Genomic DNA, 55,853 nt, shown 5'->3' on the forward strand with positions numbered 1-55,853 from the left:
GGGGCGCCCCTGCAAACCGGTGTGTTTTTCCGCCGCCCAACCGTGGGGCGGGGGGTCGTGGGGTGGGGGCCCAAAAACCCGACCGCTCGCCGAGCCGATTTCGGACCTGGTCCGATGACATCGCTTCCTGGCCGAACGAGGCCACCACACAGGACCCGCGTGCACTGCTCCCGTCTTCCGACGCCACTGGTTGGACCGACGGTGCCGCTACATCCCGGTGCCTCGAAGCACGCGGGGAGCGATCACAGTGCCGGGCGCGCGGGATGCGGGAGTGAGAGACAGTGAGATCGCTCAGAACCGTGGCGTACGAGCTGCCCGTGCAGCTTGTGGTGTCCCACGACCTGTCGGTGCCGATGTGTGCGGCACTGCGGTACGAGGCGGATGACCCCTATGCCGTCCGTGCCGTGTTCGCCTCCCCTCTGAGCCAGAGTCAAACGGTCGAGTGGTTCTTCAGCCGCGACATGCTGACTCAGGCTCTGAGCGAGCACACCGGGCACGGTGACGTGCGCATGCGGCCGGCGGTCGACTCGGGACGGGACGTGGTGTTCGTCGAACTCCGTTCGCCCTCGGGATCGGCCCTGCTCGAGTTCCCCGCGCAGAGCGTGGAATCCTTCCTGCGCGAGACGCGGTCCGTGGTGCCGCCGGGGGCCGAATCCAGCCGGCTCGACCTGGACGCCGAACTGGCACAGTTGCTGGCGGAAAACTGAACACCTCCCCTGGATCGTGACGCCCCAGCGGGTCTCAGCGAGCCCGATGCCGACGACGGCACCGGGCTCGCCGTGCGTTCTGCTGCCCGGCGACCTCACCTGCCGCGGCTCACGCCTCCTCGCCGCACTCGCGGCATTCCTCTTCGGGGCACTCGAGAGTGGTGAGGGTCTGGTCGACCTGCTGGGCGGTCAGCGGCGGCTCCGGCAGCTCGTGGGCACACTGAGCGCGGAAGGCGTCGAGCAGCAGGTGAAGGTGCCGGCGCCAGGCGTTGGGGGCGACGGCACGTGTGGCCTGGATGATCCCGGCCTGGGACCAGATCACGAAAGCAAGGTCTTCCGGTGTGACATCGTCACGGAGGACACCCTGTTCCTGGGCGTTACGGAAGATCTGAGCGCCCCGTTCTTTCGCACGCTCAAACATCCCCCTGCCGAGCGCATGGAGGGGCAGACGGGCCGAGACCAGGTCGTTGAAGGCGCAGTCAGAGGCCTGTAGTTCACAGAGCTTTTCCAGGTAGTGGCAGAACCCTTCCCAGGCGTCGTCCATGGCCGCGGCCTCTTCAGCCGCGGCCAGCAGCTCCGTGAACTTCGCGGTGAAAAGCTCTTCGACCAGGTCGAGCCTGCGGGGAAAGTGCCGGTAGAGCGTCCCGATCGCGACGCCTGCCTCGCGGGCAACGCCCTCCAGGGAAGCATCCAGCCCCTGCTCGGCAAAGGCCCTGCGGGCGGCGGCCACGATCGCATCCCTGTTGCGCTGCGCGTCGCGGCGCAGCGGCTTGGCCGGCGCCTGGGGCGCGGGCAGGACGTGCTCGTGTCTCATCCATGCAATCTAACATGAGGGGCCCCTCGAATTCAGGATGTGACCCCTCTCACGGCACGGACGGAGTGCGATCGGTCCAGGAGTCGATCTCGGGCCGCACAGCGCCTCATCCGGGACCGGAAGACACCGACAGCCGGGAAATGAGCCGGCGCGCCCAGGACGCAATCCAGGCACACCCAGGGCACGCCGGAGACGTGGCGGACACACACGTACGAGGGCCCCACCAGCCACTTCCTCACAGCCCCTCCCCCGGAGCGGACTCCACGGCCCCAAACCGCGCCTGCGGCTCACGGCGCACGCCCGGGGAGCCGGTCAGCCCTCGGCGGCCAGGCCCGGCCAGCCGCCGGCCGCCTTCGCCGCCACACGCACCGCCGTAACCCGAGCCGACTCTGTGAAGCGCGCCACTGAAGATAAGGACCAAATATGACATTCTCCGCCATATGGATCATATTCTCCTTGGCTGGCGACACAGACGCGCAGCAGTCATACCGCGGGTCTGGACGGCAGTATCGCGACGGATCAGTGCGACCCGTGCGAGCAAGGATGATCACCTCATGCATCATGGCGTGAAAAGCCTGATCGCGGCAGTGCTCACGTGGCAGCTCATCGCCCTGTGGCTACCGGGGCAGCAACAGTTCCTGGGCGTCGCCGCTGCACTGGTCATGGTCAATGCGTCCACGGTGTACAGCTCAGTGGTCCATGCCGTGCGCCGGGTGGCGATCCAGGTGTCAGGAGTGTCCCTGGCTGTCGTGGCTGCCTGGCTGCTGGGGGCCACCTCGGGAGCCATCGTGGCTGTCCTGACGGTGGTACTCCTCACCGGCGGCCGCCGTAACGGCGAGGACCGGCTCCAAGTCGCATCGACTGCGGTGATCACGCTGACGGCTGCCGCCGCGGCTCCGATGGGACATGTGGTCTTCCCGGCGGTCTCCACCCTCGCCGGCGCCGCGGTGGGAGTTGCGGTGAACGCCTTGGTCCTCCCACCCACATACCTCAGCCAGTCTGATGCCGCCGTGCGCAGTCTGGCGCGCTGCACGGGCACGCTCCTGCGGGACATGGGCCGCTCCTTGGGGGAAGGGCGGTCGCCGAGCCACGCGCACATCTGGCTGGAGAGGGCACGAGACCTGGAGCAGCAAACCGCGGACGCTCGTGAGGAGGTGCAGAAGGGAGCTGAGAGCCTGCGCTGGAACGCCCGGACAACCGCGCGCCGACAGCACATGTCCCCGGTCCACGAATACATCTTGGAAGTTCTCCACACGGCGTCGTTCCAGGTGCGCGGCATCGCCAGGACCCTGGCCGACAACGTCGACCACGACGCGGACCATGGCGTGAAGCGGGGCTTCGCCGTTCGATACGGGGAGGCACTTGAGTTGGCAGGACAGGTGTTCCTCACGTACGCCGCTGTCGGGATGGCGGCCTGTTCGGCGCCAACCGATGCCCGAGAGCAGTTGCGCACAGCGATCCAGCGCATGCTGGCCTGGCACGCAACGCTGACCGATCTCATCGAGCGGGGGGCATGGGGCAAGCTGGACGCCTGGCATGTCTATGGATCGCTGATCACCGATGTCGAGCGTCTTCTCACCGACCTGGACAACAGCATCAAGCCGCCTCAAGACACACACGCGGCCGCAACCGCCGACGTTCGTGGTGCGGACTCGACGATCCGCTCGACCATCTTGCGTGGCGTGCGTCCCGCACCCCACTCGGCCCAGTGTGAGTGCAAAGTCGGGTGATGTCGGAGCGGTGCCGGTCAGCCGAGTCCGAGGAGGGTCAGTGGCCGCCTCACCGCAGACCGCGGTGGTGAAGGCCGGAGGCAGGCAGCGTACAGACTCCACCCGCGTGTTGGCGGCAGTGCGCGACTTGAACAGGCTGGAACTGGCCGGGGAGACACTGCGGACCACGCTGGAGGCGCTGGCCTGCGCGGCCCCGGACTGGCTGACCCAGGCGGTGTCCGTTCGGGAATGGGCCGAACGCAACGGCCCGCGGACTCACTCCTGGCATCCGCCGGCCTCCGCGAGCAAGCGCGAGGAGATGGCCCTGGTCTACGGACGGGACGGGTTCGCGCTGCTGGAGGCGGTGCATGCCCCTGACGCCCCGGCTTGACTGCGCGAACTCCCGGCGGTGCAGGTCCTGCGCGCGATGTGGGTGCAGAACTACCACCGCACCGTGTCCGAAGCCGGAGCGGAGGTGAAGCGGCGGGAGAGCAAGGACCTCCCGCCCGGCAGACTGCGGCTGGCCTCTCCGTACGACACCGACGCCCGCTACGGCCTCAAACAGGGCTCCTGGTGGACCGGCTACAAGATCCACATCAGCGAGTCCTGCGATGATCCCGATGACCAGGACCCGGCTGCCGACGGCCAGGCGCTGATCCCCGGAGCCGATGGACCGTCGCCGCGCTTGATCACCGGCATCGCGACCACCGACGCCACAGTGACCGACGCGGAAATGACCGAACCGGTCCATCACATGCTCGCCGCCCGCGATCTCCTGCCCGCCGAGCACTTCCTCGACTCCGGTTACGCCTCCGCCGAGTTGATCGTGGGCGTCAAGAAGAACTTCGGGGTCACCCTGGTCACCCCGGTCCTGATGAACAGCTCACCCCAGGCACGTGCTGGCGCCGGTTTCGACCGCACCGCGTTCACCATCGACTGGGACAAGCGGCAGGCCACCTGCCCACGCGGGGACGCCAGCACCTGGTGGAGCCCCGCCACCCTGCGCGGCACCAAGGCCATCGTCATCAAGTTCGACAAGGAGACATGCCGTCCCTGCCCGGTGCGCGACCAGTGCACCCGCTCGAAGACCGGCGGCCGGACTCTCTCCCTCCAGCCCCGCGAGGTTCAAGAAGTCCTCGACCATGCCCGCCTCCAGCAGGGCGACGAGCAGTGGCGAGCCAAGTACGGAACCCGCGCGGGCATCGAGGGAACCATCCACCAGGCCGTCGCGGTCACCGGGATGAGACGTGCCCGCTACCTCGGTCTCCAGAAGACCCACCTGGAGCACGTATTCTCCGCCGTTGCTCTCAACCTCATTCGCCTCGATGCCTGGTGGAACGGCCACCCGCTCGACCGCACCCGCGTCAGTCACCTTGCCCGCCTCAAGCTCTCCCTCGCCGCGTGACCGAATAGGCCAGCAGGATCGGTGACAGGGCTCTTACCGCCACCCCATCCAGGCGCGGGCGGAGCCGAGAGTAGGGTGCCCGGCGAACGGCAGCTCGCCTGCCGGGGTGAAGATCCGCAGCAGGTAGTCCGCCTCGGGGGTGGTGGAGGGCAGCACGAACGTGGTCTCGGAAAGGTTCGTCCAGCGCGCCAGGCGCTGCATCTCCTCATCGCTCAGGCCGGTCCCATCCAGGAGCACCTCGACCGGATTGCCGCTGTAGGGGATCGTGGAGAACACGTCGACCTGTGCGAACCAGCGAGTGCCCGGCGTGGTCATCGAGGGCCTCCCGGTAGCGGCTTCAGCGGATTCTGCGCGTCTCGCACACGGCGGAAGCAGGTGGGTTCATCCAACGGGCACGCGCGCGGTCAGGACAGGGCCACTGACCACAAAGTGGACTGATCACCACGGGCAGTTGGCAACCGCGGGCGCTTGTGCCCGCGGTAGCCAAGGGTTCGGGGCCGACGCCCGATCCCCGCTTATCGGATTCCGGTGGGGGCGACCAGGCGTCCGCCGACGAAGGTGTGGGTGGGGTGGAGGTCGCGCAGGGCATCGCCGGGGCAATGGGCGGGCTCTTGGTCCCAGATCGTGAAGTCAGCCCAGCGGCCCGCGGTCAAGGTGCCGCGCAGATGGGACTCGCCCGTGAGGTGGGCCGCCCGGGTGGTGTGCAGGGTGAGGGCCTCGTTGTAGCTGATCGCGTGCTCGGGTCCCTTGACGCCGATGACCGTCTGCCTCGTGGTCATGCCCCACACCGAGCGCATCGCGCCGAACTGGCCGACCGGGAAGTCGGAACCCGCGCTGACCTGGGCGCCCAGGTCGATCCAGCCGCGGGCCGGAAAGAGGCGGGCGACGCGTTCCGGGCCCCAGAAGCCCTCCTCGACCTCGGCGGTGTCGTGCAGCAGGGGCTGCTGGATGGTGACGGGGATGCCGAAAGCGACGGCGCGGGCGCGCTGCTCGGGGCCGGCGAGGCCACCGTGCTCCATGACCAGGCTGCCGGCGGGCAGGCCGGGGTTGCGCTGCAGGACGCGTTCGTAGACGTCGAGGAGGGTGCGGACCGCGCGGTCGCCGTAGGCGTGCGTGCCGACCCGCCAGCCGCGCCGGACCACCGCCTCGACCGCCTCGACCAGCGCGTCCGGCTCCCAGATCAGCATCCCGGAGAAGGAGTGGTCACAGGCGTACGGCTCCTCGGTGGCGCCGGCCTCCAGGCCGCCGTCGAGGCCGAACTTCACGCCCCACACGGACAGGTATGGGTCGGAGTTGTCGCGCCACTCCTCCATGGTGTCGAGGAGGTCCTCCACCTGGGCCGCGCTGGTCATGCCGAGCGCCGAGATCAGTGCGCGCACCCTGATGTGCAGCGCGCCCGCCTCGCGGGCGGCTTGGAGCACCCGGTAGTCCTCGGGGGTGACCGCGCAGTCCCGCACGGTACCGATGCCGGTGGCGGCATAGTCGCGGGTGGCGATGCGGAGTCCTTCGATGCGCTCGGCCCGGTCAGGGGCTGGGACCAGGCGCTCCACCAGGTGCAGGGCGTTGTCGATCAGCCGGCCGTCCAGCTTGCCGTCGGCGTCACGGCCGATGGTGCCCCCGGGCGGTACGGGGGTGTCCTCGGTGATGCCCGCGAGGCGCAGCGCGTAGCTGTTGACGACGTCGTTGTGGCCGCCGCGCTTGACCAGAACCGGGTGCCGCTCGGTGGCCGTGTCGAGTTCGGGCGCGGTGGGCATGCGGCGCTCGGCCAGGTTGAGTTCCTGCCAGTTGGTGGTGGTGCGGATCCACTCGCCCTCGGGGGTGGCCCCGGCCCGCTGCCGGATCAGGTCGAGGAACTCGGGGATGGTGCGGGCCTGGTGGACGGGGACGTCCTGGGCGCCGAGCGCGGCGAAGATCAGGTGGGTGTGGGTGTCGTCGAAGGCGGGCAGCACGGTCGCGCCGGGCAGGTCGCGGACCTCGGTCTTCTCCGTGACCAGGTAGTCGAGGCCGTGCGGGTCGGCGGACACGGCCGCGATCCGGTCGCCGCGCACCGCCAGGGCCCGCTGCGGGACCTGGCCGGGCACCAGGGTGTGCACCGCGCCGGCGCGGATCAGCAGGTCGGCTCCGTGATCAGACATCGTCTTCTCCCTCAGCTCGCAGCGTTTCGAAGGTGTCGCTGACGAGACTGTTGTAGAAGCCGTTCGGCAATTCGCCGCCATATCTGGATCGACGGCGCAGGAAACACGCCATGCGTGCACCCTGATATGCGGATCATGCGCCAACTTCGATCGGGACGGACGCAGGAGCGCAGCCGCTCCGCTCGCATCGCCCCGTGGTCCCTGAGGCGGGGCGGTCCGGCCGGGGGCTGCGCGGACGCACCGCCGTACGTCGCGTCCGCGTCAACTGCTCACGCCAGGATCAGAAACAGCTTCTTTGCGGGTCGAGGCAGACATCGTGGGCACGGGCGTCGGGTTTGGCATATCCATCGCGGCCCAGCCCAAAGTCATCCGATCGCGAGCTGTCCGCCGCGTGCCTCGAGAACCGCGCCGGTGATGTAGCTGGCGCGGGACGAAACAAGGAACAGAACCGCTTCCGCGATTTCTTCAGGGTCTGCGACCCGCCCCAGTACGGTGGTTCGCCCGATCGCCTGGAGGGTTTCACCTCCCATCTCCTCCGTCCCGGGGGTATGGACAGGGCCCGGAGCCACGGCGTTCACGCGGACGCCCTGGGCGCCGAACTCGTCAGCCCATACTCGTGTGAGAAGTTCGAGTGCAGCTTTGGAGGCCCCGTAAGCACCCGATTCCCGCACCGGCGTAGTAGCCGCCGCTGTACTCACATTCACGATGACGCCACGCCCCCGCGCAGCCATTCCCGGAGCGAGGGCACCGACCAGGAGCATCGGCGCGCGTGAGTTGACGGCCATCTGAGCGTCGAACATCTCGGCGGTGGTGTCCGGCGTACTGGCGAACCGGTAGATACCGGCGTTGTTGATCAGAACGTCCACCTCGCCTGCTTCAGCGGCAAGACGCAGGACATCTTCAGAGCTATTCAGATCCGCAGCAACGAATCGAGCCTTCCCGCCTGCGGCAGCGATCTCTTTGACGGTCTCCGCACCCCGCTGCTCGTCCCGCCCGTGGACGATGACCGAGGCTCCCGACGCTGCCAGGCGCAGGGCCACGGCCCGGCCGATGCCGGCGGTAGCGCCGGTGACAAGAGCGGTGGATCCGTCCAGTTCTGCAGGCATGAAAAGCTCCTCCAAGCCGGGAGGAACGACATGCTGTCGGTTGTTCCTCGTGTAACTGATGATCCTGATGGTTCACGCCATGGCGACGACGGACCCACGCCGGACCGATCGTTGATCATGGTCCGGCCCGAGGCCGTGACCCACGCGGTCTTGGGAGGCCGGCGAGCTCGCCTTCGCTGATCACGTCCGCGGGCGACTGGAACGCGCCGTACTGCCGCCGGGGGGTGGAGGCGCCCCCGCTGTCCGGCGTGCCAATGCCCCGGCCCTGACTGTGACGCAGACTTCCGGGTACCCGACCGGCGAGCGTGACGGCCCCGCTCGGGCGCCTCGCACGGCTGCTCGACGTCCCGCCGGAACTCGCCCATAGCAGTCCGGCATACGGCTGTCGGGCGACGGCCATGGGGCCGGGCGGCGTGTGTGCGCACCAGGCACTCGGTGCGGCTGCGAGCCTCGCTTCACGTCCGCAGACGTCGGCGGTGCATCGGGCACGTGTCCCGTGACCATGGGGCTTCAGCTTGCCAGTGGTAAGTGGAGGAGGAATGCGCTGTGTGCTGCGGCCAGGGGGTGTCGGTGGTGGGGGTGCCGGTGCGGATGAAGCCGAGCCAGGCGGGGCACACACGGCGGCCGAGGGATTCGATGTCCTGCGGGCGGGCGCCGGCGAGCATGGGGGCGTCGGCCCAGTCGACGTCGGTGCCGAAGAGGAAGCGCAGTTCGATGCAGTGGGCGGCGCCGAAGACGGAGTCGGGGGCGGCGGCGTCGAACCGGTAGGCCCATACGCGGGCGCCCTCACTGAGCTGTACGGCCGGCTTACGGGAGGGACGGGCGAAGGCGAACTCCCTCGCGGCGTGTTCCACGCCGTCAGCGGCGAGCGCGGAGCCCGGGACGGGGACCTCGCGCACCCGGCGCGGCACCGGGTTCATGGCGTGGAAGGCGACCATCTCCCGTTCGGTGATGCCGATGGTGACGTCCAGGCCGGGTGCCCGGCGGGTGACAACTTCGGTCCAGGCTGCGCGGTCCGGGAGCGGGCCTACGCCCGCGACCGGCACGAACGGTGGACGGAGTTGAGCCCGAGCCTGACGGCGGCCTCTCGGGCGACGGCGCTCTGGGCGCCCAGGATGTCCGACACCGGGGCGTCGCGCGGATTCGTGTCGAGCCGGGAGAGGAAACGCTCGGCGGCGCGTTTGGCGTGGTCGGCCTCGCCGAGGCTCAGCCCTGCCGGGGTGCTGTTCACGATGGCACCGTGGAACAGGCCTTCGGTCCCGGGCATGCCCAGCAGGCACTGCGCGCCTTGGGCGCTCGCGGGACTGCCGGCCAGGGTGACATGGCCGGTGTGCCCCGCCGAACGAGGCGATGTCGTCCCGCACCCACCGCAGCGCCGCCAGCTGCTCGGAGACGCCGAGGTTGCCTTCGGGGATCCCCGGGGAGTGCAGACAGCCGAAGCGCCGAGCCGGTAGTCGATCGAGACGACGATCATGTGACATGGGCGAGCCCGCGCTCAGCGACCTGGGGCGACCGGGTGGGTCCGACCACGACAGTCATTCAGTCAATGCGTCGCGGTGACAGGAAGCCAGGACTTCCTGTGGGCAGACATCCGGCCTGCCGGCCGGCAGCTGCGGGCCCTCGGCGCGGAGGATGGCCGCCCTCTGAGCGTGGCCCGAGCCAGTGGTACCCGATGCACCGGGACCACTGGCTTCTCGGCCCTACCATGTCCATGGTTGTAGCGTGGCGGTGCGGTCAGAGCCGACCTGCCACGAAGTCGGCCACCTGGGTGCCGAGTTGCTGGCCCGCGTGGTTGTCGAGGGAGGTGTGCTGACCGGACCAGATCCGGCTGAGCCACGCTTCGGTGGCGGCGTCCTGGAAGCCGGCGAAGGTTCGAGTGACGCCCTTCGAGGTCACCGCGAAATGATGCCGCGCCCCGTAGAGTCCGGCGAGCGTCGTTGCCGCAGCCTGGCTGAGAGCGCCGTGAGCGCCGGGATAGGACGGATCCGGTGCGGTCGGCAGCAGAGGGGTCCAGCTGGGATCGCCGACGATGCTCGGGTTGTAGTGCGTACCGCCGAGCCGGATGGCGGTCACGGGCCGCCAGAGGTGGTAGACATACTTGGCGTCGTACATCGCGATCGCGGTGTCGGCGAGGGACAGGTCGAGCCGTGCGAAGACCTTCACCGCCTTTTCCAGGTTCGCGTTCTGGGAGGTGACGAGGTTCTGCGCGATCTGGTTCCAGACGTTCCATACGGGTGCCGCCGCCCAGAACTTCGCGGCTGCCGTCTGATCGGGAGTGCGGGTGGTGCTGGTCTTGCTCCCCAGGCTCTTGACCTCGTTCAAGGCGGTGGCGTACGCGGCGCCGCTCACAGCGAGCGGCGGTGCCGGGCGGAACTGGCGTCCGCTCGTCAGCACGAACGGCTTGAGCGAGCCCCAGTTGGTGAACACCGGTGTCGGGAAGTTGGGCGGGGTGGGCCGGTAGTCACCGGCCTTGTCGCCGGGGCGGAACCGCGGTGGCTTGGCTGAGGACCCGTCGTTGGACCGCAGGCTGATCAGTCGGCGGGCGACCTCGGCTCCCACACCAATGCCCGCCTGCTTGCCCGGGCCACTCGGAATCGCGGACAGCTGGCTGCTCAGCCGCCTGGTCCACGCCTGCGCGCTTGGCCGGGTACAGGGCGACCAGCACATCGTGGGCTGCCTGGTCCGCTGCGGCATCCGCACGAGCGCCTCCTGGCGCCGACACCGAGAACACGTAGGCGGGGCCGGCCCGGGTGATCGATACCACGGCGTCGTACTCGGCGGCCTGGAGGAGCGCGAAGCTGCGCGTGGGCTGGACGGTGGACGGCTGCGCCTTCGGATCGCTGAGGATGGTGATGAGCTCACGGTTCCACTCCACGACCGACATCCCCGACCTCGTCGCGGCCGTGCGCAGGGCTGGCGAGTGAGCGGTGGTGGACCCGAAGGCCGGGCCGGCGAGTCCGGCTGCCAGCGCGGCTCCGGCGAGTATGGCGAGTGTCTTCTGCTTTCCACCCATGTTCTGTAGCTCCTTGTCGCTGGTGGCGGGCTGTGACAACTGGCGGTCATGCGCGTGGCTCGTCTGTGTCGGCCACGCGAGCGTGATGGTGTCGGGGCGGTGCGGGCCGGCAGCCAGGACGAGATGGCGGCGGTCGTGGAGGACGAGTTGCTCGGCGGGTTCTGCGGCAGCTGCGACGGGGCCGGGGTCCTCCAGGGCCCTGCGATCCATGAGGACCTTCCGGCGTAGCAGCCAGGCGCGTTCGGCTCCGGGGGCCAGCACTTGGTGCATCTCGCGGCGCAGATCTGGCGCATGCGTATATGCCTCGTGCGGGGGCGGGGCGTCGATGCCCTTGCCGCTGTTCGGGGTGACGTCCACGCTCACACCTCCGCCGGTACGCAGGGGCCGGCGCCGCAGCGTTGACACAGCACCGTGTCGTGGTGGGGGCCGCCGCGATCGAGTGCCGATGGGCGGGCCGCGGACCGCATGGGCACCTGGGCCGGCCCCGGGCAGCCGTCGATGGGACACGGCTTGTGGGTCGCGAAGGACCACTCGGCGGGGGTGTCGGGTGGCCCTTCGCCGCGGCCGCCCCCTGTGGTCCGTCGCTGTGCTGCAGTGCCGGCCCCGGCGGGGGGTCGCAGCTCGTGCGGAGCGTCCGGCCCGGTCATGGCGAGCACCTCAGGCAGGCGCGGACTTCGCGGCCGCTGCGTGTCTGGCGAATCTCGGTCGACTGGGCAAGGAACTGGACGATGCCGGTGCCACGGCCGTGTTCGTCGGAGGCGATGCCAGGGCGATGACGCTCCACGGCCGCGCCGGAGTCGGTGACCACGATGTGCAGAGTTTCGTGGTCGAGGGCGAGCAGCAGGGTCATGCGCTCATGGCCGTACTGGGCAGCGTTGGCGGCGAGTTCGTCGACGATGAGAATGGCGGAGTCCCGCTCACCCGCGGGCACACTCCAGGTCTCCAGCAAATCGGCTGCGAAGTGACGAGCGGCGGAGACGTGCGCCTCCTGCGCCGGCAGGGTGAGCAGTGCATGGCGGCGACAGGGCCGGCCGAGCAGTGCAGTCGGGCTGGGGGAATCGGTCACGAACATGGTCTTCTGGCTCTTCTGTCGATGTGCGGAGACCGGAACGGGGTGACCGCAAGCAATTCGGGGGTGGTCGGTAGGCCGGATCCTGATCCTGCGTGGGCGCGCTCAATCAGTTCCACGGACGACACATGCCGGATGGTTCGAGCTTTTTGCCTTTTTCGTTCCGATTCCTGCGAGTCATGTCAATGTCGGCGCCTGTCTGGGCTCAGCTGCCTCTGTCCAGAGCACGCTGTTGCGCGGCCGGACTGGGCACCGGCAGCTCGGTCCCCTCGCCCGTGGTCTTCCGGACGACCCCGTGGAAGCGTCGCGCCGTAGACAGGGACGGACGTCCGTGCGTGCATTTCGGCTGGATCGCGGTCCTCCGCGTGCAGACGTGATGGATCCTCTTCTCCGGGTTGTACGGACTTCGGGAAAAGAAGAGTCGTGCGCGCCCCGTCGGCCCGCTCATGCATGAAGTCAGCTGCGGACTGGGCCGGTTCGACGGAGCGGGGGCGAGAGTGACCAGGGCCCGGAAACCGTCGGCGCGTCGCGAGAGGGGCCAGGGTGTCGGTTTTCGCCTCCTCCGGCGGAAGCGAAGATGTATGCCGCCGCCCCCCCTTTTCGCACGGCCGTGCCCGACCGTGTACGCGGCCGGCACCCAGGGGGCCCGGCGCGGGATGGCCGACCGGCCCCTGCGGAGGTCGCGTGACGGAAGCAGGCCAGTGCCCCACGACACCTCTTCCATGACCATCAGCTGGACGTCCTGTGCGCGGCCCTCCAGCTCGGTTCACCGGTCTTGAGGCGGCCCGGTGCTTGTCGAATGATCGGGGTCCCTCGCCGCGGAGCGCCCGGCCTTTCGAAGGCGACGTCGTCTTGGCCTCTTGTGCCACCAATCCTCACGCCCTGCTGCTGCCGTCATGTCACTGGGCGACCGGCCGCCCAGTGACATGACCGCCATGATCTGGCCTCACGCTCGGATGGTGACCAGCTTCTGACCGTTGCCTGCGAGGATCTCGAAGTGCTCGATGGCTCCCGGAGCCATGGCGACCGCTCCTGGGATCGTGGTGCCGGGAGGGTACTCGCCTGCCCGCCAGGTAGCGCCGTCCGTCCTGGCCCCGCCGGGCCCGACCGCCTGCAGCCGACAGGTGATTCCGGCGGGTGCCCCTCCTGCGGAGATCTGCAGGACACTGCCCCAGGCAGAGGGCGAGACCTTCACTGAGGCGGAGACGCCGGTGGTGGGATCGCTCCCGGAGAAGGTGCGCCAGACGGTCGGCGCGGTCGGCCCGGGCGGCCTCGCCTGACTGCCCACGGATCCGATGGCCGCCAGCCATGTGCCACCGGCCGCTGCCGCGATGAACGTCAGCGAGACTGCAGCGCCGGCCAGTTGCAGACGCCAAGACCTGCGGCGCCTGGCCGCAGCCTGCTGGAGCAGTCTCTCCAGCACACCCCCCTCTGGGGTCTTCGACACCGCGGGCGCGGCGGGCCGTTCGGGCAGCGGGGAGCCCTGCACGCTTTCGGCTGCCCGTGCCATCAGCCGGTCGGTCAGGTCCGATTCGGCCGCCGGCACCGTCTGGCCCGAGGCTTCGGCTTCGGTCACCGTCGCCAGCAGCGCAGGCAATCCCGCCAGCTGGGCGTGTTCGGCCCGGCATTCGGTGCATGCCGCGAGGTGGATGCGCACCTGTTCCATTTCCGCCGAGGGCAGCGTGCCCAAGACGTAACCTCCCAGCGTCAGCCGGAGGGCGTCGTGCTCCGCGGTCATGGTCGCCGCCTCCTGCCCGCCACGGTCATGGCTCGATCCCCCGTTCCTGCAGCGCCAGCCGCAGGGCGTGCAGGGCGTAGTACGTCCGCGACTTCACTGTGCCCAGCGGGATGCCCAGCACCTGTGCGGCCTCCGCCATGGTCCGGCCCCGGTAGTAGGTCTCCAGCAGGACGGCGCGATGGTCCAGGGGCAGTGACCGGACGGCTTCGGCAACCGCCCAGCTCTGGAGCGCCTGCTCGATCTCGTCCTTGCCCGGCTTCTGCTCGGCGACTCGCTCCAGCACATCGCCGCCGGCCTCGGCCGGCCTGGACTGCCGGGCCCGGTGGGCATCGATGACCAGGTGTCGAGCGACCGTACACAGCCATGCCCGGGCCGGGCCGCGTCCGGGGTCGAACGCGGCGGGATGCTGCCACGCTCGCAGCAGTGTCTCCTGTACCACGTCCTCTGCCCATTGCCAGTCTCCTGAGGTCAGTCGCAGCACGTAGTGGAACAGGGCTCCTGCGTGCTCCGCGTACAGAGCGCGCAGCAGTTCCTCATCTGCGGTCGAGAGGGTCCCTCTATCAGAGACACGGTGCGCGGAGCGATCCGGATCGGTCCTTGAACCACGCTTTCGCAGACTCCAGGGCATAAGACGATCATCAGGCATATGCGTCGCTTTGTCCTGTACGAGCAGCTCCGTGCCGGTCACACACTGTGAGTGCTACAGGCGGTACGCCCTTGCGACGTTACGGCCTCGCCATGATCAAGCATGCGCGGATCCGGGGTCGGCTGAACTGCAGCGATCCCATGAAGTCCCATAAAAGGTGCGTATCCATCGAACCGCAGGAGCCACGCCGTCCGTGGAGGCGAACAAGAACCGGCTTACGCGCAACTCCTCATCGCTTCCCCTACGGCAAGGGATGGAACAGGGGTGACCGAAATGCACCACGCGACGCACGCGCTCTCGCCACCCGCCCCGCTCCCCTGCCCCCGTGCATCGAAGCCGGTGCCGCTCTGTAGCCCCGACCGATGTCCAGCACACACCACGTCGATAGCGCTACGCACAGTGATCGGCGGCTGTGCGGCGACCAGGGCAGAGCCCCATCCGGGCCAGTGTGCGCATCACCCGTATGGGCGACGCCGACCTGCCCCGAGTCGCTCGCGGCTGCCTGCTCGAGGGAACTGCCGCGTGCCGCCTTCATCTTCGTGGCGTGGCAGGGCGGATGCGCAGCGCGGAGCACCTCGAGGCGGGCAGTCGGCACGGGGCAGCACCCAGGCTCGCTCGCTGAGTTCGTGAGGGGCGCGTGCCCATGAACGCGGCATCCACCACATCTCTGCGGTTGCGTGCGCCCGAGCCGGCGCAGTTCCCGTCTCCGCCTGATCAGTGAGGAACGGACATCATGTACGTGAACCTTCGCCCACCAACTCGGCGATCCCGTGCTGCGGCCGGGCTGGCCGTCGCCACCATCGCCACTGCCGGTGCACTGGGGCTCCTCATCTCATGCGGCCAGTCGTCGCATTCCTCGTCCGCCGGGGCCGTCGCCATCACACCCGGTCCGGGTCAGCACCAGGCGGCCGGAACGCCCGGGGCCACGGGGTCGGGGAAAACGGCGAACGCCGCTCCCGGCGCCTCCCCGATGCCCAGCATGAGCATGCCCATGAGTACCTCGAGCGCGGGCGCGGCGGCTGCGCCGGTGACCGGGAATGCCGTCGCGATCAAGAACTTCGCATTCTCCCCGACCACGCTGAAGGTCAGAGCGGGCACGACGGTGACATGGACGAACCAGGACACCGACGCCCACACCGTCACCAGCGCCGCATCGGCCGGTCCCCTGCACTCGGCCGCCCTGACCACCCACGCCACCTACAGCTACACGTTCACCAAACCCGGCACCTACGCCTACCTCTGCACCATCCATCCGTTCATGACCGCCACCGTGGAGGTGACCCGATGACCGACTACTACGACCGTCACGACGGTACACCGGCCGACGACGCCGGTCGGCCCGAAACGGAACACGGTATGACTCGGCGTCAACTCATGCGGCACGCGGGGTGGTTCGGCGGCGCGGTGGTGCTGACTGTGGCCAGCGGAGAGGTGATCAGTCACATCGCGGACTCCCGGGACACCAACGCCGGGGCTGCCGCCAGGGCCGTCGCAGTGGGAAGCGGCGCGCTGCGGTTCGTGCAGGTCTCCGACAGCCATATCGGGTTCCAGGGCCCGGCGAACATGGACGTGGCCGGTTCGTTCAACGAAGCGATCAACCAGGTCAACTCACTCGGATTCAGACCGGACTTCGTCATGCACAGCGGCGACCTGACCCACCTGTCCACGGCCGGGCAGTTCGACCAGGTCAAGCAGATGATGACCGGAATGAAGACAGACCGCGTCTTCACCGTACCGGGCGAGCACGACTCCATCGGCGATGCGGGCCGTGCCTACCGGCGGACCTTCGGCATGGGCACGCTCGGCGACGGCTGGTACAGCTTCGACACCCACGGCGTGCACTTCATCGCCCTGGTCAACACCCTGAGCCTGGAGAAACTCGGGCACCTCGGCAACGCGCAGATCGACTTCGTACGCAAGGACCTGGCGGGACTGCCATCGGACACCCCCGTCGTGGTCTTTAGCCACATCCCACTGTTCGCCATGTACCCGAAGTGGGGCTGGAGCACCGACGACGCCCTCAAGGTCATCGCACTCCTGCGCCGCTTCTCCTCCGTCACCTGTCTCAATGGGCACGTACACCAGCTGTTCACCAAGACAGAGGGCAACATCACCTTCCACTCCGCCACCACCACCGCCTACCCGCTGCCCAAGCCGGGCCGCGCCCCCGCCCCCACGCCCCAGGTCGTCCCCGCCCGGCAGCTCAGAGACGCACTCGGCATCCGCAGCGTCGGCTACCGCCAAGGCGACCGCGAACTGGCCGTCAAGGACCAGAGGCTGGCATGAGCACTCAAAGATTCCTCGCCCCCACCCTGCGGGCGGCGACCGCCGCAACGCTCGCCGCGGGCGGATACATCCACGCCCAGCTCTACATCGACGGGTACCGCTTCATCCACATCATTGGCCCCCTGTTCCTGCTCCAGGCCAGCGCGTCCTTCGCCCTCGCTGCCCTGCTGCTGATCGGGACACCGCCCCTGCTGCTGAGGATCTCCGAGGCAGGCGTCGCGCTCGGCGCCCTCGGCGGCTTCACCGCTTCGCGCACCGTTGGCGTGTTCGGATTCACCGAGCGCGGTCTGCAACCGGCACCACAAGCCGTCCTCAGCCTCCTCGCCGAAACCGGCACGCTTCTGCTCCTCGCCATCTGGCAAGTGAGCGCGACCGGACAACGCCGCGCTGCCCGACCGCCCCTCAGTACACCCATCCGGAACCGATCCATCACCCGTACACCACCCAACTGAACCACCACCACGACGGGTCACGTCCGCTTGCTCCTATGTCAAGCAGCTGCTGCCCGGTGTCTCACGACGACTCGGCCGCTGATTAGCGCCTCTGTGTGTCAAGCTGTGGTTGCGAGATGGACGCGATGGTCTCGCTTCATGATCCGGTAGACGACGTTGGAGAGGCGTCGCTTCAAGGCACGGCGAGCCTCGGCAGGCGTCTTGCCTTCTGCGATCTTGCGCAGGTAGTAGTCCTGGCCGCGGCCGGGACTGCGGATCTGGCAGACCGCGATGATGTGGAGTGCCGAGTTCAGGGCACGGTTTCCGCCGGTGTTGAGCCGGTGCCGGACGTTCTTCCCGCTGGAGGCGTCCAACGGTGCCGCCCCGACGTAGCTGGCAAAGTGGTGCTCGGTCGGGAAGCGGCCGATGTCTCCGATGTGGCCGAGGACTCTCGCGGCGAGCACGGTGCCCAGGCCTGGCAGCGAGGTCAGCGTGGTCCGGGACGCGGCCAAGGCATCGCGCATCTGAGCCTCGTTCTCCTTGACCTGCCGGTCCAGCCTACGGAGGTCGGCCAAGAGGTCGCGGGCTATGTCGCGGCGGCAGTTGTCGGTGGCGGTTATCGGGCGGATGCCCTTCATGAGCGTGGCGGCCTTGTCCGCCGACAGGCCGATTGGGGCTCCGCCGGGCAGCAGGTCGCGCAGGACGGCGTGGAGGCGGTTGGTGGTGCGGGTTCGCTCGTTGACCAGGTCGTCATGACGGTCTGTGAGCAATCGGAGGATGGTGGACTGGTCCTCCGGGATGACCTTGCGCAGGTCCTGCCGGAAGAGCGCGACCTGGGCGACGTGCAGGGCGTCGGCGGGGTCGGTCTTGCGGTCCCCTCCGGTGGCCAGCAGGCGTGCGCGAGCAGACAGGGTGGAGGGGACGTCCACGACGTCCTCGCCCGCGGCAGCCAGTTGCTGGGCGAGGGTGCGGCCCAGCCCGCTGGCGCCTTCGACGGCGAAGCGGCGCTCGGGCCACTGCTCGCACCAGCGCATCAGCTGCGTGAAGGTGCCGGCATTGACGACGAAGCGCCGCTGGCCGGTCTTGTGGCCTGCGGCATCGATGGCGACGGCGGTGTGAGAAGACTTGTGGGGGTCGATCCCGATCGTGATCACGCGCATCCCGGCCTGTACTCGAAGTGGCGAAGTATGCGGTGGGCACCCTGACTTGAAGTAGCGGTCACACACGTTCATGCCTCTGTCGAGCCACACCGCGCGGGTGCCGGACGGCGGCGGCACGCTAATCATGAGCCAGCCCACAAGGGCGGCAAGGAGCTATGCGAGCCCGTGCCGACCGGCACCCTGGACGCTACGGCTGCAGACCGTGCGTCTGGGGTCGATTCAACAAGTCAGGAGCTGCGACCGCCTTCGAGTGGATCGCTGAGTAGGACCGCGCCGGCGAGGTCGTCCGGGAGAACAGCGCATCGTGCGACCGGAGGAACTGGTGGTCCAGATCTGGGCGGGTACGGACATCGGCGAGACCCATCACCATTGCGTGGTTCTGAACGCGGAGGGCGAACGACTGCTGTCGCGGCGTGTCCTGAACCACGAGCCGGAGCTGCTGGCCCTGCTCGCCGACGTACTTGCCCTCGATGTGGATGTGGTCTTGGCGGTCGACGTCGCCGATGGCATGGCCGTCTTGTGGATCAGCGTGCTGCTCAACCACGGCCAGCGCCTCGTCTACATGCCCGGCCTGGCCGTCAACCGGGCCTCGGCCGGCTACCGGGGCATGGGCAGGACCGACGCCGAGGACGCCACCGTCATCGCCGATCAGACATACGCCCGGATGCGTCGCGACCTGACGGTCCTGCGGTCGGACGACGAACAAGCCATCGAGGGCGAAGGCGGTGGCTCGATGTCAGTCCCGCTTCATCAGCGCGCGCAGTCCCTCGGTGTCGACGAGGTGGGCGCGGGAGGGGAACACCTTGTCCAGCAGGATGCGGTGGACGTCTTGGTCGCGGTCGGCGACGCCGTCGGTCAGGACGTACACGCGGTAGTCGCGGTCGGCGGCGTCGATAAGTGTGGACAGGACGACGCCGCTGGTGCTGATGCCGGCCAGGATCAGCGTGTCGATGCCGCGGGAGGAGAGCTGTTCGTAGAGATCGGTGGTGGAGCCGGCCCCGTAGCGGATCTTGCGGACGACGATGTCGCCGTCCTCGGGGGTCAGGCGGTCGTGGATCCGGGTGATGTCGTCCTCGTGATGCATACCGCGGGCCGCGGCTACCGCGCTGAACGACTTGTTCGTTTCGGGAATCGCCGCCCAGTCCTCCTCGGTGAAGGCGACGCGGACGTGGCCGATGGTGCCGCCCGCGGCGCGGAAGTCGGCGATTGCATCTGCGACCCGGTCGACGAGCGCGTCAGCGTCGGGAGCGAGAGGAACGATGCCGTTCTGAAAGTCCATGGCCAGCAGGGCGGTCCGCTTGGCTATCGGGGCGGGGAGGACGGGGGTGGTCATGTGCGGTGCTCCTTGCGGATGTTGAGCCGGGGTTCGGGAAGGGGCGCATCGGTCAGGATGTTGTGACGCGGCGCATGAGGCGGCGGTCGAGCACGGTCAGGAGAAGGACGGCGACACCCGCCACCACCAGGACGAGGCCGAGGGAATGCAGACCCTGGTCACTTGCGCCGTCGCGGAAGACGATGCCGCCGATCACGGACGACGTGATGGTGCCGAGGTAGCCGAAGGTGCGGAACAGGCCGGAGGCGGTGCCGATCTGGTCGGCGGGCGCCGCTTGATAGAGCGCTGTCTGGTTGCCGACGGTCGTGGTCGCGCTGGTGACGCCGAAGACGAGCGAGACCAGCACGAGCGCGATGACCGGGCTGCCGGCGTCGAGCAGCATGATGCCGGCCGATCCGAGCAGCATGCTCAGTGCGGAGGCGATAACCGGTCCACGGACCAGGTTGCGGCGGGCGAGTGGCCGGGAGAGCAGGGCGGAAACGGCTCCCATCGGCAGCAGCATCAGGCCCGTCTCCAGGGTGGACAGACCGTAGGCGGCTTCCATCCACTGGGTCAGGCCGAACATCATCGAGTAGACGCCGAGCAGAGTGAGGGCCTGGCGCAGGTAGGTGCGGGCCAGGGCGCCGTTGGAGGCCAGGCCCCGCAGGTCAAAGAAGGGCGCAGAGCGGCGCAACTCCCACCAGGCGGTGAAGGCCGCGGCCACGAGGAAGACAATCAGAGCAGCCCACGTGACGTGCGGCAGGGGCATCAGGAAGACGACCAGAGAAGTCATCGTGGTGGCATAGCCGATGATGCCGAACAGGTCGATTCGCGCGGCGATCTGACGCAATCCGCTCTGCGCGGCCTCGCGCTGCGGGTCCTTGGGCAGCCACAGGACCATCACCAAGGCGATCAGCGTGACCGGGATGTTGATGAGGAAGGCCCAGCGCCAGCCGGCCGCTCCCACGAGGAGTCCGCCGATGGGCGGACCGATCGCTGCGGTGGCCATGCCGGCGATGGCGAGCCCGCCGAGCACCCCGCCCGGTGGCTGGTCCAGTCCGGCCTGTTCGGCGCGGCGCCGGATCATGACCATGGCGCAGGGAAACGCGGCCGATGTGCCCAGCCCGATCAGCACGCGGGCGACCGTGAGCATCGCCAGATTCTGGCCCAGACTGCCGATGACACCGCCGAGCAGCACGAGCACGATCCCGGCGAGGAAGACACGCCGGGCGCCGAGGACCTCGGCGAGCTTGCCGGCTGTCGGTTGGGCAACAGCGCTGGCGAGGTAGAGGGAGGAGACCAGTACGGCCGTGGCGCCCACCGCCACGTTCAGCTCGGTCGCGATGGGGACCAGCGCTGTGGCGATGATGGAGCTGTTGATCGGGTTGAGACTGGCACCCACGTACAGCGGCGTGGTGAAGGTCCAGGTAAAGGGATTGCGGATGGCACCGGTCGATATCGAGTCGACCTCGGCAGTGCCGGTTCTCATATGGCGGCCTCGTTCAAGTCGGCGTCGGCGAGCCGCTCGAGCAGCTCGATCGCCTTGTCCATGTCCTTGCGTTCGTGCGGAGCGACGACCTGGTCGATGGCGCGTGCCAGATAGGCGGCGCGCCCCGTGAGCAGCTTGTCGATCAGCTCCGTCGCGGAGTCGTCGGCGCTCATCAGCTTTTTGCGGCCGTCCTTCGGGTCCGCCTCGCTATGCACCAGGCCCGCGGCCTTCAGTACGGCGAGGCTTTGGGCGATGGCCTGCCCGCTGACGTGTTCGATCGACGAGAGTCGGGCGGCGGTGACCGGGCCCTCGCGGACCACGCTCGCCAGCACGCCGAGCTGTGTGGCGCTCAGCCCGGTCGCATACTGGCCCGACTCCGTACGCATCCGCGCACGAAGCCGCTTGATCGCGTCGTTCAGGCGCTGTGCGGTCGCGGTCGACTCCTGCGACTCGGGGCTCTTGTTCATGCCTCCACCATAAAACTACCCAAGTAACTTGTCAAAGTTACTTGGGTAGTTTTATGTGCTGCTTCGATCGCCACAAGGCAGGAGGTCGTTCACCTGCCAGCCGAACGACCGAGGAGGGGCACCACGCGGGGCTCCGTGGCGGCTCTCGTAGGCATCCACCGAGGGGGAGCGACTCACTCGCCATGCAGCGGATCGACATCGATGTCCGCCTCGGCTGGCCACCGGTGGCCAGCCTCCCTGTTCGCCGGGGGGCCAGGCGCCGAGGCGTCCGCTTCGGAGGATCCTCAGCTGCCCGTCTGCTGCATAGCGCTGATGTCGTGCCCGGTGAGCAGCGTGGTGAGGATGCCAGTCAGACGGGGTTCGACGTCGACGATGAAGTGGGACAGTTGCGTGCCCGGCCATGGCTCCCAGCGCAGGTGGACACGGGGCGTCCGGCTGGCGTGACACGGCCGCGACGCCGTCACCCGGCTTCCCGAGGTCGCCCACACCCAGCATGTCGCCAACGTGGCCAACGTCAGCAGCTACGTCACCATAGAGACGCTACCCGCCGGAATCCCGTGATCCTGCGGCAGACGTGATCAGAAGGAGTGTTCATGCCCCACAACGTTGCCGACCTGATGCGCCGCAACCTCCTCGATGTGTTCAACGAGCCGGATCCGGAGCGGCGCAGCGCGGCCATCGCCCAGACCTACGCCGAGGACGTCGTGTGGCACGAACCCGACCGTGTCGTCCGCGGCCGCGCGGCCCTCGCCGAGCGTGCGACGGAGCTGCGTGCGCAGGCCCCGGACTGGACCTTCCGCGCCGATGGCCCCGTCTCCGTCACCGACGACCTCGGCCACCTGGGCTTCCGGTACGGTCCGGCCGACCAACCGCCCGTGGTCACCGGGATGGACATCGCCCACTGCAAGGACGGTGCCATCATCGAGCTATACACCCTTGTCACCGGATCCCCTCAGCCCTCCTGAGTGCGCCTGTCAGTCCTGGAAGCACAGCGCCATCATCAGAGGAGAGCGACGGGCACGGAAGTCGTCCGGCCGGTGGGCTCCAGCTCGCCCGTCTCGGGGTCGACGGCGAACCGAGCGATGTTGTCGGCCGTGCTGTTGTTGACGTAGAGCCGTCGTCCGCCGGGGTCGATGACGAAGCTGGTCGGACCGCTCACGCCCTGGCCGGTGTGACCGACGACGGAGAGCGTCCCGGTGGGCCGGTCGATCCGGTAGCCGGTGATGGTCTGTGAGCCGCGGTTGGAGGCGTAGAGGAAGTCACCCGACGGGTGGACGGCGATCTCGGCGCCGCTGGACGGGCCCGGGTAGCCGGGTGGTGCGGTCGCGACGGTCTGCAGGATCTCCTGGACCGTCCCCGTCGTGGCGTCTTAGGCGAACACCGTGATGGTCGCGTCGAGTTCGCCGATCACGTACAGAGTGCTGCCGTCGTCGGTGAAGGCGAGGTGGCGGAGTCCGGTGCCGGGCGGCAGGGACGCCCGGCTGACCGGTTCGAGGCGGCCGTCCGTGAGCCGGAGGATCCGTACCTGGTCGATGCCGAGATCGGCGGTGGCGAGGAACCGGCCGCCCGGGTCGAAGACGACGGCGTGCGGGTGCGCCGAGTCCTGGCGTGGGTGCGGCCCGCTGCCGGTGTTCTGCAGCGGGCCGCTCACGGGACCGAGCCGCCCGTCCTCGCCGACGGGGAGCACGACGTACGCGCCGCCGTAGTAGTGCGCCACCACCACATGGCGTCCGTCCGGAGCGACCGCGAGATGGGCGCAGCCTCTGTCGTACAGCGACACCCGGTTGAGGAAGTCCAGGGTGCCGGTGCCCGGATCGATGGCGAAGGCGTCCACCGCGCCCACGCGACGCGTCTCGCCGTCCTCCAGCGAGTAACAGGCATACAGGAAGCGACGGGACGGGGCGACCGCGATCCAGACCGGGCTCGCGCCGGCGACCTGCTGCACCGGTGTCAGCGCGCCGGTGGACGCATCGACCCGGTACACGTACAGACCGATCCCGTCCGGGACGCCTTCGGCGGAACTGTTCGCGTACGAGGCGACATACGCGTACGCCGTGGATGTGCGGGCCACGTCACTCGGCCGCCTTGACGGGGGTCGGCATCAGCGCGTCCCACAACGCGGTGGCTTGGCCGCGACTGCGGGCGCTGAGCTCTTCCAAGTACCAGTCCTGGCCGAGTAGTTGCATCACGCGCGGGATGGCCTCGCCGTCGTGGCCGCTGTAGTAGTGGACCTTCTTGGTGTCGCCGTCGGTGACCATCCGGAACATCACCTCGGCGGTGAGGGCCGGGTCCGAGCGGACGAGGTTGAGCGAGGCGAAGGTGTTCCAGAAGTCGGTGTAGTCCTCGGGAACGTTCTCGGCGCGGTCGACCTTGCTGAAGATCTTGGTCTCGTGGCTGCCGCGGTGCAGCGCCTTGACCTGCACGCCGAATTCGGCGAGTTCCGCGTGCAGGCCCTCGGCGAGGGAGGCGACGGCGGCCTTGGACGCCTCGTAGACCGAGGTGTACGGCAATCCGGCGTCGGCGCTGACGGAGCTGACGTTGACGATGACGCCCGAGCGCTGTTTGCGGAAGATCGGGACGGACGTCTTGTTCAGGACGATCAGGCCGAAGACGTTGGTCCACCAGCACCTTCTCCAGGCGCGGAAACACCATTCCGAGCAGGCCCTCACACACTGCGGACGATGGCACCGCCGTGACGGTCTGTCACCTCGTCACGAAAATCTTGCGAGACCCGATTCAAGTGGCCGTCGCTCAGGTTACGCAGAGTAGCCGGGGGCCCATTCGCGTCGAGCTCCCGGTGCTGGCGTAACGCAGCGGGGCAAGTCTCATCCCGAGTGGGGGCTCTCAGCGAGCTGCGATGCCCTGGCCTTGGTGGATCTCGTCGTAGTAGTGGATCACCAGCGGGCGGGTGAGCATGGCCTCGAAGGTAGCGGTGAAGCCGTGCTCCGTGCGCCAGGTGAGGTAGTCGGTGTAGTTGTGTGCCTCGGTCCATTGGGTCAGGCCGGTCACGTGGTCGGGATCGTTCTGGTCGCGCAGGATGCGGATGTCTTCGCAGCCCTCGTGTTCAAGGCTCTCGCCCAGGATGTCCAACAGCAGCTTCGCGACGTCGTCGCCGCGGCCGGTTTGGGCGAACAGCTCGGCAGTGACCAGTGTGCTCATGGAATGTTCCTTCCACGAATGGCGACGGACTCGGCCCGGTACCGGCGAGCGCGCGGCCCGAGCACCGCGCGGAGGCGGGGGCAGCCAGGTCAGCCATCGCCGGGGAGCCGCCCTCAGTAGGGAGAGGGCTGGTTGTGCACGATGACCAGCGAGGTGATCTTGCCGTCGGCGACCGTGAGGTAATTGGTGAGCACCAGTTCGTCGGGCAGGTTCGTCTTGTCGTATTCGCCGTCATAGCGCGCCCGCACAACCATCAGGTTGCCGTGACGCGCGAACTCCGTGACCTTCATCGTGACCTTGTCACCGACGATCTCGCGGTCCAGCCAGGCTCGGATCGAGGCGGGATCGGCGAACTCGCGGCTCGCGTCGTTGATCACGGCGTCGTCGGCGAAGGTCGCCAGGACGGCGTCCGCGTCGAAGGCGTTGACCGCCTCGATATAGGCGGCGACAACATCGGGCAGAGCTGTGGCCTGGGTATTGGTGTTCATGGGAAGTCTCCTCGTAAGGCCTCGGCGCTGTGCGGCGCCTACCGCCGACCCTGGGGCCTACCTGCACGGGAGGGTCAACCGGAGATCGTCCGCTGGACCCTCCAGTTGGGGGAGGGTTGACACTGGTGCCATGCACACGGGCATGACGGTCGGCGAGTTCTCCCGCGCGACCCATCTGAGCGTCAAGACGCTGCGGCACTACCACGACGTCGCGCTGCTCCCGCCGGCCGATGTGGACCCGGTAACCGGCTATCGGTACTACTCCCCGGACCAGGTGCCCACCGCTCAGGTGATCGTGCGCCTGCGGAACCTGGACATGCCGGTGGCGGACGTGAAGGCGGTGCTGGCCGCCGAGGACGTGAGCACCCGCAACCAGCTGATCGCCGCGCATCTCGCGCGCCTGGAGAACCGGCTCGCGCAGGCGCGGAGCGCCGTCGAATCGCTGCGCGACCTACTGGCCCGGCCCGTGCACGGGTCGACCATCGAATACCGCACGGTCCGTGACCAGGCGGCCATCGGCATCCGCGAGGTCATCCACCGCCAGGACCTCGCGGGCTGGTGGCAGGGGGCGCTGGGCGAGCTGCACGGCTTCACCACCGCCCGCGGACTGCGCACCACCGGCCCGATGGGCGGTCTCTTCGCGAATGAGCTGCTTGAGGACGAGCACGGGGAGGCGCTGGTGTTCGTCCCGTTCGACGGTGAGGTTCGCCCGGTCGGCCGGATCGACGCCGTGGTCGTGCCCGGCGCGGAACTCGCGGTCGCGGTTCACCACGGGACCCTGCAGACCATAGATCTCACCTACGGCGACCTGGGCACCCATGCCGCGCGCCACGAGATCAGTGTTGACGGCCCGCTGCGCGAGTTCTATCTGCGCAGCCCCGTCGATGTGACCGTCGAGGACGAGTTGGTCACCGAGGTCGGCTGGCCCATCTTCCGCGCGAGCAACTAGCCGGGCCATTCGGACGGTACCGACACGGCGTCCTGGTCGCCGGGGACGTCGCCGCGGTCGTGGCGGAGATCCTGGCCGATCCGTCCCGGCGCACCGGCCGCATCTATGAGCTGACCGGCCCCCGCTCGGAGGACATCTCCACCATGGCTCGCCTTCACGCGGAGAATCGATACGACCGCAAGGCGGACGGCGTCGAGCAGGTCACAGGGCGGCCTCCTACCGGGGTGGCCGAATACGTCCGTGAGAACCCCAGCCTGCTCAGTCCCTGAAGCCGAATCCTCGCGGATCGGGTCGCGTAGATGTCAGAAGACGCTTCCGCGAAGTCGTACACATACTGGGCAGCTGGGGCGGTCACGACGCGTGGCCGCAACCGCTCCACGCCGCCATGGGCTTCGAGGACATCCGAGACCAGGTCGCTCATTGTCGCCTGCTGTCCCAGTGAGCCGGGTGCCGTCCAATACCACCTCACGCGTGTCTACTCGAAGCTCCGCATCTGCTCCCGCAGCGAACTGGTTGGGTCAAATCCCTCGCCCTGTTGGCGCTTTCAGCGCGACATGGCTATAGGCACGCTGGGCCCTGACGAACGTGGAGGAGTCGGCGGCGCGGGGCACCGTGTGAGTCACATCTCCGGCTCCGACCAGAAGTCGGGCGGGACGATACCGACGGAGCGGCCGTGGCGGTCCAGGAGGCGCCCCATCAGCTTGTCCTGGCGCAGGGCGATGACGCGGTCGACGATGTCGAGGCTCGGGTGGGCGGTGGCGAGCTGGGTCTCCAGGCGCAGGACGTCACTGACGGAGTGCAGGCTGGCCTGGAGGATGAGATTGTGAGGGCCGCTGACGGCGGCGCAGTTGCGGGTCTCGGGCAGACGGACGAGGGCGTGCCCGATCTCGGGGAGATCGGCGGGTGGGACTCTGGCCCAGAGTGTGACCGCAACGGGCCAGCCACCGAGGGGGCGGGCGAAGTCGCAGCGGAACCGCAGCAGGCCGCGTCGGGTGAGCTGTTCGGTGCGGCGTTTTGCGGTGTTGAGGCTGACGCCGAGGTCGCTCGCCAGAGCCTGGTAGGAGGCGCGGCCGTCGTGGGCGAGCCGGGTGATGAGGGCGCGGTCGAAGAGGGTGATCTCGCCCGGGGCGGCAGGGGTTCGGGCCGGGGGCGGGCCGGTCAGCTGGGCACGCTGGGTTGGGTCCAGGGCGGCGATGCGCCATCGGCCGCCCTCGGTGAACATGTGGGTGACGATCCGGGCCTCCACCTTGGTGATACCGGGAAGGCGCGGGAGCAGGTCCAGGGTGTAGCGGGAGAGGGCCGGCAGGTCGCGGGTGGCGACGATGGCGAGGATGTCGTGGCCGGCGGCCGCGCGCTCGATCGTGAGCATGTGGGCGTGGGCGCTCAGTGCCTGGGCGACCCCGGTGGTGGCGCCAGGAGCGCAGTCGATCACGACGAAGGCCACGCAGATCTGCTCGAACAAGCGCGGGCCGGGTGAGAATCCCACCCAGGCGGCGCCCTGCTCGGACAGGCGGCCGAAGCGGCGGGCGACGGTGACCGGGTCGACCTCCAGGGCACGCCCGAGCTCGGTCCATGAGGCCCGCGGCTGCAGCTGCAGGGCGTTGATCAGCGCCAGGTCGTCCTCTGTCAGCAGCGCTGGTGCATCATCCTGCATGACCCTCTCCTGCAAGGCATAATCCTGCGTTTGGCGGCCTTCACGCGTCACTCTCCCATTGTGGACTTCAGGGGTCCGCACCTGTCGAGCGTGAGGAGGGCCGAACCATGCCGTACGGCGACTATCAGGACGAGATCTACATGGACGGGCTGCGCGGGGTGGTGCCGCGCTTCCCGATGACATACGACGAGCTGGAGCCGCTGGCTCAGGCCGCGATGCCCGCCTCGGTGCGCTCCTACGTCATGGCCGGAGCCGGCGACGAGCGCACCCAGCGAGCCAACGTCACCGCGTTCGAACGCTGGGGCCTCGTCCCGCGGATGATGGTGGGGGCCACGGACCGGGATCTGTCCGTCGACCTGTTCGGGATGCGCCTGCCCTCACCGCTGTTCATGGCCCCGGTCGGCGTGATCGGTCTGTGCGCGCAGGACGGCCACGGCGATCTCGCCACGGCCCGTGCCGCCGCCCGCACCGGCGTGCCGATGGTCGCCTCTACCCTGACCGTCGATCCGCTGGAGGAGGTCGCCGCCGAGTTCGGCGCCACCCCGGGCTTCTTCCAGCTCTACACGCCCACAGACCGTGAGCTGGCCGAGAGCCTGGTGCACCGGGCCGAGAAGGCCGGCTTCAAGGGCATCGTGGTCACCTTGGACACCTGGATCACCGGCTGGCGCCCCCGCGACCTCGCCGTCAGCAACTTCCCCCAGCTGCGCGGAAACTGCCTGACCAACTACACCAGCGACCCCGTCTTCCGCGCCCGCCTCGCCCACAGCCCGGAGGACGACCCGGCGGCCGCGGTCGCCGAGTGGGTGCGGATCTTCGGCAACCCGCTCACCTGGGACGACTTGTCCTGGCTACGTTCGATCACCGACCTGCCGCTGATCCTGAAGGGCATCTGCCACCCCGACGACGTCCGCCGCGCCAAGGACGGCGGCGTGGACGGCATCTACTGCTCCAACCACGGCGGCCGCCAGGCCAACGGCGGCCTGCCCGCCCTCGACGTTCTGCCCGGCGTGGTCCAGGCCGCCGACGGCACGCCCGTCCTGTTCGACTCCGGTGTCCGCACGGGAGCCGACATCATCAAGGCCATCGCCCTCGGCGCCACCGCCGTCGGCATTGGCCGCCCCTACGCGTACGGCCTCGCCTACGGCGGCGAGGCCGGCGTCGTCCACGTCCTGCGGTCCCTGCTCGCCGAAGCAGACCTGATCATGGCCGTCGACGGCTATCCCACCCTCGCCGGCCTCGCCCCCGAGGCCCTCCGCCGCCTCACCTGACAGCCGCCGACCAGTCGGGGCGGACGCATCGGCGGTACCTCACTCACCGAGTGGTCGGCCATGGTCCACGTCCTCAGCGACCTGGGCTCAGCCCTCCAATCAGGCTCGTCATCGAACGGTATGCATGTCATGACAAGTACCTATTTGTGCAGCAGGATCAGACTGGCACACGCTTCCGGCACCTCACGACGCCGAAGACGGCACTCGACACCGCATGGAATAGCGCGCACCCCTCGACCAGACCCGTCGAACCAGAAACCGAGCCCCAGTAAGGAAGTCGATGGCAACCATGACTGAGAAGTCCACCGTCCGCAGCGTGACCTACGACCTGCTGCGGACCCTGAAACTCACCACGGTCTTCGGTAATCCAGGTTCCACCGAGCAGCCGTTCCTGCAGGAATTCCCCGAGGACTTCACCTACGTCCTGGCACTGCAGGAGGCTTCCGTCATCGCGATGGCCGACACCTTCGCCCAGGTCACCGGCCGACCCGCGCTGGTCAACCTGCACTCCTCGGCCGGGATGGGAAACGCGGTGGGCAACCTGGTGGCGGCCTACCACGGCAACACACCCCTGATCATCACCTCCGGCCAGCAGCACCGGGAGCTGGTGATCGGCGACCCGTATCTCGGCAACCGCGAGGCCGTCACGCTGCCCAAGCCGTGGGTGAAGTGGTCGTACGAACCGGCCCGCGCCGAAGATGTACCCGAGGCTTTCATGCGGGCCTACGCGGAGGCACTGCAGCCGCCGACGGGCCCGGTGTACCTGTCGATTCCGATGGACGACTGGAAGCGGCCCCTGTCCGGCTTCACCCGGGTGCGGACGGTCAGTGACCGCGTCGCCCCCGACACCGCGCGGCTGCGCATGTTCGCCGATCGCATCTCGGCCAGCAGTCGTCCCGCGCTGGTCTTCGGTCCGGAGGTGGACCGGGCCGGCGGCTGGGACGCGGCCATCGCGCTGGCGGACAAGCTGCGCGCGGCCGTCTACGGCGCCCCGCTGCTAGACCGGGCTTCCTTCCCCGAGGACCACCCCCTCTTCGGCGGCCCGCTCGGCATGTCGGTGAAGACGATCAGCGATCGGTTGACGGGCCACGACCTGGTGGTCGTGATCGGCGCGGAGGTGTTCCGCTACTACCCCTACGTGCCCGGGCCGTACGTGCCGGAGGGCACGGAGCTGCTGCAGATCACCGGCAACCCGGCGGTGGCCGCGGCGGCGCGGGTCGGTGACAGCCTCCTGGGCGATTCCAAGACGGCGATCGAACTGCTCCTGGACATGGTCGCTGAGGGTTCGGCGCGGACCGCGCCGGAACCGATGCCGCGGCCCCGCGAGCTCCCCCAAGCGCCGAACACCCCGCTCACCCCGCCGGAGGTGTACGCCACCCTCAGCAGGGTCCGGCCGGCCGACGCGGTCATCGTCAACGAGTCGACCTCCACGATGGCGCAGCAGATCGAGTGGCTCCCCACCAGCCGGACCGGATCGTTCTTCGCCACGGCCAGCGGAGGCATCGGCTGGGGCACCCCGGCCGCCGTCGGCGTCGCACTCGGCGACCGCGACAGGGGCACCGAACGGCCGGTGATCGGCCTGATCGGCGACGGCTCCTTCCAGTACTCCGTGCAGGCCATCTACACGGCTGCCCAGCACAACCTTCCGATCGTGTACGTGGTCATGCGCAACCAGGAGTACTCCATCCTCAAGTCGTTCGCCGAGTTGGAGGAGACCCCCGGGGTGCCGGGGCTCGACCTGCCCGGGCTCGACATCGCCTCCGTCGCCTGCGGCTTCGGATGCCGGGCGGTCGACGTGGAGACCACCGAGGACCTGGAGCGCGAGTTCAAGTCGGCCCTGGCCGCCGGCACCACCACCGTCATCGTCGTCGCCACGCAGCCCCAGAAGGCGATGTTGTAGGCCGCGCGGATCGCACGGTCGAAGAAAGAACAGCGGAGAGAGGACAACAAACATGGACTTCGGACTGAAGGACCGGGTGTACATAGTCACCGGCGGCACTCGCGGGCTGGGCATGGCCGCCGCGCGCGAGCTGGTGGCGGACGGCGCGCGGGTGGTCGTCAGCGGCCGCGACGAGAAGTCGGTCGCCGCCGCTCAAGCCGACCTCGGCGGCCCGGGGCAGGCAGTCGGCGTCGTGGCCGACAACGCCGACACCGACACTCCGCAGCGGCTGATCACCGCGGCTCGCGACACCTTCAAACGGCTGGACGGGGTGCTCATCAGCGTCGGCGGACCCCCCGCGGGCACCTCGGACACCATCGACGACGACCATTGGCGCGCCGCCTTCGAGTCGGTCTTCCTCGGCGCGGTGCGGCTCTCCCGCGCAGTCGCGGCCGAGCTGGGCGAGGGAGGTGCCATCGGCTTCGTCCTCTCCAGCTCCGTGTACGAGCCCATTCCCGGCCTCGCGATCTCCAACGCCCTGCGGCCGGGCCTGGCCGGTTACGCGAAGAACCTCGCCAACGAGCTGGGCCCCAGAGGCATCCGTGTTGTCGGCCTCGTGCCCGCCCACATCGAGACCGACCGGCTACGCGAACTCGACGCACGGCACGGTGACGCTGAGGGCGCCCGCAAACGCGCCACCGCCGGCGTCCCCCTGCGCCGCTACGGAACACCGGACGAGTTCGGCCGCAGCGCCGCCTTCCTGCTCTCGCCCGCAGCGTCGTACCTCACGGGCGTGATGCTGTCGATCGACGGCGGCGTTCGCAAAGGCTTCTAGAGTCGCCGCGGTCAAGACCTCGAATCGAGCGGGTTCACGCTGGGGCGGTCGCCGGGGAAGCGCCGAGACCGTATGGCCGCGCTTTTGCCGCAAGCGCCGTACGGCGGTGAAAACAAGCACGCCATCGGCCTGAGCAACACGCCGTGAGGTGGCCGATACGCGCGCGGTCGGCGTTGTGCCGTGCTACGAGCGGAACCTATCCTCACCACTGTGGCGACTTCCGAGAGCCGGAGGTATCCCGCGCAGCCCGCCGGTTGCGACTCTGGCGGCCTCGTGGGGCGCGCGCACGAGCTGGCGCTGATCGACTCGCTGTTCGCCGATCAGGATCGCACCGGGTACGGCCCCGTCGGCCGCGGGTTGCTGCTGCGTGGTGACCCAGGGGTAGGGAAGTCCGCTCTGCTCGATGTGGCCTCGGCCCGGTCGAGTGCCGTCGGCAGGCGTGTGCTGCGCGCCTGCGGCACGGAGTTCGAGGCCGGGATCAGTTTCGCGATGATCCACCAGATGCTCTACCCACTGCGCGCGGACGCCGATCTCCTGCCCGGCCCCCAGCGCGATGTCCTGTGCCGGCTCTTCGACCTGACGCCGGCGGCTCTCCCGGACCCGCTGACCGCAGGGACAGCCGTACTCGCCCTGCTCGGCGCGGCCGCCGCCGAATGCCCGCTGCTGCTGGTGGCCGATGACGCGCCGTGGATCGACCCGGCCAGCGCCACGGTACTGGCCTTCGCCGTGCGCCGGCTGGGCCAAGCCCCTGTGGCCCTGCTTGCGGCCGCCCGTACCGGGCTGAAAGGGTTTCTCCACCACGTCGGGCTGCCGGAACGGACGGTGCCACCCCTGGACGACCAGTCGGCGGCGGAACTTGTGGAGGCCCGGTGGCCGGGCCTGGCGCCGACCGTGCGGCGCCGGCTGCTGGCCCAGGCCGCGGGTAACCCGCTGGCCCTCCAGGAGCTACCGACGACTCTGAACGACAGGCAGCGCTCCGGCGCACAGCCGGTGCCCAGCGTGCTGCCCCTGTCCGAGCGGCTGCTGGACACCTTCGCCCCCGAGCTCGACCAGCTGCCCGACGCGACCAGAAAGGCACTCCTGCTGGCCGCACTGGCGGCCGACGACGACCTGGACACCATCAGGGCCACGACCCGATGCTCGCTGGACCTGGGAGACCTGGCCCCGGCACAGCGGGCCCGGCTGGTCCACGCCGACACCGCCTCCGGACAGGTCACCTTCAGCCATCCGCTGACCCGCTCGGCGGTTGTGTACCTGGCCCCGCCGGGCGAGCGCCGGGCCGTACACCAGGCACTCGCCGAGGTACTGGTCTTCGATCCCGAGCGGCAGGCGTGCCATCTGGCCGAGGCGAGCACCGGACCCGACGAGGCGGTGGCCCGGGCGCTGGACAAGGCGGCCCTGCTCGCGCGGCTCCGCGGCCGTGCCTCGACCGCGGTGGCCACCCTGGTGCGCGCGGCTGAACTCAGCCCGCACCCCGGAGACCGCTCCCGGCGCCTGGTCGAGGCCGCCCACCTCGCCACCATGGCCGGACAGCTCGACCAGGTCACCTGGCTGCTGGCAGACGCCGGGCAGACCCCGCAGACCCCGGATGCGCTGGTTTTCGCCGCCACCGCCCACCTGCTCACGAACGACGAAGGCGACGTTTCCGCCGCGTACCGGCTGCTGACCCGGGCGCTCGACGCCGGCGAGGATGCCGGGCCGGAATCCTGGGACAGGTACGGCATCCTCTACGCGCTGCTGCTGGTCAGCCTCTACACCCTGCGGCCGGAGCCGTGGGAGCTGCTCAGGAAGGCCATGGTCCGCTTCGAGCCCGAGCAGGTCGTCCCGTTCCAGCTGTGTTACGACGCGTACGTCGATCCCACCCGGGCCTCGGACGCCATCCGGGAGGGCCTGGCCCGCGCCTTCGCCGCGCTCCCCCCGGCCGCTGCGCCCTGGGAAGTGATTCCGCTGGCCTTCGCCGCGGTCGCGTTGGACACCCTGTCCGACTACCGCTACGCGGTCCGCGGCATGATCGAGCGGGAACGCGACGGCGGCGCCATCGCCATGGTGGTGCCCGCGCTGATGCTGCTCTGCCAGGACTCCTACGTACACGGCCGGTGGGACGAGGCCGAGAATCTCGCGCAGCAGGGGCTGGAGTTGGCGACGGGCTATGGCTACTCATTCTGGGAGCGGCAGATCCGGGCCGTGCTGGCCTCCGGTGCCGCGCTGCGCGGCGATGTGGACCTGGCCCGGGCCCGCAGCAAGGAGACCACCACCTGGGCGGCGCCCCGGGGCATGGGCGTCACCATGGGGTACGCCCGCTCGGCCAGCCATCTCGCGGCCATGGGCCAAGGCGACTTCGAGGAAGCCCACACCCAGGTGGCGCAGATCGACCCGCCCAGCGCCCCCAGCGCCGGCATCCCCAACCGGTGGGTGGTGCTCGACCTGGTCGAGGCGGCGATGCGCACCGGCCGCCGCGAGGAGGCCCGCGCACACGTCGTCGCCGCCCAGCAGGCGGGCCTCCCCCGCATCGGCACGCGCATCGCGATCATCACGGCCGGAGCCGCGGCCGTGGCCGCGGACGACGACGAGGCCGGCGCCCTGTTCGAGGCGGCCCTGGCCCTGCCCGAAGCCGCCCGCTATCCCTGGGAGCAGGCACGTATCCAGTTCGCCTACGGACAGTGGCTGCGCCGCACCCGGGACACCGCCCGCGCCCGCATCCAACTGCGTGCCGCCATGGAGACCTTCGACCGGATCGGCGCGCGAGCGATGGTGCAACGCGCCCGCAACGAACTGCGCGCGACCGGCGTGGCCGCCGCCACGCACTCCGACCCGGCAGCACCCGAACTGACCGCCCAGGAAAGGCAGATCGCCGAATTGGCCGCCACCGGGCTCACCAACAAGGAAATCGGCGCCCGCCTGTTCCTGTCCCACCGCACGGTCGGCTCCCACCTGCACCGGATCTTCCCGAAACTCGGCATCACCACCCGCGCCGCGCTGCGCGCCGCACTGGAAGCCAGCGCCCACGAAGCCCATTCCGAGGGTCAATTCCAGTCGTAGACGCGCACGGCCTACACCTCCGGTCCGACGGCTTCGTCGGCCACGAGCCGGTCCGCGGGTCGGGTGTCGTGTTTGCAGGGCGGGGAGGCGGCGTCCACCCGCGGCGGCGGAAGCGGTGGCTTGGTGAGCCGCGCCCGTAGGCGAGGCCGTGGCGGGTGTCCCGAGCGCTTCGAGTTCACAAAGGTGGGTCCGGAGGTCGGTAATCGCGGACATCGGTGCTGGTTCCCTACAGCGCTGGCGAGTGGGACATGCCGTTCCAGCGCTGTGCAGACGGCACGTGAATGTCCAACTGGTCCAGGACGCGGACGACGACATGGCTGACCGGATCCCCGATCGTCTCGGGACGGTAGTAGCAGGCGGGCATCGGCGGGACGATCCGAGCCCCCATACGCGTGAGCGCCAGCATGTTGTCCAGGTGACTCTCGCTGAGCGGGTCCCGTGCCACGAGTACCAATCGGCGCCCGGCCTTCAGCGTCACGTCGGCCGCACGGGAAATGAGCCCCTCGGCACAGCCGGTGCATATTCCGGCCAGGGTCTTCAAGCCGCACGGCGCGATGACCATGGCGTCCCCCCGGAACGACCCCGACGAGATCGGCGCGCCCTGGTCGTTCCACGCGTACGTCGCGTCCGCGAGGTCGATGACCTCGTGCGCCGACAATCCGGTCTCCCGTCGCACGGTCGACCTGGCCCACGGGGACAACACCAGATGGGTCTCCACATCCGGCTGCTGCCGCAGTCGGCGCAACAATTCGACACCGAACACGGCTCCGGTCACCCCCGTCATCCCCACGATCATTCTCCGTGGCATGGGTATCCACCGCCTCCGCACGCGATCACTTCGAGCGGAACTACCCACGCATCGTGAAGGTCCTGAGTGCGAACGAGCCGCTCGAAACTGGCTGCGACCGATTCTCACCACGCGGCGGGGCCGTTCCGCATGCGTCAGATGACTGAACAATCCGGGAGCGGTCGGGCAGGGAGGCAACCGACTGACGTGCATGCAGTCAATCGACCGAAGACGAGGCCGTGAGCCGCGACGTAGTTTCGCGCACAGTCGATGTTCTGAGTCTCGCCGTCGATGCTCCGCACAGCCGAAGGACGCCATCATGACCGAGAACTCCACTGTCCACAGCGTCACCTACGACCTGCTGCGCTCCCTGCAGCTCACCACGGTGTTCGGGAATCCCGGGTCGACCGAGCAGACCTTCCTGCAGGAGTTCCCCGAGGACTTCCAGTACGTCCTGGCCCTCCAGGAGGCGTCGGCCATCGCGATGGCCGACGCCTTCGCACAGGTCACGCGCCGCCCGGCGCTGGTCAACCTGCACTCCTCAGCGGGCCTGGGCAACGCGCTGGGCAACCTCGTCGCCGCCTACCGGGGGAACACCCCGCTCATCGTCACTTCGGGGCAGCAGCACCGGGAACTGCTGATCGGCGAGCCCTACCTGGGCAACCGCGAGGCCACCACGATGCCCCAGCCCTGGGTGAAGTGGTCGTACGAGCCCGCCCGGGCCCAGGACGTCCCCGAAGCCTTCCTGCGCGCCTACGCGATCGCGCTCCAGCCCCCGACGGGACCGGTCTACCTCTCCATCCCGATGGACGACTGGAACCAGCCCCTGGACGGCTTCACCCGGACACGCACCGTCAGCGAGCGGGTCGCCCCCGACACCGAGCGGCTGCGGCGCTTCGCCGACCGCATCTCCGCGAGCCGTAACCCCGCCCTGGTCTTCGGACCCGAGGTGGACCGCGCCGGCGGCTGGGACGCGGCGGTCGCCCTGGCCGAGAAACTGCGCGCGGCCGTCTACGGCGCCCCGCTGCTGGACCGCGCTTCCTTTCCCGAGGACCACCCCCTCTTCGGCGGCCCGCTCGGCATGTCGGTCAAGACCATCAGCGACCGGCTGACCGGACACGACCTCGTGATCGTGATCGGCGCCGAGGTCTTCCGCTACTACCCCTACGTGCCCGGGCCGTACCTGCCGGAGGGCACCGAACTGCTGCACATCACCGCCGACCCCGCCGTCGCCTCGTACGCACGCATGGGCGACAGCCTCCTCAGCGACACCAGGACAGCCATCGAACTGCTGGTGGACCTGGTCGAGGAAGGCACGGCGCGCACCGCACCCGCACCGATGCCGCGGCCCCGGCGGCTCCCGCGGACCCCCAGCAGCGGCCCGCTGTCCCCGCCTGAGGTCTACGCCGCACTGAGCAGGGTCAGGCCCGCCGACGCGGTCATCGTGAACGAGTCGACCTCCACGATGGCGCAGCAGATCGAGTGGCTCCCCACCATCCGGTCCGGATCGTTCTTCGCCACGGCCAGCGGAGGCATCGGTTGGGGCACTCCGGCGGCCGTCGGCGTTGCTCTGGGCGACCGCGCCAACGGGGTCAGCCGTCCGGTGATCGGGCTGATCGGCGACGGTTCCTTCCAGTACTCCGTGCAGGGGATCTGGACCGCGGCCCAGCACCAACTGCCGGTCGTGTACGTGGTCATGCGGAACCAGGAGTACTCCATCCTCAAGTCCTTCGCGGTACTGGAGGAGACCCCGGGCGTGCCGGGCCTGGACCTGCCCGGCATCGACATCGCCTCCCTGGCCCGCGGCTACGGCTGCCGCACCGCCGAGGTGGAGACCGCGGAAGAGCTGGAGAAGGCGTTCAACGCGGCGCTGCACGCCGACACCACCACCGTCATCGTGGTCTCCACCCAGCCCCAGAAGGCCGCGCTGTAGCGCTGGTTCAGAGCACGCCAGGGCACCCCGTCGAACGACCGTCGCCGACCCACGAAGCAAGGGACAGCAGCCATGGACTTCGGACTGAAGGACCGGGTGTGCCGCGCGCGAACTGGGGGCGGACGGCGCGAGAGTGGTCGTCAGCGGCCAAGAGCGTGTACCGAGCGGGTGTCCATGCCGGGGCGTCCCGGGAGCGCCGAACTGGGCGGCCAGTACTCGCCCGTACCAGTCCGGCGTGCCGCGGCCGGAAGCCACCACTGGTGGGGCGGCCCGACGGGGAAGCAAGGGCTTCGCGGTCTGCGGGACTGCGGCGCCGGCTTCCTGAACCAAGTCGGCGGCGTTACGGATCACGTCGAGGACAGGAGATTCGTCATGCCCGTCTACACCTGTACTGCTGCGCAGGGATCGCTGACCAGCGAGGTGAAGGCCCTGCTGGCAGCCGAGATCACCCGAATCCACTTGGATATCAACCATGTTTCACCGGCCTACGTCAACGTGGTCTTCTCCGAGCTGCCTGCAGACAGTGTCTTCGCGGGCGGGCAGCCGGCGACACCACTGATCGTCACTGGCTGGGTGCGACGGGGCCATCCGCAGAAGGAGGCGACGCGACTGGCTCTGGAGCTGTCCTCGGCGATCGCCCGGATTTCCGGCCTGGACGAGCGCCAAACCATGGTGGTACTGCAGGACGGACCTGCCGGGTCCGCCGTGGAGGGCGGTCGTGTGCTGCCCGAACCAGGTGAGGAAGAGCAGTGGCTGCGCCGGGCCGGTGGCTGAAGGGCACGTGTGTCTTTCTGCTTGTCCATGCCGGGGGCCATCGACCAGCCCGCAGGACAGCGACTCACTGTCGAGCCAGGGCGGTTCGGCATCGGCGTCGTCCAGTACCACTCGCTTCTGAACGGTGTGAGGGTGATCGCTTGATGGCGGCAGGGATCCCGTGCGGTCTCGGGATGCGCGCGCCATCGGCCGTGCGGCGCTGGACCGCGCGGACCGGTACCCGGCGCTGCCTCCTCGCATGGACAGATCGCGAGGCCCGTGCGCATCTCCCGGACGATAAGTGCGGCGGGCGCCGGACACTGATCCGCTGGCCACCGCTCACGGGGAAGCGGACCGCGTCACCCGCGGCCGGCGCGCCGGTAGTCTCGAGTCCGACCGAGCCGTGGGTCACGAACAGCTCGACAACAGGCGCCACGAAACCATCGGCTCCGCGCCCCGGCCCCGGAGACAGGGACGGCACGACACGACGCCCCTTTCCTGACTCCCTCACTACGGCTGCTGGTCGCGGCCTGCGTCTCCGAGTTCCTTGAGCAGCAGGGTCAGGGTCGCGAGCCGCTCGGGTCCGAGCAGCTCCTCGATCCAGCGGCTTGTCTCCTGTGCCTGCTGGCGGCCCAGAGCCGCTCGTTCGTGCCCGGCAGGAGTCAGGGAGACCAGTTGCCGGCGGCGGTTGCCGGGATCCGTGCTCTTGGTGATCAGGCCGCGGGCCACGAGCCGGTCGAGAAGGGGAGTGAGTGTCGACCGGTCGACCGCGGCGAGGGCGCCAAGCGTCTTCTGGTCGAGGCTTCCGCGCTCGTCCAGGACGTGAAGCACCGCGAACTGCGGAGGCGTGAGGTCACCGCTGCGCAGCTGCCACGAGGCGTTCACCGCCTGCGAGGCGCGTCGCAGCTGGTGGGCCATGCCGTCTTCCAGCGTCCCGTCGTATCGCGCTCCGGTCGTCATAAGTACAGGCTACCTCCGTATACGGTCAGTCGGTACACGGACTGTTTGCAATCGGAAGTTTCGGCAGCTACATTGTTCCGTGTACGGACTTACCGTGTACGGAAGGTGAATCCCATGTCCCGACGTGTGATCTTGGGAATGACCGGAGCGACCGGCGCCGTCTTCGGTGTCGAACTGCTTCGCCGACTGCGGGAGCAGCCGGATGTGGAGACTCATCTCGTTCTGTCCCAATGGGCCAGGGCGACCATCCATCTGGAGACCGACCTGTCGGTCCGCGAAGTCACCGACCTGGCCGACGTGACCTATACGTGGAACGACCAAGGGGCGGCAATCTCATCAGGTTCATTCCGCGTGGACGGAATGATTGTCGCGCCGTGCAGCATGAAGACACTCGCCGGAATCCGAACCGGATATGCCGACGGTCTCATCCCCCGAGCTGCCGACGTCACGCTGAAGGAGCGCCGCCCCTTGGTGCTCGTACCGAGGGAGACCCCGCTCAGCGAGATCCATCTCGAGAACATGCTGGCGCTCTCGCGCATGGGAGCGAGGATCGTGCCGCCGATGCCGGCCTTCTACAGCCGTCCGAAAACCATTCACGAGCTCGTTGAGCATGTCGTTGTCCGAGTCCTGGACCAACTCGATATCCAGGTGGCTTCGGCGCAGCGCTGGGACGGAATGCCGCGCCCCTCCGAACTGAAAGGCGTAACCAACTGATGTCTGAAATCAATGACTTCCGGTCCTACATCTCCGAGCTCGAAGAGCTGGGGGACATTCAACGGATCTCACGCGTGATCGATCCGAACCTGGAAGCGTCGGCCATCACTCGTCGGTCCACCGAGAACGGCAGGCCCGCCCCGTTCTTCGAGCACCTCAGCGGAGTCGACGAGGGGTTCCGCATGATCGGCGCCCCGGGTGCCCTGTCGAGCATTCCCGGGCATCCGCTGGCGCGGGTCTCCCTCTCTCTCGGTCTGCCGCACACGACGACCGCAGCCGAACTGGTCGAACACCTCAGGGAAGCAGGCACCAAGGAACTGCTCCCACCTCGGCGGGTGGCAGCCGACTCGGCGCCCTGCAAGCAGAACATCCTGACGGGTGACGAAGCCCGTCTCGACCGGTTCCCCATTCCACGCGTGCACCAGGACGACGGCGGCCCCTACGTCAACACCTGGGGCGTGATCATCGCCAGGACGCCGGACGGCCGATGGACGAACTGGTCCATCTCCCGAATCATGAAGATCGACGACCAGCACATGACCGGACTGGTGCTGCCGAGCCAGCACCTCGGCATGATCTGGCGCGAGTGGGAGGCCATCGGTGAGCCGATGCCCTACGCCCTCGTGCAGGGAGGCGACCCGGGCATTGCCGTCGTCGGCGGAATGACCGTCCCGACCGAGGTCGACGAGGGCGCGTATCTCGGAGCGGTGCTGGGCAAGCCGGTCGACGTCGTGAAGTGCGAGACGAACGATCTGGAGGTGCCGGCCTCCGCCGAGGTCGTCATCGAGGGACACCTGTCCGCGACCCGCGACGCCGTGGAGGGTCCGTTCGCGGAGTTCCACGGCTGGGCACTGCCCGAGACGTCGCCGCAGCCGCTTTTCAGCATCGAGGCGATCACCTACCGGGACGACCCGATCTGGCCGCTGGCCGCCGCCGGCCGGCCTGTCGACGACTCGCACGTCGCACCGGCTGCCGGCATCTCCGCAGAGGTCGTCGCGGTCCTGCGGAAGGCGGGACTGCCGATCACGACGGCATGGCTCCCGCTCGGTGCAGCCTGCTTCTGGACGGTGATCACCGTCCCGCAGAACTGGCGCGACTCGCTGCCGGGGATGGACACCGCGCGCTTCGTGCACCGCATCGGCGAGGTACTGAACGGCACCCGGGTGGGGCGGCTCTCCCCCGTCGTCTACGTCCTCGACGACGACGTGGATCCGTCGAACGACTCGGACCTGCTCTGGGCACTGGCCACCAGGGTGCACCCGTCCCTCCGCCAGGAGCAGTGGCACGGACCGATCATGCCGTGGTACCCGTGCTTCACCGAGGAGGAACTGCACAACGGCTGGGGAGCCATCGTCGTGCACGACGCCCTGCTCCCGGCGGTGGGAAGCGGACGCGTACCGCCCGCAACGTTCGACGGCGTCTTCCCGGCAGATGTGCGCGCCAAGGTCCTCGCCGCCGAATCCGAGTCGGCAGGCGACACCGGCTCTGCCGCATCGCGCTGACGCCTGGGTGCCGCGGATCGCGGGACGTATCCACCAGGTGGCCGTCTCCCGACCGGCATGCTCGGCCGTCGGCCTCGAGGGACCCTCCGCTCGGGGCCGGCGGCTGCCACCACCCGGGTGAATGAGTCATCACGACAAGCCGCCGGCCGAGTGACCCATGGGATTTGGCGCTCACCTCGCGAGGTACCGATCAGCGTGCGTGTCGGACCGACGCGGACAGCGGTCCTCAACGACGGCCTCGAGACCTCCATTCGTCAGGCACGAGAAGGTGCGGTCGCCAGCCCGATGCGTCAGGAAGGGGACAGACGTGACCCAGCAGAATGTGACAGTTGCTGTCACGGGAGCAGGCGGCACCGGAGTGGCCAAAGCCTTGCTCGCCTCACTTCAGAGAGACGACCGGGTCGGCCACGTCAACCTTCTGGTGTCGGCCAACGGGCGCAAGCTGGTGGCTTTCGAATTCCAGACCGGCGAAGATCCGGACTCGGTGGTCCAGGCCCTGGAGGCCACGTCGACGAAAGTCCGCTTCCTCGATCCGGCCGACATGTCAGGACCGGTGACCAGCGGCAGCTACCCCACCGACGCCATGATCATCCTGCCGTGTGCCGCTGGCGTACTCGGACGCATCGCTCACGGCCAGACCGAGAGCCTCATCGAGCGAGCCGCGGACGTGATGCTGAAGCAACGGCGCAAACTCGTCCTCTGTCTCCGCGAAGCACCGCTGAACCTCATCCACCTGCGCAACATGGTCGCTGTCACGGAGGCGGGAGCCACCGTGTACCCGATGATCCCGACGTACTACAACGTGCCGGAGACACTCGCGCAACTGCGGGACGAGTTCGTCGAACGCGTCCTGCAGTTCCTGGGCCTGCCCGGCACCGATCGCTACCAGTGGGACGGCACCGACACCACAGCGCGACGCGAGCACACTCAGGCGCGGTAGCGGACCGTGACCGGCAGCTTCGGGCACGTTTGCCTCCCGTTGCTACTCACCAACGGTCCTGGGTTCGCTGATACGGCGGGCGGCCTCAACGACCGCCGCGCGGTGCAGGGCCAGCCGCTGTGCCGACCAGGACTGGCCGGCCTCCTTGGGGTCGACGCCCTCGGCGGCCCAGAACCATGCCTGGGCGGCGGCGAGAACCATGGTCAGGAGATCGGCAGGCTCCATCTCCCGGGCGAGGTCACCACGCTGCTGCGCGTCGGCCACTTCGGCCGTTTTGTGACCGAAGGCCTCGGCCTCGGGTCCGGTGGCGGTGGGGCGCTCCAGCAGTTTCCATAGTCGCAGGCGCATCAGATCCGGCCGGGCGACGAGGTGGTCGAAGATGGCGCCGGCGTATCCGGGCAGGTCCTCGACGTTGAACGGCACAGACTCGGCACCCGCGGTCAGCGCACGCCGCAAGACCTCGTCGAACAGCTGCTCCTTGTTACCGAAATAGACGTAGATCAGCCGCTTGTTCACCCCCGCGGTCTCGGCGATGCGGTCCACTCGGGCACCGGCGATGCCGTACGCGGCGAATTCGGTGAAGGCGGCGTCGAGCAGCCGGGCCTTTGTGGCGCTGGAGTCCCGTGACATGCCCGCCACACTAGCAAGTAACTATCTAGTTATTGACACGCGCGGATCACAGGTCTACGGTCGTGTATCTATCCAGTTAGTTACCTCTGTCGATAGAACGGGAACCCTCATGGAACACCGCGCACTGGGCAGCCAGAGTCTGATCGTCGGCGCGCAAGGCCTCGGCTGCATGGGCATGAGCGCCTTCTACGGCGCCACCGATGAGACCGAGTCGCTGGCCACCATCGACCGCGCGCTGGAACTCGGTGTCACCCTGCTGGACACCGCCGAGAGCTACGGCCCCTTCATCAATGAGCAGCTGCTCGGCAAGGCGCTGGCGGGGCGGCGGGATGCCGCGGTGGTCGCCACCAAGACCGGCGCGGAGATCACCGACGACGGCAGCATGCTCGGCCTCAACGGAAGGCCCGAGTACGTCCGGCGGGCTCTCGAACGCTCGCTGCGGCACCTGGGCACTGACCACATCGACCTTTACTACCTGCACCGCATCGACCCCAAGGTGCCGATCGAGGAAACCGTCGGCGCCCTGGCCGAGCTGGTCGCCGAGGGCAAGGTGCGGCACATCGGGCTGTGCGAAGCCTCGGCGCAGACCATCCGGCGGGCACACGCCGTGCACCCGCTCACCGCCGTCCAGACCGAGTACTCACTCTTCGAGCGCGGCATTGAACAGGACGGGCTACGCGACACGCTGCGGGAGCTGGGGATCGGCCTGGTCGCCTACTCCCCGCTGGGACGCGGCTTCCTCTCCGGCGCGATCACCAGCCCCGACGACTTCGCCGAGGACGACTGGCGCCGTACCGACCCCCGGTTCCAGGGCGAGAACTTCGCCCGCAACCTGGACGTCGTCCGCGAGGTCCGCCGCATCGCGTCCGACAAGAACGTCACGCCTTCGCAGCTGGCGCTCGCCTGGGTCCAGCACCAGGGCGCCGTGGCCATCCCCGGCACCAAGCGCCGCCGCTACCTCAAGGAAAACGTCGCCGCGACCGAGGTGACTCTGACGTCCGACGACATCGCTGCGATCGAGGCCGTCGCCCCGCACGGCGTCGTCACCGGCGACCGCTACGCACCCGAGCTGATGGGAACGCTCAACGGCTGACAGCCGACCGGCCCGTCACAAGATTCATTGCGAGGCCACGCCCCCCTGGCCCCCGATACAGAGCGCCAGGCCCCCACGTCTTAAGCAGCTCCCGTGCCACCAGCCGGCCATACGGTCCCGGATCAGCGTGGACTCCCATCGGCCGTTCTCCGTCTTCCCGGTGACCCGGCCAGACCCCGTCCCGGCGGTCCGGCATCGCCTTTCGACCGACCCCCATTGCCGAGGCCGCCGAACGCAATCGGCAACCATGCCGCACGCGTTGAGGCCCTCGGTGTTCTCAGATCAGGAGACTCGACTCATGTCAGTGCCTCAGACACCCCCCACGTTCGGGGCAAGCACAACCGCCGCCGACGTGATCGACGGCGCCGACCTTCACGGCCGCCGGGCCGTGGTGACCGGAGCCAGTTCCGGAATCGGCGTGGAGACAGCTCGGACGCTCGCAGCGGCAGGAGCCGACGTCACCTTGGCAGTGCGTGACACTGACGCGGGAGCGCGCGTGGTGGCACGCCTGGAGGCCGAACTTCCCCCGAAATCGGGGAAGTTGACCGTGGGGCGACTCGACCTGGCCGACCGCTCGACGGTCGCGGCGTTCGTGTCCGCCTGGACGGGACCGCTGCACATCCTTGTGGGCAATGCCGGGGTGATGGCCCTGCCGGAACTCACCCACACCCCTGACGGCAGGGAAACCCAGTTCGCCGTCAACCACCTGGGGCACTTCGCCCTCGCCGTCGGCCTCCGCCCGGCTCTCGCGGCGGCGGGCGGCGCTCGGATCGTCTCGGTGAGTTCCATCGGCCACCTCTTCTCACCGGTGGTCTTCGACGACCTGGACTACCGCTTCCGCCCCTACGACCCCTGGACCTCCTACGGTCAGTCGAAGACCGCCAACATCCTGTTCGCCGTCGGTGCCGCGGAACGATGGGCCGACGACGGCATCACCGCCAATGCGCTGATGCCGGGCAACATCGGCGACACCTCCCTGGCCCGGCACATGGACATGCAGCAGGTGGCAGACTTCATCGCCTCGGGCGCCATCGCGCTGCCGCCGCAGAAGACGGTGGAGCAGGGCGCCGCGACTTCGGTGCTGCTGGCAGCCTCGCCGACGGTGGAGGGCATCACCGGCCGCTATTTCGAGGACTGTGCCGAGGCCGAGCCAGTCGCCGAGCGGGCCGGTGCGGTCGCCGGTGTAGCGCCCTACGCCCTGGACCGGGAGAACGCGGCCCGGTTGTGGGCCGTGTCCGAGGATCTCGCCCGCTAGCGACCTACGCTGCCGGCATGACGTCGCGACACGAGCAGTGGACCCGGCTGCGCAGCCAGTTGTGGCGCCCGCCGCGTGCCCATGGTGAGCAGCCGCGCGAGCGGGTGGTCGGCCCACCCGAACTGTTCTACGACCTCGTCGTGGTGGTACTGGTCGCCCAGGCCGCCCACCGCTTGGCCGGGCATCTGACCTGGCGCGGGCTGGGTGAGTTCGCGGTGGTTCGAGCTGGTGGACAACGGCTGGTTCAACGGCAGCCTCCACCACGAACTGCACGGGCACGAGGATGCCCGCGGCCCGAGCATGTTCCTGCTGCAGATCCCGCTACTGGTCCCACTGGGTACATTCATCCCCGAGGCGGGCGGCGCCCGAGGAGTCGCGTCTGCCGTGGACGCGGGGGTGTTGTTCGCGGTGCTGGCGGTGCTGTGTCTACTCGCCGGACGCGGTAACAGCGCCGAATTCCGCCGTCCCAGCAGGGTGTTCGTGACCGGGACGGCCGTGTGCGCGGTCGTCCTGGCCGCGAGCGCCGCCCTGCCTGCGGGTCTCCGCATGCTGACGTGGGGTCTGCTGGCGGTCGCGTACCTGGCGTGGCTTGCTGTGATGCTGGGGTGGGCCTTCCCGGAACGGTCGGTCACGCTCAGCGTGACCGACGCGCTCACCGAACGGTTCGGGCTGTTCATCATCATGCTGGGCGAGACCGTCACAGGAGTGGTCGACGGACTGGCCCACGAGCACACCAGCGCGCTCACCCTCGCCGTCGGGCTGATCGCCGTGGTTGTCGGCTTCGGCGCCTGGTGGACATACTTCGACTTCACCGGCCACCGGCTGCCGAAGGCCACCCGCGCGAGCACCGTGCTGTGGATGCTGGTGCACCTGCCGCTCACGGCGGCCCCCATGGCGGCCATGGGGGCCGGCCATGGTCGGTTTCGTCGAGCATGCCCACGAGAAGGACGTGCAACGCAACGCCCAGACACCGGTTGCCCCCTACGATGTCAGGGCGCTCCGGCGTCCCTCTCACCGCGCCGCTTGGCTGGCCAGAGCTGGACGAACCGGGCCTCACCGCGAAATAGTGGACGATCGCAGCGATCGGCGACCGCCTCGGGCACGCCCTGTGCCGGGGCCGCTCACTCGCGCCCGCCGGACGTCCGCCTGGCCGCGCTGCACGACGGTGGCCGATCTCAGCTGGACTGCCGCGGCGACCCGCAGCGCCGCGATCCCAACCACCGACGTCTCCGGACAGCCACCCCGACCGCGCATCCTGCCCGGCACGGGCAGCAGCAGCCGGATGGCCGCCCAATTCGCGTCCGTCATGCGCGTCGGGCAGCACGGCTGCCGGGACCAGTTGTCGGCAGCGTTTGCGAACCGGTGGGCCAGGCAGTCACACGCCAGGGCGACGGAGTTGAACCATCCGGTCGGCGTCGCGGAACACTGCGGCATCGGGGACTCCCACTTGACGGGTATGTCACAAGATCGGAAAGACAGCAGATACGGAGAACTGAGGGAGCCGCCCCATGTCGGAACACCGGACCCCGGACGACTACGTGTCGTTCGCCCTGGTCGACGTCTTCGCCGACACGCCACTGACCGGCAACCCGTTGGCCGTCGTCGACGTGAGCCACCTCGACGACGACCCGCCCGTCGCATGGATGCAAAAGGTGGCGCGTGAGTTCAACCAGGCCGAGACCACGTTCGTCCTGCGTCCGAAAGCCGCTGCGGGCCGGAATGCGGCGGCCCGGCTGCGTTCCTTCACCGCAGGCGGGACCGAGGTCTTCGGTGCCGGCCACAACGCGTTGGGAGCGTGGTGGTGGCTCTTCGAGACCGGCCGTGTGACACGACCGGACGACGGTGGCCGTATCTCGCAGCAGATCGGCGACCGGCAGTCGGACGTCCTCGTCCTCGAAGACACGCTCGGGATGGTGCAGGAGCCGGCACGCATCGGCCGGCTGGCGGAGCCGGCAGCTGTAGTCGACGCGCTGCGGCTGAGCCTTGAGGATCTCGACCTCTCGCTGACCCCACGGAGTGTCGACACCGGCGCCAGTCATCTCCTTGTCGCGATCAACGACACCGCGGCGCTGGCACGATGTGCGCCCGAGAAGGCCGCGTTGGTCCGGGTGACACGCACGTGCCAGGCACAGGGTCTCTACGCGGTGTCCATCGGAGACGAACGCCCCGTGACCAGCGTGTCGGCACGATTCTTCAACCCCGGCTCCGGGCTCGACGAGGACCCAGCCACTGGAAGCGCCGCCGGGCCGCTGTGCGCGTACCTGGACCACCTCGGCCTGCTCAGCGTCTCCAAGCGACTGGCCATCGCACAGGGCGAGTCCATGGCCCGTCCCAGCGTCATCAACATCCATCTCGATGACCGTTCCCGGCCAGTCGTCACAGGCCGATGCGCCATCTCCGCCGAAGGCCGGTTGAGCGGAGGAGAGTTCAATGTGGTGAGGTGATCGGCCTCCCCACCCATCACGGCGCAGTCCTGCCAACAGAGCGGACCATGGTCTCGTCAACACTCAGGCTCCAGTCACCGGCCGGGGCACCTCCCAAGCACCGGGGCGGCGATGCGCCGTTTCCGAACCGGTGAGTCAAGGAACGCCACGGCCAGCCAATCGGACTCCCGTTCGACACGCACGCCTGCAACCTCGTTCTGGATCCCTTGCGTGCGCAGCAGATACCTGCCGCCCTCCGATAGTCACGCACCCCCGATTTCGACAGCCAAGCTTGCAAGCTTTCCTCTCGAAGTCTTGTGGTTGCTTCATGCGCTGTTCCGAGTCCGAGCCCGAACCGCTCTCGCATCATGCGCTCACGGAGGCGGCCCACGAGCTGCGTTCGGCCATGCATCACCTGCTACGCGTTATGAGCGTGGAAGAGGCCGACGGCGATCCGGGCAGCCAGCTCACACCGTGCAGTCCTCGCTGCTCAAGCGGGTCCGCAGTGCCGGTCCCAGCACTCCGGCCGATCTGGCCAGGGCAGAGTTGGTGCGGCCGCAGTCGGTGTTGGCCACGCTCAAGCCCCTGGTTGAGGCGAGCCTAGTTGAACGGTACCCGCACCCGACGGACGGGCGGCAGATCCTGATCGTCCTGTCCGAGCGGGGCCGTGACCTGCTCGCCGAGCGGGACACCACCCGCAGTGATGTGCTGGCGTTGATGATCGCCGAACGGCTGAACCCGGCCGAGCAGCGCACCGTCGCCGAGGCCGCCACCCTGCTGCGGCGCCTGGGCGATCACTGAGCCCGGGCAGCACACGGCGCCACCGCCTCCGCGACGGAGCGGGCGCCACCAACGCTCTCTCGTATATGGCAAGGGCACACCCATGAGCCTCACCCTCTTCGACGACAAGACCGCCCTGGTCCTGAGTTCGCCGAGCTGGCCGACGGCCTGGCCAAGGACAGCGACATCCTGATCACCAAACGGCACTGGGGTGTTAGCCAGGAAGACCACCCGGAACCCCGCACTCCGGCTCACGACGGGGCGCGCGAGGCCACGATCAACGTGGTGGTCAACTCGATGTGCGCAGCCAGCGCGGCAACGGCGGCGTCGGCGTCGCCGTCGATCGCGTGCTGAAAGATGGTGGCGTGCTCCTGGGCCGGATCGCGCGCGGCGTCGGACGGGTCGATCGCTTCCGACCAGCGGCGGTAGAGGCAGGCGCTGTCCCGCAGTGCCGTCGCGATCGCGTAGAGCCGAGGGCTGCCACTCCCGGAGACCAGGGCGTCGTGGAAGTTCGCGTGGGCGGCTTCCCATGCCGGGGTGACGCGGGTTGGAGCGGACGCGTCGCGGCGAGGCGTGTCGGCAAGGATGAAATGGGTCGCAACGAGCTGGCTACGCCAGGCCATGTCGCCCCGCTCCATGCCACGCCGCAAGGCCAGGCACTCGATGTCCGTCCGCGTCCGGGTCAGATCGAGCAGGTCGTCGACGGAGATCGGCGTGACCTGGAAACCAGCCTGCGGGTTGGCCAGCACCAGTCCCTGCTCGGCCAGCCGGCTGAGCACCTCCCGGATCAGCCCGACGCTTGCGTCGTAGGCCTGACACAGCGGCGTGAACTTGAGCCGCTCGCCCGGCGCGAAGCGCCCGCCGAGGATGTCGGCCCGCAGCCGAGCGTGCACCTCGTCCGTGCGGGTCTTCGCGCTGGTTGACATGGACGGCAGGATACACAACTTCGAAGAGACTTTAGATGTTCGAAAATCTATTGACTCCTCGAATATATGAAGTCGAGACTTCTGGCCCATGACCTCTTCGATGAAACGCAGCGTCGTCATCACCGGTGGCGGGACGGGCATCGGCGCCGCCACCGCAGAACTGTTCGCCAGGACCGGGCACGACGTCACGATCACAGGCCGACGTAGTAACGTGCTGGCCACCACCGCCAAGCGGTTGGGGGTGACCCACACCGCGTTCGACGCCTCCGACCCGGCCGCCGTTCAGACGGCGCTCGACCAGATGCCGGCCACCATCGACGTGTTGGTCAACAACGCCGGCGGCAACACCGACCGTCGCCGTCCGACCGTCGCCGCAGGCGACCTTGCCGGCGTGGCCGACGCGTGGCGGGCCAACTTCGAGGCCAACGTGCTCACCACGGTCCTAGTCACCGAGGCGCTCAAGCCGAGGTTGGCGGACGGAGCACGCATAGTCACCGTCGGGTCGGTGGCTGCCAAGCAGGGATCCGGTTCGTACGGCGCGGCCAAGGCTGCCCTGGAGGCGTGGAACGTCGAGATCGCGAGGACACTGGGTTCCCGCAGGATCACTGCCAACGTCGTGGCACCGGGGGTCACCCTGGACACCGAGTTCTTCGCCGGCACGGTGTCCGAGGAATGGGTCGCGGCACGGGTGTCCGCCGCGTTCAACCGGCGGCCCGGCACCCCGAACGAGATCGCAGAGGCGATCTTCTTCCTCTGCCGGCCCGATTCCGGCCACCTGACCGGCCAGGTGATCCACGTCAACGGCGGCGCCTACGCGGCGCGGTGACCACTTGCTGAACCGGGCTTTCGTGCGGGCCGTCGGCAGCAGGAATGTCCGCCCTCTGCCGCCACGAGACCGCGGGTGGTCTCGGGAAGCCTAAACCGGGCGTCCTCCGCGGCGACGATGAGATCGCAGGCGAGTACCATCTCGAAGCCTCCGCCGAGCGCCCAGCCCTCGACCGCGGCGATCAGCGGCTTGCGCAACGCCGTGCGGGTGAACCCCCCGAATCCTCGGCCGGGGAGGACCGGCAGCTCCCCCTTCGTGAAGGCTTTCAGGTCCATGCCGACGCTGAACACCCCGCCCGCGCCCGTGAGGTCCGCGTCGAGCAGATCCACGGCCGCCGCGAGTTGTACCGCGACCTCCTGGTCGACGGCGTTCTTCTGCGCCGGGCGGTTGATGGTGAGGGTCAGCACTCCGCCGCGGCGCTCGTGCAGCACCATGGCGGCCGCTTCGGACGCCGTGCTCATCGCGGCGCCTACGCTTGCGTCGGGCCGGGAATCGCTCCCTGGGCGCGCAGTTCGGCGATGTCGGCAGGGCCGAATCCCAGCTCAGCGAGGATTCCGTCGTTGTGCTCACCCAGGTCCGGGGCCCGCTTCGCCGGGACCTTCTCGACGCCTCGCACAGTGACCGGGCTGTTGATGGTGTACTCCAGCCCGCTGACCCCGGCCAGCGGCACGACGATGTCGTTCGCGCGCAGTTGTGGGTCCTGCGCTGCCTCCTCCGGTGTCTGGATGAGGCTGTAGGTGACGCGTTCCCGGGTCAGGGCGTCCTTCCAGTGGGCGAACGACCGTGAGCGGAACTCGGCGTCGAGCAGTTCCGTCAGCGCGGCGGAGTTCTTGACGAAGCCCTCGATGCCGGCGAAACGGGGGTCCTCAAGGAGCTCGGGATGCCCGATGGCCCGCGTGAGTCCCGGCCAATGCGGGGGCGAGGCGACGAGCATGAACCACTCGTCGTCCGCGGTGCGGTAGGGGTTGATCAGCGGATTCGCCGGTGCCTTCCGATCATGCAGCTCGAACGGCGTGCCGCCGGCAAGCGCGCCAGCCACGAGTGTTCCCGTGGCCCACACGCCTGAGGCGAGCAGCGACGTCCCGACACTGGCCCCTTGTCCTGTCCGTTCCCGCCGGTACAGGGCGGTCACGATCGCGGCGTAGATCACGATCGCCGACATGTAGTCGCCGCTGCCCCAGACCGGCACCGTCGGCGGCGCTCCCGCGTCCCGGGTGGAGGCCAGCAGCCCACTGCGCGACCAAGCGGCGGTCAGGTCGAAGCCCGGCAGTCCGGCGTCGGGACCGGCGTCCCCGAAGCCCGTGATGTCGGCGTAGACGACTCTCGAGTTCCAACCCGAGACCTCTTCGTAGCCGAGGTGCAGCTTCTCGCGCGTGCCGTGCGGGAAATTGGTGATCACCACGTCGGCCCACTGGACGAGCCGCTTGAGAACCTCGGTGGCCGCCGGTGACTTCAGGTTGAGCACCATGCCGCGCTTGTTGCGGTTGGCGAGGTGCCAGCTGTAGTTCGACTCGGCCCGGGGGCTGGGCGGCACGGAGCTGAGCCGCCGCTGGGGGTCTCCCTTCCCCGGCGGCTCGATCTTGATGACGTCCGCTCCGAAGTCGGACAGCACGGTGGCCGCGGCCGGTCCCGCGATGAAGCTCGACGCATCGAGGACCCTCAAGTCGGTGAAGACGGAATCGGTTGTCATGGTCGTCACCTCACGAAGGCGCTCAGGCCGCCGGTCACGGCACGTCCGACGATGAGGGTCTGGATCTCCCGTGTGCCTTCGTACGAATAAATGGCCTCCGCGTCGGCGACGAAGCGGCCGATCTTGTAGTCGAGTACGATCCCGTTTCCGGCCATCAGCTCCCGCGCCCACCCGACGTTCTCGCGCATCCGCACGGTGCAGTGGGCCTTCGCCAGCGCGGACTGCTCGTCCCGGTAGACCCCGGCGTCCTGCAACTGGGCCAGTCGCGTCACCATCCCGCACGCGGCCGTGGCGTTGCCAAGCATCTTCACCAGCAGGTCCTGCACGAGCTGGAAGCCTCCGATGGGACGCCCGAACTGCTCGCGCTGTTTCGCGTAACTCAGGGCGATCTCGTAGGCGCCGAACATCACTCCCACCGCCTGCCACGCCACGCCGCTGCGCGTCTGACGCAGGATCTTGGCCGTGTCCTTGAAGGACTTCGCATTCTGGAGCCGGTTGGACTCCGGGACGCGGCAGCCGTCGAGCACGATGTCGGCGTTCTGCACGATCCGCAGCGCCATCTTGTTCTCGATCTTCGACGCGGTGAACCCCGGGGTGTCCTTCTCCACGACGAATCCCAGCACATGCTGCGTCTCGACATCGCGAGCCCAGATGACGACCAGATCGGCGAACGTCGCGTTGCCGATCCATCGCTTGGCTCCGTCGAGAATCCATCCGTCGCCGTCACGTCGCGCGATCGTCCGCAGGCCGCCCGCCACGTCGGATCCGCCGTGCGGCTCGGTCAGCCCGAAGGCGCCGATCTTCTCGAAGCGGCTCATTGCCGGCAGCCATCGCCGCTTCTGTTCGTCGGAGCCGCAGGCGAGGATGGTGCCCATGGCCAGCCCCGTGTGCACGCCGAAGAACGTCGCCAAGGACGCGTCGAAGTGTGCGAGCTCCAGCGCGGTGAAGCCCGAGAAGAGGTTGCTCGGCTTGGATTCTGGGGAGTCGGGGTCGGCCCATTCCATCAAGCCCAGCTTCCCGAAGCCCTCCACCAGCTGGAAGGGGAACTCGGCCCGGCCCCAGTAGTCGTCGACGAGCGGAGCGGCCTGCGTGCGCAGGAAATCGCGCAGGGTTGCGATCTTCCCCCGTTCCTTCTCCGACAGCAGTTCCTCATGGGCGTAGAAGTCGGCGGGCAGCATCCCTGCGTCCAGGTAGGGACCAGACGGTGTCGGCAAGGTCGTCGTACCGCTCATGGCAATCTCCCTCAAACGCAGCGGGCACGGCTCGCAGGTCCGCGCCCTGGAGCCCACTTCTGCGCGGCGATTCGGTTCTCTGCCGCGATTGAACGAGGAGTCGTGGCCACTTCCCCGGACCCGCGCCGCCACGGGGTGCCTTTGCCACCGCGTATCACCCCAGTGGCCCGCCGCAGCCCGGCGAGACAGAGGCGCTGGAAGAGTCAGCGCGCTCATCGGGGGCCCGAGTGCGGTTGGCCCGCGCATGCGCACCGAGAGACGGCCTCGGCTGCTCGAACGGCACGCGTCGCGGACTCGTCGTGGCGTGGTACGCACAGCAACAGCCCATCGGGTCTGTACAACATGCGCCCAGGACCCACTACGGCGGCTTCTGGCATGGTCTCGCGAAATGCCGCGCCAGGCCCGGCCCACGTCCCCTCCTCGGCTGCCTGGTGGGAGCCGGCCGCCGTGCCGGCGCAGGTGTTCGTCCCAGGAGGCCAGCAGGAACGTCTCGAGGCAGTGATCGGGATGCGCCCGTCCCGGCAGAGGTTCCCGTGTCGGCACGGTCCTGGCCGTGGGTGCGGACATCACCGACGTCCGCCCCGGCGACACGGTCCTGCTTCCCTTCGGCACCTTCGCCTGGTCCGAAAAGGTCCTGGCGGAGGCCGCGAAGCTGACGGTCGTCGACAAGTCCATCAGCCTCGACCAGGCCGCGATGCTCACCATTAATCCCATCACCGGAGCGCTCCTTGTGGAGTCGCGTGACCTGCCCGCTGGCTCGTGGGTGGTGCAGAACGCGGCGGACAGTGGGGTCAGCCGTTCCGTCATCGCTTTCGCCAAGGAGCGCGGACTTCGCACGATCAACATCGTCCGCCGAGAGAAGCTGGTCACCGAGATCGAGGAACTGGGCGCTGACATCGTGCTTGCCGATCATCCGGACGTGGCCGCGCGGGTACGTGCGATCACCGGCGACGATCCGGTGTTGCTGGGACTCCACGGCGTCAGCGGAGAGGCCACCTCACTGCTGCTGGACGCGTTGACCGAGGGACACCTGCTCCGGGCGGCGGTGTGACTGGTCAGTTTTTCCGTGCCGCGTCGAGGACCTGGCCCGGCTGGGCGTCCGGCGAGACGGTGATACTCGCGGGGCGCACTCGGTTCCTCGCGCCAGCCGGCCAGTGGCCGGCCGCCGACCACCGGCCACTCCCAGGCTGTCACCGACCGTGACGGGGCAGTTGCCCCAGACACTCCGCAATCTGCCGACCACCCATGTCCACTCTGTACCCATTCCTCCTACAGGGCGTACCGTGTGGGCAGCTGTTGCTCCACGAGGTGCGACGATCGTGCTCGTGCCTCGTCCGGCGGGGCCTCAACCGCCACGACACCGGACCGGAGGACGTCATGTCCGGGATCTCTGGCCCACCGGCCTGTCACAAGTCACTCGACGACGCGCTCGATGTGGGGTTGGCCGACATCGTTCGCCACACCGGCGCTTCCACGGGTGTCCTCTACCTGATCGAGGAGGAGGAACCGGCGATGCGTCTGGTGGCGCTGTGCGGCCTGCCCCTCGAATTTACTGCCCCATGGCACCGTGTGTCGCTCACCGCTTCCCTGCCGCTCACCGACGCGATCCGTGAGGACAGGTTCGTCTGGGTCGGCTGTCAGGACGACTTGGCCCACCGCTACCCACGCACCGCCGCCGTTCTGCCTTATCGGATCGCGTTCGCCGCGATCCCGCTGACCGGGGTGCGCCGCTGCTGGGGCGGGATCGTGCTGATGTGGCCCGCTGATGTCCCACGTGAGGCCACGCCCCGTGAACGCGGCTACATCACCTCCAGTGCCCGCCGCTTGGCCCGTCTCCTGGACGACGCACCTCACCCGCCGACCCTGCCGGACCGGCCGCACGTCGTCCCTGCCAACGCTCCGGTTCGGCCCGTTCTGCCAGGACTGGCCGCCGCCGAATACCTCGAACGCCTCCCCGAGGGCGCTCTGTCCCTCGACCTGGAGGGCCGGATCACCTACATCACCACCACTGCCGCCCGCCTGCTCGGGCGCAGTGCGGACCAGCTGCTCGGGACCCGGCCCTGGCAGGCGCTGCCCTGGCTCGACGACCCCGTGTACGAGGACCGGTACCGCACTGCGGTCATCAGCCGGGCTCCGCTGTCCTTCACTGCCGTGCGTCCGCCGGATCACCGGCTGAAGTTCCGGTTCTATCCGGACGTTAGCGGCATCAGCGTTCGCATCACCTCACACGCGGAACAGACCCCGCCTGGCCCGCGGGAAGCAACCGTGCACCGGGCCCCGGTGGCGCGGACCGGCCGGATGTACCAGCTGACCCATCTGTCCGCCGCGCTCACCGAAACCGTGAGCGTGCGCGATCTCGTCGATCTGGTCGCCCGGGAGATCCTGCCCGCCTTCGGCGCCCAGGGCCTGACGCTGTGGGCTGCCGAGGCCGGCCGTCTGAAGGTAATCGGCTTTCACGGCTACCCGGCCGATGCCATCGCACGCATCGACGGGCTGCCCCTGCACACCGATCTCACACCGGCCGGCCAGGTCCTGGCCAGCGGCACCCCCGCCTTCTTCTCCAGCCCGGCCGAGATGGCCGCACGCCACCCCGAGGCGCCCCAGATCAGCGGCAAACAGGCCTGGGCCATCCTCCCGCTGACCATCAGAGG

The 55,853-nt window shown here is 68.9% G+C and carries 52 protein-coding genes and 4 pseudogenes (1 of these 56 cut by a window edge); 29 read left to right on the forward strand and 27 right to left on the reverse strand.

Annotated elements, in window-relative coordinates:
* Positions 1-299 precede the first annotated feature (299 nt).
* A complete protein-coding gene (locus ACFC8N_RS42110; RefSeq protein WP_356039756.1) occupies positions 300-707 on the forward strand; it encodes an SsgA family sporulation/cell division regulator in 408 nt (135 codons plus the stop codon).
* A 109-nt stretch (positions 708-816) separates the two neighbouring features.
* Here the strand turns inward: ACFC8N_RS42110 and ACFC8N_RS42115 are convergent, their stop codons facing one another.
* Positions 817-1,521: a TetR/AcrR family transcriptional regulator gene (locus ACFC8N_RS42115; protein WP_376294877.1), complete on the reverse strand. Its 705-nt coding sequence runs from the start codon at positions 1,519-1,521 to the stop codon at positions 817-819.
* 554 nt (positions 1,522-2,075) lie between these two features.
* On the opposite strand from ACFC8N_RS42115, the gene ACFC8N_RS42120 reads away from it, so the two are divergent.
* The 3 genes from ACFC8N_RS42120 (at position 2,076) to ACFC8N_RS42130 (ending at position 4,635) form a co-directional block, all read left to right on the forward strand.
* A complete protein-coding gene (locus ACFC8N_RS42120) occupies positions 2,076-3,251 on the forward strand; it encodes an aromatic acid exporter family protein (RefSeq protein WP_376294879.1) in 1,176 nt (391 codons plus the stop codon).
* A gap of 127 nt (positions 3,252-3,378) precedes the next feature.
* The gene (locus ACFC8N_RS42125; protein WP_376294882.1) at positions 3,379-3,621 is read left to right on the forward strand and encodes a hypothetical protein; all 243 of its coding nucleotides are present in this window, start codon (positions 3,379-3,381) and stop codon (positions 3,619-3,621) included.
* 18 nt (positions 3,622-3,639) lie between these two features.
* Positions 3,640-4,635 carry a transposase gene (locus ACFC8N_RS42130; protein ID WP_376294884.1) on the forward strand — a complete coding sequence of 332 codons (996 nt, stop codon included), beginning with the start codon at positions 3,640-3,642 and terminating at the stop codon, positions 4,633-4,635.
* Positions 4,636-4,668: 33 nt separating this feature from the next.
* On the opposite strand, the gene ACFC8N_RS42135 is transcribed toward ACFC8N_RS42130, so the two are convergent.
* From ACFC8N_RS42135 to ACFC8N_RS42180, 10 genes are all read right to left on the reverse strand, one after another.
* The gene (locus ACFC8N_RS42135; RefSeq protein WP_356039746.1) at positions 4,669-4,950 is read right to left on the reverse strand and encodes a PhzF family phenazine biosynthesis isomerase; all 282 of its coding nucleotides are present in this window, start codon (positions 4,948-4,950) and stop codon (positions 4,669-4,671) included.
* Between the two features lie 200 nt (positions 4,951-5,150).
* Complete coding sequence (locus ACFC8N_RS42140) at positions 5,151-6,770, reverse strand: amidohydrolase (protein ID WP_376294887.1); 1,620 nt, start codon at positions 6,768-6,770, stop codon at positions 5,151-5,153.
* Between the two features lie 365 nt (positions 6,771-7,135).
* Positions 7,136-7,876, reverse strand: coding sequence for an SDR family NAD(P)-dependent oxidoreductase (locus tag ACFC8N_RS42145; protein WP_376294890.1), 741 nt, complete (start codon positions 7,874-7,876; stop codon positions 7,136-7,138).
* A 455-nt stretch (positions 7,877-8,331) separates the two neighbouring features.
* Positions 8,332-8,922, reverse strand: a complete 591-nt coding sequence (locus ACFC8N_RS42150) for a carboxylesterase family protein (RefSeq protein ID WP_376294893.1) — start codon at positions 8,920-8,922, stop codon at positions 8,332-8,334.
* Positions 8,904-9,143: a hypothetical protein gene (locus ACFC8N_RS42155; protein WP_376294896.1), complete on the reverse strand. Its 240-nt coding sequence runs from the start codon at positions 9,141-9,143 to the stop codon at positions 8,904-8,906. The genes ACFC8N_RS42150 and ACFC8N_RS42155 overlap by 19 nt, the downstream gene beginning before the upstream one ends.
* 467 nt (positions 9,144-9,610) lie before the next feature.
* Positions 9,611-10,435, reverse strand: a complete 825-nt coding sequence (locus ACFC8N_RS42160; RefSeq protein ID WP_376294897.1) for a vanadium-dependent haloperoxidase — start codon at positions 10,433-10,435, stop codon at positions 9,611-9,613.
* Complete coding sequence (locus tag ACFC8N_RS42165) at positions 10,338-11,246, reverse strand: hypothetical protein (protein WP_376294900.1); 909 nt, start codon at positions 11,244-11,246, stop codon at positions 10,338-10,340. Before ACFC8N_RS42165 ends, ACFC8N_RS42160 begins: the two co-directional genes overlap by 98 nt.
* Positions 11,247-11,532: 286 nt before the next feature.
* Positions 11,533-11,961: an ATP-binding protein gene (locus ACFC8N_RS42170; RefSeq protein WP_376294902.1), complete on the reverse strand. Its 429-nt coding sequence runs from the start codon at positions 11,959-11,961 to the stop codon at positions 11,533-11,535.
* A 943-nt stretch (positions 11,962-12,904) separates the two neighbouring features.
* Positions 12,905-13,696, reverse strand: coding sequence for a zf-HC2 domain-containing protein (locus ACFC8N_RS42175; protein ID WP_356038256.1), 792 nt, complete (start codon positions 13,694-13,696; stop codon positions 12,905-12,907).
* A gap of 25 nt (positions 13,697-13,721) precedes the next feature.
* Positions 13,722-14,324 carry a sigma-70 family RNA polymerase sigma factor gene (locus tag ACFC8N_RS42180; RefSeq protein ID WP_376294905.1) on the reverse strand — a complete coding sequence of 201 codons (603 nt, stop codon included), beginning with the start codon at positions 14,322-14,324 and terminating at the stop codon, positions 13,722-13,724.
* A gap of 1,009 nt (positions 14,325-15,333) precedes the next feature.
* Between ACFC8N_RS42180 and ACFC8N_RS42185 the strand changes: the two genes are divergently transcribed.
* The 3 genes from ACFC8N_RS42185 to ACFC8N_RS42195 all read left to right on the forward strand — a co-directional run bounded on the left by ACFC8N_RS42185 (position 15,334) and on the right by ACFC8N_RS42195 (position 17,080).
* Positions 15,334-15,630, forward strand: a complete 297-nt coding sequence (locus ACFC8N_RS42185) for a plastocyanin/azurin family copper-binding protein (protein WP_356038260.1) — start codon at positions 15,334-15,336, stop codon at positions 15,628-15,630.
* A gap of 68 nt (positions 15,631-15,698) precedes the next feature.
* The gene (locus ACFC8N_RS42190) at positions 15,699-16,628 is read left to right on the forward strand and encodes a metallophosphoesterase (protein ID WP_356038262.1); all 930 of its coding nucleotides are present in this window, start codon (positions 15,699-15,701) and stop codon (positions 16,626-16,628) included.
* The gene (locus tag ACFC8N_RS42195; RefSeq protein ID WP_376294907.1) at positions 16,625-17,080 is read left to right on the forward strand and encodes a hypothetical protein; all 456 of its coding nucleotides are present in this window, start codon (positions 16,625-16,627) and stop codon (positions 17,078-17,080) included. Before ACFC8N_RS42190 ends, ACFC8N_RS42195 begins: the two co-directional genes overlap by 4 nt.
* A 98-nt stretch (positions 17,081-17,178) precedes the next feature.
* Here the strand turns inward: ACFC8N_RS42195 and ACFC8N_RS42200 are convergent, their stop codons facing one another.
* Positions 17,179-18,336, reverse strand: coding sequence for an IS110 family transposase (locus ACFC8N_RS42200; protein ID WP_376294910.1), 1,158 nt, complete (start codon positions 18,334-18,336; stop codon positions 17,179-17,181).
* A gap of 205 nt (positions 18,337-18,541) precedes the next feature.
* On the opposite strand from ACFC8N_RS42200, the pseudogene ACFC8N_RS42205 reads away from it, so the two are divergent.
* Positions 18,542-18,934, forward strand: a pseudogene (locus tag ACFC8N_RS42205) (transposase); the annotation flags it as partial.
* A 21-nt stretch (positions 18,935-18,955) separates the two neighbouring features.
* Here ACFC8N_RS42205 and ACFC8N_RS42210 read toward each other — a convergent pair.
* Genes ACFC8N_RS42210 through ACFC8N_RS42220 form a run of 3 tightly spaced genes read right to left on the reverse strand, consistent with a single transcriptional unit; the run spans position 18,956 to position 21,487 of the window.
* Positions 18,956-19,552 (reverse strand): cysteine hydrolase, encoded by a 597-nt coding sequence (locus ACFC8N_RS42210; protein ID WP_356038266.1) that lies wholly within the window; start codon positions 19,550-19,552, stop codon positions 18,956-18,958.
* A 52-nt stretch (positions 19,553-19,604) separates the two neighbouring features.
* The gene (locus ACFC8N_RS42215) at positions 19,605-21,020 is read right to left on the reverse strand and encodes an MFS transporter (protein ID WP_376294912.1); all 1,416 of its coding nucleotides are present in this window, start codon (positions 21,018-21,020) and stop codon (positions 19,605-19,607) included.
* A complete protein-coding gene (locus ACFC8N_RS42220) occupies positions 21,017-21,487 on the reverse strand; it encodes a MarR family transcriptional regulator (RefSeq protein WP_356038270.1) in 471 nt (156 codons plus the stop codon). Before ACFC8N_RS42220 ends, ACFC8N_RS42215 begins: the two co-directional genes overlap by 4 nt.
* A 593-nt stretch (positions 21,488-22,080) precedes the next feature.
* Here ACFC8N_RS42220 and ACFC8N_RS42225 point away from each other — a divergent pair.
* A complete protein-coding gene (locus ACFC8N_RS42225) occupies positions 22,081-22,452 on the forward strand; it encodes a nuclear transport factor 2 family protein (protein ID WP_376294915.1) in 372 nt (123 codons plus the stop codon).
* Positions 22,453-22,487: 35 nt separating this feature from the next.
* Here ACFC8N_RS42225 and ACFC8N_RS42230 read toward each other — a convergent pair.
* The 4 genes and pseudogenes from ACFC8N_RS42230 to ACFC8N_RS42245 all read right to left on the reverse strand — a co-directional run bounded on the left by ACFC8N_RS42230 (position 22,488) and on the right by ACFC8N_RS42245 (position 25,134).
* Positions 22,488-23,558, reverse strand: a pseudogene (locus ACFC8N_RS42230) (lactonase family protein).
* Between the two features lies 1 nt (position 23,559).
* Complete coding sequence (locus ACFC8N_RS42235; RefSeq protein WP_376294917.1) at positions 23,560-24,156, reverse strand: SDR family NAD(P)-dependent oxidoreductase; 597 nt, start codon at positions 24,154-24,156, stop codon at positions 23,560-23,562.
* A gap of 175 nt (positions 24,157-24,331) precedes the next feature.
* Entirely contained in the window at positions 24,332-24,646 is a 315-nt protein-coding gene (locus ACFC8N_RS42240) for a putative quinol monooxygenase (RefSeq protein ID WP_376294920.1), read from the reverse strand.
* Positions 24,647-24,759: 113 nt separating this feature from the next.
* On the reverse strand, positions 24,760-25,134 hold the full coding sequence (locus ACFC8N_RS42245; RefSeq protein ID WP_376294923.1) for a nuclear transport factor 2 family protein: 375 nt from the start codon (positions 25,132-25,134) through the stop codon (positions 24,760-24,762).
* A 130-nt stretch (positions 25,135-25,264) separates the two neighbouring features.
* Between ACFC8N_RS42245 and ACFC8N_RS42250 the strand changes: the two genes are divergently transcribed.
* Together ACFC8N_RS42250 and ACFC8N_RS42255 are read left to right on the forward strand one after the other, a co-directional pair.
* Positions 25,265-26,083, forward strand: a complete 819-nt coding sequence (locus ACFC8N_RS42250) for a MerR family transcriptional regulator (RefSeq protein ID WP_376294926.1) — start codon at positions 25,265-25,267, stop codon at positions 26,081-26,083.
* Positions 26,084-26,142: 59 nt separating this feature from the next.
* The gene (locus tag ACFC8N_RS42255) at positions 26,143-26,352 is read left to right on the forward strand and encodes a hypothetical protein (RefSeq protein WP_356038280.1); all 210 of its coding nucleotides are present in this window, start codon (positions 26,143-26,145) and stop codon (positions 26,350-26,352) included.
* A 350-nt stretch (positions 26,353-26,702) separates the two neighbouring features.
* On the opposite strand, the gene ACFC8N_RS42260 is transcribed toward ACFC8N_RS42255, so the two are convergent.
* Entirely contained in the window at positions 26,703-27,737 is a 1,035-nt protein-coding gene (locus ACFC8N_RS42260; protein ID WP_376294929.1) for an Lrp/AsnC family transcriptional regulator, read from the reverse strand.
* Positions 27,738-27,844: 107 nt separating this feature from the next.
* On the opposite strand from ACFC8N_RS42260, the gene ACFC8N_RS42265 reads away from it, so the two are divergent.
* The 4 genes from ACFC8N_RS42265 (at position 27,845) to ACFC8N_RS42280 (ending at position 34,758) form a co-directional block, all read left to right on the forward strand.
* Positions 27,845-29,005, forward strand: a complete 1,161-nt coding sequence (locus ACFC8N_RS42265; protein ID WP_376294931.1) for an alpha-hydroxy-acid oxidizing protein — start codon at positions 27,845-27,847, stop codon at positions 29,003-29,005.
* Between the two features lie 280 nt (positions 29,006-29,285).
* Positions 29,286-30,905 (forward strand): benzoylformate decarboxylase, encoded by a 1,620-nt coding sequence (mdlC, locus tag ACFC8N_RS42270; RefSeq protein ID WP_376294934.1) that lies wholly within the window; start codon positions 29,286-29,288, stop codon positions 30,903-30,905.
* 52 nt (positions 30,906-30,957) lie between these two features.
* Positions 30,958-31,719, forward strand: coding sequence for an SDR family oxidoreductase (locus ACFC8N_RS42275; RefSeq protein ID WP_376294936.1), 762 nt, complete (start codon positions 30,958-30,960; stop codon positions 31,717-31,719).
* A gap of 210 nt (positions 31,720-31,929) precedes the next feature.
* A complete protein-coding gene (locus ACFC8N_RS42280) occupies positions 31,930-34,758 on the forward strand; it encodes an AAA family ATPase (protein ID WP_376294939.1) in 2,829 nt (942 codons plus the stop codon).
* Between the two features lie 226 nt (positions 34,759-34,984).
* On the opposite strand, the gene ACFC8N_RS42285 is transcribed toward ACFC8N_RS42280, so the two are convergent.
* Complete coding sequence (locus ACFC8N_RS42285; protein WP_158916919.1) at positions 34,985-35,566, reverse strand: UbiX family flavin prenyltransferase; 582 nt, start codon at positions 35,564-35,566, stop codon at positions 34,985-34,987.
* A 298-nt stretch (positions 35,567-35,864) separates the two neighbouring features.
* Between ACFC8N_RS42285 and mdlC (ACFC8N_RS42290) the strand changes: the two genes are divergently transcribed.
* Together mdlC (ACFC8N_RS42290) and ACFC8N_RS42295 are read left to right on the forward strand one after the other, a co-directional pair.
* Positions 35,865-37,478, forward strand: a complete 1,614-nt coding sequence (mdlC, locus tag ACFC8N_RS42290; protein ID WP_376294942.1) for a benzoylformate decarboxylase — start codon at positions 35,865-35,867, stop codon at positions 37,476-37,478.
* A gap of 372 nt (positions 37,479-37,850) precedes the next feature.
* Entirely contained in the window at positions 37,851-38,252 is a 402-nt protein-coding gene (locus ACFC8N_RS42295; RefSeq protein ID WP_376294945.1) for a tautomerase family protein, read from the forward strand.
* Positions 38,253-38,741: 489 nt separating this feature from the next.
* Here ACFC8N_RS42295 and ACFC8N_RS42300 read toward each other — a convergent pair whose 3' ends face one another.
* Positions 38,742-39,191, reverse strand: coding sequence for a MarR family winged helix-turn-helix transcriptional regulator (locus tag ACFC8N_RS42300; RefSeq protein ID WP_067051826.1), 450 nt, complete (start codon positions 39,189-39,191; stop codon positions 38,742-38,744).
* A 114-nt stretch (positions 39,192-39,305) separates the two neighbouring features.
* On the opposite strand from ACFC8N_RS42300, the gene ACFC8N_RS42305 reads away from it, so the two are divergent.
* The 3 genes from ACFC8N_RS42305 to ACFC8N_RS42315 all read left to right on the forward strand — a co-directional run bounded on the left by ACFC8N_RS42305 (position 39,306) and on the right by ACFC8N_RS42315 (position 42,347).
* Positions 39,306-39,905 carry a non-oxidative hydroxyarylic acid decarboxylases subunit B gene (locus ACFC8N_RS42305; RefSeq protein ID WP_376294947.1) on the forward strand — a complete coding sequence of 200 codons (600 nt, stop codon included), beginning with the start codon at positions 39,306-39,308 and terminating at the stop codon, positions 39,903-39,905.
* Positions 39,905-41,407, forward strand: coding sequence for a UbiD family decarboxylase (locus tag ACFC8N_RS42310; RefSeq protein ID WP_356039656.1), 1,503 nt, complete (start codon positions 39,905-39,907; stop codon positions 41,405-41,407). The genes ACFC8N_RS42305 and ACFC8N_RS42310 overlap by 1 nt, the downstream gene beginning before the upstream one ends.
* Positions 41,408-41,714: 307 nt before the next feature.
* A complete protein-coding gene (locus ACFC8N_RS42315) occupies positions 41,715-42,347 on the forward strand; it encodes a UbiX family flavin prenyltransferase (protein WP_351224914.1) in 633 nt (210 codons plus the stop codon).
* Between the two features lie 42 nt (positions 42,348-42,389).
* On the opposite strand, the gene ACFC8N_RS42320 is transcribed toward ACFC8N_RS42315, so the two are convergent.
* Positions 42,390-42,977, reverse strand: coding sequence for a TetR family transcriptional regulator (locus tag ACFC8N_RS42320; RefSeq protein WP_376294950.1), 588 nt, complete (start codon positions 42,975-42,977; stop codon positions 42,390-42,392).
* A 109-nt stretch (positions 42,978-43,086) separates the two neighbouring features.
* On the opposite strand from ACFC8N_RS42320, the gene ACFC8N_RS42325 reads away from it, so the two are divergent.
* From ACFC8N_RS42325 to ACFC8N_RS42350, 6 genes and pseudogenes are all read left to right on the forward strand, one after another.
* The gene (locus tag ACFC8N_RS42325) at positions 43,087-44,070 is read left to right on the forward strand and encodes an aldo/keto reductase (RefSeq protein ID WP_376294951.1); all 984 of its coding nucleotides are present in this window, start codon (positions 43,087-43,089) and stop codon (positions 44,068-44,070) included.
* A gap of 298 nt (positions 44,071-44,368) precedes the next feature.
* Positions 44,369-45,325 (forward strand): SDR family NAD(P)-dependent oxidoreductase, encoded by a 957-nt coding sequence (locus tag ACFC8N_RS42330; RefSeq protein ID WP_376294953.1) that lies wholly within the window; start codon positions 44,369-44,371, stop codon positions 45,323-45,325.
* Positions 45,326-45,342: 17 nt separating this feature from the next.
* A pseudogene (locus ACFC8N_RS42335) lies at positions 45,343-45,492 on the forward strand (hypothetical protein); the annotation flags it as partial.
* Between the two features lie 133 nt (positions 45,493-45,625).
* Complete coding sequence (locus tag ACFC8N_RS42340; protein WP_376294954.1) at positions 45,626-46,906, forward strand: low temperature requirement protein A; 1,281 nt, start codon at positions 45,626-45,628, stop codon at positions 46,904-46,906.
* On the forward strand, positions 46,834-47,769 hold the full coding sequence (locus tag ACFC8N_RS42345; RefSeq protein WP_376294956.1) for a PhzF family phenazine biosynthesis protein: 936 nt from the start codon (positions 46,834-46,836) through the stop codon (positions 47,767-47,769). The genes ACFC8N_RS42340 and ACFC8N_RS42345 overlap by 73 nt, the downstream gene beginning before the upstream one ends.
* 453 nt (positions 47,770-48,222) lie before the next feature.
* Complete coding sequence (locus tag ACFC8N_RS42350; protein ID WP_376294957.1) at positions 48,223-48,549, forward strand: MarR family winged helix-turn-helix transcriptional regulator; 327 nt, start codon at positions 48,223-48,225, stop codon at positions 48,547-48,549.
* A gap of 230 nt (positions 48,550-48,779) precedes the next feature.
* Here ACFC8N_RS42350 and ACFC8N_RS42355 read toward each other — a convergent pair whose 3' ends face one another.
* The gene (locus tag ACFC8N_RS42355) at positions 48,780-49,454 is read right to left on the reverse strand and encodes a GntR family transcriptional regulator (RefSeq protein WP_376294959.1); all 675 of its coding nucleotides are present in this window, start codon (positions 49,452-49,454) and stop codon (positions 48,780-48,782) included.
* An 88-nt stretch (positions 49,455-49,542) separates the two neighbouring features.
* On the opposite strand from ACFC8N_RS42355, the gene ACFC8N_RS42360 reads away from it, so the two are divergent.
* Entirely contained in the window at positions 49,543-50,280 is a 738-nt protein-coding gene (locus tag ACFC8N_RS42360; RefSeq protein ID WP_376294960.1) for an SDR family NAD(P)-dependent oxidoreductase, read from the forward strand.
* Positions 50,281-50,294: 14 nt separating this feature from the next.
* Here the strand turns inward: ACFC8N_RS42360 and ACFC8N_RS42365 are convergent.
* The 3 genes and pseudogenes from ACFC8N_RS42365 to ACFC8N_RS42375 all read right to left on the reverse strand — a co-directional run.
* Positions 50,295-50,741, reverse strand: a pseudogene (locus tag ACFC8N_RS42365) (enoyl-CoA hydratase-related protein); the annotation flags it as partial.
* A gap of 8 nt (positions 50,742-50,749) precedes the next feature.
* On the reverse strand, positions 50,750-51,970 hold the full coding sequence (locus tag ACFC8N_RS42370) for a CaiB/BaiF CoA transferase family protein (protein ID WP_376294961.1): 1,221 nt from the start codon (positions 51,968-51,970) through the stop codon (positions 50,750-50,752).
* A 5-nt stretch (positions 51,971-51,975) separates the two neighbouring features.
* On the reverse strand, positions 51,976-53,202 hold the full coding sequence (locus ACFC8N_RS42375) for an acyl-CoA dehydrogenase family protein (RefSeq protein WP_376294986.1): 1,227 nt from the start codon (positions 53,200-53,202) through the stop codon (positions 51,976-51,978).
* Positions 53,203-53,755: 553 nt separating this feature from the next.
* On the opposite strand from ACFC8N_RS42375, the gene ACFC8N_RS42380 reads away from it, so the two are divergent.
* Positions 53,756-54,253: a hypothetical protein gene (locus ACFC8N_RS42380; RefSeq protein ID WP_376294962.1), complete on the forward strand. Its 498-nt coding sequence runs from the start codon at positions 53,756-53,758 to the stop codon at positions 54,251-54,253.
* 326 nt (positions 54,254-54,579) lie between these two features.
* Positions 54,580-55,853: the 5' portion of a SpoIIE family protein phosphatase gene (locus ACFC8N_RS42385; RefSeq protein WP_376294963.1), read on the forward strand. The gene runs 844 nt beyond the window's last position; only the first 1,274 of its 2,118 coding nucleotides appear in the window; it begins with the start codon at positions 54,580-54,582; its stop codon lies off the right edge, out of view.

This window comes from Streptomyces sp. NPDC055966, from assembly GCF_042269865.1.
In the GTDB taxonomy this organism is placed as follows: Bacteria; Actinomycetota; Actinomycetes; order Streptomycetales; family Streptomycetaceae; genus Streptomyces.

Bases quoted from the DNA above. Each gene is read 5' to 3' on its own strand.
- ACFC8N_RS42310 (WP_356039656.1), top strand. From the start codon at position 39,905: ATGTCTGAAATCAATGACTTCCGGTCCTACATCTCCGAGCTCGAAGAG.
- ACFC8N_RS42240 (WP_376294920.1), bottom strand. From the start codon at position 24,646: ATGAGCACACTGGTCACTGCCGAGCTGTTCGCCCAAACCGGCCGCGGC.
- ACFC8N_RS42330 (WP_376294953.1), top strand. From the start codon at position 44,369: ATGTCAGTGCCTCAGACACCCCCCACGTTCGGGGCAAGCACAACCGCC.
- ACFC8N_RS42345 (WP_376294956.1), top strand. From the start codon at position 46,834: ATGTCGGAACACCGGACCCCGGACGACTACGTGTCGTTCGCCCTGGTC.
- ACFC8N_RS42120 (WP_376294879.1), top strand. From the start codon at position 2,076: ATGCATCATGGCGTGAAAAGCCTGATCGCGGCAGTGCTCACGTGGCAG.
- ACFC8N_RS42300 (WP_067051826.1), bottom strand. From the start codon at position 39,191: ATGACGACCGGAGCGCGATACGACGGGACGCTGGAAGACGGCATGGCC.
- ACFC8N_RS42355 (WP_376294959.1), bottom strand. From the start codon at position 49,454: ATGTCAACCAGCGCGAAGACCCGCACGGACGAGGTGCACGCTCGGCTG.
- ACFC8N_RS42175 (WP_356038256.1), bottom strand. From the start codon at position 13,696: ATGACCGCGGAGCACGACGCCCTCCGGCTGACGCTGGGAGGTTACGTC.
- ACFC8N_RS42140 (WP_376294887.1), bottom strand. From the start codon at position 6,770: ATGTCTGATCACGGAGCCGACCTGCTGATCCGCGCCGGCGCGGTGCAC.
- ACFC8N_RS42360 (WP_376294960.1), top strand. From the start codon at position 49,543: ATGACCTCTTCGATGAAACGCAGCGTCGTCATCACCGGTGGCGGGACG.
- ACFC8N_RS42325 (WP_376294951.1), top strand. From the start codon at position 43,087: ATGGAACACCGCGCACTGGGCAGCCAGAGTCTGATCGTCGGCGCGCAA.
- ACFC8N_RS42135 (WP_356039746.1), bottom strand. From the start codon at position 4,950: ATGACCACGCCGGGCACTCGCTGGTTCGCACAGGTCGACGTGTTCTCC.
- ACFC8N_RS42220 (WP_356038270.1), bottom strand. From the start codon at position 21,487: ATGAACAAGAGCCCCGAGTCGCAGGAGTCGACCGCGACCGCACAGCGC.
- ACFC8N_RS42180 (WP_376294905.1), bottom strand. From the start codon at position 14,324: ATGCCCTGGAGTCTGCGAAAGCGTGGTTCAAGGACCGATCCGGATCGC.
- ACFC8N_RS42320 (WP_376294950.1), bottom strand. From the start codon at position 42,977: ATGTCACGGGACTCCAGCGCCACAAAGGCCCGGCTGCTCGACGCCGCC.
- ACFC8N_RS42115 (WP_376294877.1), bottom strand. From the start codon at position 1,521: ATGAGACACGAGCACGTCCTGCCCGCGCCCCAGGCGCCGGCCAAGCCG.
- mdlC (WP_376294934.1), top strand. From the start codon at position 29,286: ATGGCAACCATGACTGAGAAGTCCACCGTCCGCAGCGTGACCTACGAC.
- ACFC8N_RS42190 (WP_356038262.1), top strand. From the start codon at position 15,699: ATGACTCGGCGTCAACTCATGCGGCACGCGGGGTGGTTCGGCGGCGCG.
- ACFC8N_RS42195 (WP_376294907.1), top strand. From the start codon at position 16,625: ATGAGCACTCAAAGATTCCTCGCCCCCACCCTGCGGGCGGCGACCGCC.
- ACFC8N_RS42370 (WP_376294961.1), bottom strand. From the start codon at position 51,970: ATGACAACCGATTCCGTCTTCACCGACTTGAGGGTCCTCGATGCGTCG.
- ACFC8N_RS42170 (WP_376294902.1), bottom strand. From the start codon at position 11,961: ATGTTCGTGACCGATTCCCCCAGCCCGACTGCACTGCTCGGCCGGCCC.
- ACFC8N_RS42340 (WP_376294954.1), top strand. From the start codon at position 45,626: ATGTTCCTGCTGCAGATCCCGCTACTGGTCCCACTGGGTACATTCATC.
- ACFC8N_RS42225 (WP_376294915.1), top strand. From the start codon at position 22,081: ATGCCCCACAACGTTGCCGACCTGATGCGCCGCAACCTCCTCGATGTG.
- ACFC8N_RS42260 (WP_376294929.1), bottom strand. From the start codon at position 27,737: ATGCAGGATGATGCACCAGCGCTGCTGACAGAGGACGACCTGGCGCTG.
- ACFC8N_RS42145 (WP_376294890.1), bottom strand. From the start codon at position 7,876: ATGCCTGCAGAACTGGACGGATCCACCGCTCTTGTCACCGGCGCTACC.
- ACFC8N_RS42210 (WP_356038266.1), bottom strand. From the start codon at position 19,552: ATGACCACCCCCGTCCTCCCCGCCCCGATAGCCAAGCGGACCGCCCTG.
- ACFC8N_RS42275 (WP_376294936.1), top strand. From the start codon at position 30,958: ATGGACTTCGGACTGAAGGACCGGGTGTACATAGTCACCGGCGGCACT.
- mdlC (WP_376294942.1), top strand. From the start codon at position 35,865: ATGACCGAGAACTCCACTGTCCACAGCGTCACCTACGACCTGCTGCGC.
- ACFC8N_RS42305 (WP_376294947.1), top strand. From the start codon at position 39,306: ATGTCCCGACGTGTGATCTTGGGAATGACCGGAGCGACCGGCGCCGTC.
- ACFC8N_RS42375 (WP_376294986.1), bottom strand. From the start codon at position 53,202: ATGAGCGGTACGACGACCTTGCCGACACCGTCTGGTCCCTACCTGGAC.
- ACFC8N_RS42250 (WP_376294926.1), top strand. From the start codon at position 25,265: ATGCACACGGGCATGACGGTCGGCGAGTTCTCCCGCGCGACCCATCTG.
- ACFC8N_RS42295 (WP_376294945.1), top strand. From the start codon at position 37,851: ATGCCCGTCTACACCTGTACTGCTGCGCAGGGATCGCTGACCAGCGAG.
- ACFC8N_RS42245 (WP_376294923.1), bottom strand. From the start codon at position 25,134: ATGAACACCAATACCCAGGCCACAGCTCTGCCCGATGTTGTCGCCGCC.
- ACFC8N_RS42185 (WP_356038260.1), top strand. From the start codon at position 15,334: ATGAGTACCTCGAGCGCGGGCGCGGCGGCTGCGCCGGTGACCGGGAAT.
- ACFC8N_RS42155 (WP_376294896.1), bottom strand. From the start codon at position 9,143: ATGCCCGGGACCGAAGGCCTGTTCCACGGTGCCATCGTGAACAGCACC.
- ACFC8N_RS42265 (WP_376294931.1), top strand. From the start codon at position 27,845: ATGCCGTACGGCGACTATCAGGACGAGATCTACATGGACGGGCTGCGC.
- ACFC8N_RS42285 (WP_158916919.1), bottom strand. From the start codon at position 35,566: ATGCCACGGAGAATGATCGTGGGGATGACGGGGGTGACCGGAGCCGTG.
- ACFC8N_RS42215 (WP_376294912.1), bottom strand. From the start codon at position 21,020: ATGAGAACCGGCACTGCCGAGGTCGACTCGATATCGACCGGTGCCATC.